This window comes from Pseudomonas putida (assembly GCF_028682635.1).
Classification (GTDB): Bacteria; Pseudomonadota; Gammaproteobacteria; order Pseudomonadales; family Pseudomonadaceae; genus Aquipseudomonas; species Aquipseudomonas putida_AE.
In genome coordinates, this window is sequence record NZ_JANHLK010000022.1 from 57,672 (window position 1) to 101,826 (window position 44,155).

Consider the following 44,155-nt stretch of genomic DNA (forward strand, 5'->3'; position numbering starts at 1 on the left):
CCACCAGCGTGCGCGCCGCCATCGAAGGGCTGGCCGATCTGCTGCAAGAAATCGCCGATGCCAGCGGGCAGGTTTCGGATCGCCTGGCCTTGCGTCACTTTGCCCACGTTGATGATGTCAGCCAGCGCACGGTGTCCGTCTGATGAGCGCTCGCTACCAGATTTTCCACGATACCCATTATCACTACGACAGCCCGGTGTCCCTGGCCCAGCAGCTGGCGCATCTGTGGCCCAGGCCTTGTGCGTGGCAGCATTGCTCCGATCAGCAACTGCAGATCAGCCCGGTCCCGACTTCGCGACGCGATGAGCTGGATGTGTTCGGCAACCCGCTGACCCGCCTGGCGTTCGAACGTCCCCATGATGAACTGCTGGTCAACGCCAGCCTGACGATCGAAGTGCTGCCCCGCCCCGTGGTCGACTTCAATCGGTCTCCAGCGTGGGAAGCCACCCGCAGCGCGCTGACCTACAGCAGCCAGCCGCTTGCGCCCGAAATGCTCGAAGCCTGCCGTTACCGGTTCGAATCCCCTTATGTGCATCTGAAGCGCAACTTCGTCGAGTTTTCCGAGAGCTGCTTTCCGGCAGGAAGGCCGCTGTTGCTCGGCGTCCAGGCCTTGATGGAGAAAATCTTCAGCGAGTTTACTTTCGATGCCGAAGCGACGCAGGTCGCGACACCTTTGGTGGAAGTGCTGGAACGCCGGCGTGGGGTTTGCCAGGACTTCGCGCACCTGATGCTCGCATGCGTGCGCTCCCGTGGATTGGCCGCGCGTTATATCAGCGGCTACCTGCTGACCCAGCCACCACCCGGCCAACCGCGATTGATCGGTGCCGATGCTTCCCATGCCTGGGTGTCGGTGTATTGCCCGGTGTCGGGATGGGTGGATTTCGATCCGACCAACAATGTACAACCGGCGCTGGAGCACATCACCCTGGCCTGGGGCCGGGATTTCTCCGATGTGTCGCCGTTGCGTGGGGTCATCCTGGGGGGCGGCAACCATGATCCGGAAGTCCGCGTCACAGTGATGCCATTGTAGGAGCGGGGGTCAGCAGCAAAGCTGCCAACCCCGGTCACAGATCCGTGGGCCTGATCAGATCATCCGGCCCGGAGGGACTCAGGCGTCAGGCGCCTGATCTTTCGGTGCATCAACATCGTCATCTGCCGCGACTTCACCGTCAGGGTTCAGTGCCGCTTCGTCAGCCATTGCTTTCTTGCGCTGAAGTTTTTCCTCTTTCTTCTGTTCCTTGGCCAGGTCTCTCTGACGTTTGGCGAAGGAGTAATTGGGTTTGGCCATGGGCGATCCTCTGGGGTCGAAGGTGAGGTTTGAGCGGCGCGTATTCTGCCCTGTATCGGTGCCAAGTCGTTAGTCGGGTTTTTGCTCGACCCACTTGGGCGGTACAGTCGGCTGCCAGCGATCGAGGGCGTCGAGCAGCGTCTGCGGCGATTCGCTCACCTGCAGCATGTCACGGTGTGCTGCGCGAACGAAGCCTTCGCCGACGATGTGATCGAGAAAACCGGTGAGTTTGCTGTAGAAACCATTCACTTCCAGCAAACCCAGCGGTTTGCCGTGGTAGCCCAATTGGCCCCAGGTCCAGACTTCGAACAATTCTTCCAGGGTGCCCAGGCCGCCGGGCAGAGCGATGAAGGCATCGCTGAGTTCGGCCATCCGCGCCTTGCGCGCATGCATGCCGTCGACCACTTCCAGGCGGGTCAGGCCGCTGTGGCCGATTTCCTTGTCCTTGAGGCTCTGCGGGATGATGCCGATCACTTCGCCGCCGGCCGCCAATGCCGCGTCGGCAACAATGCCCATCAGCCCCACGGCGCCACCGCCGTAGACCAGGGTCAGCTTGCGTTCGGCCAGTGCCTGGCCGAGGGCCACGGCTGCTTCACGATAAGCCGGGTTGGTGCCAGTGCTGGCGCCGCAGAAAACACAAACGGATGCTAGAGACATGCCTTACTCCAGGGTCGATCAGGGCCACAGAGTAAAGGCAGGCGCGCTGCGCTCCAAGGGCTAAACTTCGCGCCTGGGCGTTTCGCAGGTTCCGCTGGCACCGCAGGCATAGGCGGCGAGCAAGCTGCACAACAGGCTGTTGATGGACATAACAGACGCTCCGAAAAATGAGGACGGTCTGATGATAGGGCCGGGGCAGACGCCTGGCTGGTAGATTGTCTCGATCGGTCTCATAGCCCGAAAGTTGTATACAATTTTTGCTTCAGGTCATAGGAACTTGCGAAGTTTTCAGGCAGTCTTCTGTTCATTCGCATTTTTCATTCACCCTGCCTTGGAGATTCACCATGTTTGCCAAACTTGTTGCGGTATCCCTGCTGACACTGGCCAGCAGCCAATTGATGGCTGCCGAGTGCGAGACCACCATTGATTCCACCGATCAAATGTCCTTCAGCACCAAGGCCATGGAAATCGACAAGAGCTGCAAGACCTTTACCGTCAAGCTGACTCACTCCGGCAACCTGCCGAAGAACGTCATGGGCCATAACTGGGTGTTGAGCAAAGAAGCCGACATGCAGCCGATCGCCACCGACGGCCTGAGCGCGGGCATCGACAAGAACTACCTGAAGGAAGGTGACGCGCGCGTTATCGCCCACACCAAGGTCATCGGCGCCAAGGAAACCGATTCTGTGACCTTCGATGTGTCGAAGCTCGATGCCAATGAAAAATACGGTTTCTTCTGCTCGTTCCCAGGCCACATCTCGATGATGAAAGGTACGGTTACCCTGAAGTAATCGAAATGCGTACAAAAAAAGCGTCCACCTGGGACGCTTTTTTTGTACTTGTAGGAGCTGCCGAAGGCTGCGATCTTTTGATCTTGCTCTTGAACAAAGTCAAAAGATCGCAGCCTCGTTTCACTCGACAGCTCCTACAGGTGTCGGCAGCTTACGGCGCAAACGGCATCACCCGCTTGTGATGGGTCTTGTTGTACGTGTCGACGATGATCTTGAACGCTTCCTCACGCACTGGCTCTCCGTGCAGGAAGGCGTCAATCTCGGCATAAGTCACGCCATGGGAAGCTTCGTCCGGTTTGCCCGGTGACAGGTCTTCGAGGTCGGCCGTCGGGATTTTCTCCACCAGCGATTCCGGCGCACCGAAGCTGCGGGCGATGGCGCGGACCTGGTTTTTCACCAGGCCGCTCAAAGGTGCCAGGTCGCAGGCACCGTCACCAAACTTGGTGAAGAAACCCATCACCGCTTCCGCCGCGTGGTCGGTGCCGATCACCAGGCCATGAGCCGCACCCGCGATGGTGTACTGGGCGACCATGCGCATGCGCGCCTTGGTGTTGCCGAGCACGAAATCCACCGACACCGCGTGCTTGCCTTCGAACGCCGCGACTTCGTTGGCCAGGGATTTGACCGCCGGGCCGATGTTCACCGTGTGGCGCTCGTCCGGTTTGATGAAGTCCACCGAGGCCTGGGCGTCATGTTCATCGAACTGGGTTTCGTACGGCAGGCGCACGGCGATGAACTTGTAACTGTCGTCACCGCTACGCTCGCGCAATTCACGCATGGCGCGTTGGGCCAGCAGGCCGGCGGTCAGTGAGTCGACACCGCCACTGATGCCCAGCACCAGGGTCTTGAGCCCGGAATTGACCAGGCAATCCTGGATGAAGGTAATCCGCCTTGCGACTTCCGCTTCGAGGGCGGCTTCGTCGGCGAACGGCGGTTGTACCTTGAGCTGTTCAGCAATCTCACGCTGTACGGCTTGCATGAATTCACTCCTTGCTAGAGGGGGCAGGAACTTGGAAAACGTGTCGCAAATAGGCGACGAAATTCGGGTCTTTGCAGTGAGTCTTGCCGGGCTCGTCGGAGATTTTTGCCACCGGCGCGCCGTTGCAGGCGGTCATTTTAAGCACGATGCTCATGGGTTCGACACCTGGAATGTCACAGGTCAGGTTGGTGCCGATGCCGAAGCTGACATTGATACGACCCCGCAGCGCGCGGAATATTTCCAGTGCCCTGGGCAGCGTCAGGCTGTCGGAGAAGGTCAGGGTCTTGCTCATCGGGTCGATGCCGAGCTTGTGATAGTGGGCGATGGCCTTCTCTGCCCAGAGCACCGGATCACCGGAATCGTGGCGCAAACCGTCGAAGAGCTTGGCGAAAAACAGGTCGAAGTCGCCGAGGAAGGCATCGAGGGTAATGCAGTCGGTCAGGGCGATCCCCAGCAGGCCGCGGTATTCGCGGACCCAGCAATCGAGGGCGGCAATCTGGCTGTCGATCAGCCGCGGGCCGAGTTGCTGGTGGGCCATGATCCATTCGTGGGCCATTGTGCCCAGCGGCTTCATCTCCAGCTCCCGGGACAGGTGCACGTTGCTGGTGCCGACGAAACGCCCGGGGAAGTCGTGCTTGAGCACGTTCACAACCTCTTCCTGCACCCGGTACGAAAAGCGCCGGCGCGTGCCGAAGTCGGCTACCTGAAACTCGGACAATTCGTCGCCGCTGGCGTTGGCGGTCAGCCAGTCGAACTTGCGATAGAGCTGCTCGCGGGCCTGCTCCAGGACGATTTCCCGATAGCGATAGCGGTTACGCACTTCGCTGACGATCGCCAATATTGGCACTTCGAAGAGGATCACATGCAACCACGGGCCACGCAGGCGGATGAACAGTTCACCGTTTTCGATACCGGTGTGGAGGTAGCGCAGGTTGAAGCGAAACAGCCCGAGAAAACGCAGGAAGTCCGGCTTGAGGAAGCTGATGTGCTCCAGAAAACCCAATTGGTCGGCGCTCAGGCTCAGCTCGGCCAGCCGTTCGATCTGGAAACGGATCTCCGCCAGATAGGGGCGCAAATCCTCGCTGTTACGGCAACGAAACTCCCATTCGACTTCTACGTTCGGGTAGTTGTGCAGCACCGCCTGCATCATCGTCAGTTTGTAGAAGTCGGTGTCGAGCAGGTTCTGCACGATGCGATCGGCAAACACACTCTCGCTCATAACGGGGGTTCTCCACATGGAATAAGGCTAGTGGCGCATAACGGTGATAGGGATTGCCAGTAATTTTTTAGTCTGCATCGGATCCCGGTGGGAGCGAGCTTGCTCGCGATAGCGGACTGACAGTCAATTAAAGTGTTGAGTGTAAGTGACGTCATCGCGAGCAAGCTCGCTCCCACAGGGATGGCGTGCAACGCTAAATTTCCGGGCTATCAACCTGCTCCAGCATCCACTTCACGAAATCGCGCACCTTGGGCACTTCCGCCGAATGTTCGGGATACGCCAGGTAGTAGGCGTCGGTGCTGGGCATTGCATGCTGCCAGGGAATGACCAGTTTGCCGTCGGCCAGTTCCTCTTCCACCAGGAACCGTGGCAGCAGCGCTACCCCGCAGCCGACCTGCGCCGCGCGGATGCACATGTAGAAAGTTTCAAAACGCGGGCCGTGGTAGCTGTGTTCAGTGTGGTAGCCCTGGCTGTCGAACCAGTCGTGCCAGGCCTGGGGGCGGGAGGCGTTTTGCAGCAGGACCAGGTCGGTGAGTTGCGTCGGGTCGGTGAACGGCGTGTCGGGCAGGCTGCCTGGCGCACACACGGGCACCAGCTCTTCGCTGAACAGTTTCAGGCATTCGGTACCGGGGCGTGAACCCTGGCCGAAGTAGAACGCCAGGTCGCTGCGCCCTTGCAGCAGGTCGTCGGCTTCCTGTTCGTTGCACAGGTCCAGGTGGATCGACGGATGACGCAGGCGCCAACCCTTGAGGCGAGGCACCAGCCAGCGTGCGCCGAAGGTCGAGGGTGTGGAGACGCGCAGGACTTCGGTTTCACCGCCGTAGGAACGCAGGTAATGGGTCGACATCTCAACCTGGGTGAGGATTTTTCGTACCTCTACCAAGTACAAATCGCCCGCTGGCGTCATTTGCAGGCGTCGGCGAACCCGGCGAAACAGCAGGTGCTGCAACAGCTCTTCCAGTTGCGCCACCTGTTTACTGACGGCGCTCTGGGTCAGGTTCAGCTCTTCCGCGGCCCGGGTGAAGCTCAGGTGGCGGGTCACGGCCTCGAAACACTGCAGCGCAGCGATCGAGGGCAAATAGCGTTTGTTCAGCATGGGCGATCCTTTTTGCTTGTCTCTTTATTGCCAGCAATGCACAGCATGAATAAACGGAATGATATCTCTCTTAATGGTCGTTTGTTGAGTAACCTCGGGAGCGCTAAAACTACAGGTCTGATCAGTCGTGATTCGGCGGCTGCACACGTTCCGTTTTTTGCTTGAGGAGTGACCCATGGTTGCCGCATTGCTTGATCGTCTTGGTGTAAATCCGGCCCTGTACCAGAACGGCAAGGTGCCGGTGCATTCACCGATCGATGGCAGCACCCTTGCCACCGTCAACTGGGAAGGTGCCGCTGAAGTCGAGCAGCACATCAGTCGTGCAGATCATGCATTCGAACTGTGGCGCAAGGTGCCGGCACCGCGTCGCGGCGAGCTGGTGCGTCAACTGGGTGACATCCTGCGCGAGTACAAGGCCGATCTCGGCGAGCTGGTTTCCTGGGAGGCCGGCAAGATCACCCAGGAAGGCCTGGGTGAAGTTCAGGAAATGATCGACATCTGCGACTTCGCCGTCGGCCTGTCCCGTCAACTGTACGGCTTGACCATCGCCTCCGAGCGTCCTGGCCACCATATGCGTGAAACCTGGCACCCGCTGGGCGTCGTCGGCGTGATCAGCGCCTTCAACTTCCCGGTTGCGGTCTGGGCCTGGAACGCTGCCCTGGCGCTGGTTTGCGGCAACCCGGTGATCTGGAAACCGTCGGAAAAGACTCCGCTGACCGCACTGGCCTGTCAGGCGCTGTTCGACCGCGTGCTGAAGAACTTCAGCGATGCGCCGGCGGGTCTGAGCCAGGTCATCATTGGCGGCCGCGATGCCGGCGAAGCCCTGGTCGATGACCCGCGTGTCGCACTGGTCAGCGCCACCGGCAGCACCCGCATGGGCCGTGAAGTGGCGCCGAAAATCGCTGCGCGTTTCGCTCGCAGCATCCTCGAATTGGGCGGCAACAACGCGATGATCCTCGGCCCAAGCGCCGATCTGGACATGGCCGTTCGCGCGATTCTGTTCAGCGCCGTCGGCACTGCCGGCCAGCGCTGCACCACGCTGCGTCGCCTGATCGCCCACGAGTCGGTGAAAGAAGAAATCGTCACCCGCCTCAAGGCCGCCTACTCCAAGGTGCGCATCGGCCATCCGCTGGAAGGCAACCTGATCGGTCCGCTGATCGACAAGCAAAGCTTCGACAACATGCAGGACGCGCTGGAGCAGGCTCTGAGCGAAGGCGGCCGGGTGTTCGGTGGCAAGCGTCAGCTGGAAGACAAATTCCCCAATGCCTACTACGTTTCGCCGGCCATCGTCGAAATGCCGGAGCAGAGCGATGTGGTCTGCCATGAAACCTTCGCACCGATCCTGTATGTGGTCGGCTACAGCGATTTCAACGAAGCCCTTCGCTTGAACAACGCTGTGCCGCAAGGCCTGTCGTCGTGCATCTTCACCACCGACGTGCGTGAAGCCGAGCAGTTCATGTCGGCGGTGGGCAGCGATTGCGGCATCGCCAACGTCAATATCGGCCCGAGCGGGGCGGAAATCGGTGGTGCCTTTGGTGGCGAGAAAGAGACCGGTGGTGGTCGTGAGTCCGGTTCGGATGCATGGCGCGGGTACATGCGCCGTCAGACCAATACCGTGAACTATTCGCTGGAGTTGCCGTTGGCGCAGGGGATTACGTTTGACTAAATCTCGAGTCAAACAATGATCCCCTGTGGGAGCGGGCTTGCTCGCGAATGCAATCTGTCAGTCGACATTATTAGTGGCTGACATACCGCTTTCGCGAGCAAGCCCGCTCCCACACTGATTTGTGTGTTGGTTAGGTTTCTGTTGGAGTCTGGCAATGCCGTTACGCGAAGAGTGTCTGTGGGAAAAATTGACGCCACAAAGGCCCGACAATACGGCGCTCAAGGGTGAAGTGAAAGTCGATGTCTGCGTCATAGGCGCCGGTTTTACCGGGCTGTCGGCGGCGGTGCATCTGCTGGAACAGGGCAAGACAGTGTGTGTGCTCGAAGCCCATCGCGCCGGGCATGGCGGCTCGGGGCGCAACGTCGGGCTGGTCAATGCCGGCATGTGGATTCCCCCGGACGAGATCGAAGCCGGGTTTGGCGAGGCGGTGGGCAGCCAGCTCAACCGCATGCTGGGGGCGGCGCCATCCCTGGTGTTCAGCCTTGTGGACAAGTACAACATCGATTGCCAATTGCGCCGCGAAGGCACGCTGCACATGGCGCACAACGCCCGTGGCGAAGCGGATCTGCGCAGTCGTGAAGAACAATGGAAACGCCGTGGCGCGCCCGTCGAGCTGCTGACCGGGCAAGCTTGCGAGCAAGCGACGGGGACCAAAAAAATTGCCGCGGCATTGCTCGATCGCCGTGCCGGCACGCTTAACCCAATGGCCTACACAACGGGATTGGCCAAGGCGGCCATCGGCCTGGGCGGTCAGTTGTTCGATCATTCCCCGGTCACCCGCCTCGAACGCCAGGGACAGCGCTGGTCAGTGCAAACCGCGCAGGGTTCGGTCCTGGCCGAACAGGTGGTGATCGCTTCCAACGCCTACACCGAAGGCGACTGGACCGAGTTGCGGCGCAATTTCTTCCCCGGTTATTACTATCAGGTGGCCTCGGTGCCTCTGACCGAAGACGCCGCGCAGCAAATCCTGCCCGGCGGCCAGGGTTCCTGGGATACCCGCCAGGTGCTCAGCAGTATCCGCCGGGACAAAGACGGGCGCCTGCTGCTCGGCAGTCTCGGCAATGGCAACCAGAAGCCGGCCTGGTTTCTCAAGGCCTGGGCCGATCGGGTGCAGCAGCATTACTTCCCCTACCTCAAACCGGTGGAATGGGAGTGCACCTGGACCGGTTGCATCGCCTTCACCCCCGATCATCTGATGCGCCTGTTCGAACCGGCGCCCGGTTTAGTGGCAGTCACCGGTTACAACGGCAGGGGTGTGACCACGGGGACGGTGGTCGGCAAGGCCTTTGCTGATTACTTGTGTAACGGAAATCCTCAAGCGCTACCGATTCCCTTCGCGCCCATGCAGCCATTGGCCGGGGTGGGGTTGCGCAGCTGTCTGTACGAGGCGGGATTTTCGCTGTATCACGCGGGCCAGTGCTTGCGGATCGTGATCTGAATGTTGATTTTTGTAGTCGAAAGCGGCGCTTTTTCGATCAGCAGCTAGCCTGTAATGGTGCGGGTTGTAGCAGTCCCGCACCGGTAGTGTGCACTTCGGTGACGCACGTTGTTACAGGCTGGTTGCACGTCGTTTAGTGCCGCGGTTGCAATGATGGCGCAGGCGGGTTGCGCCTCAAAAAAATAATGGTTTTACCTTCCGCGGTTTAGACGGTTGCACGCCCAATGAAAATGGGCCCGAGACAGTCGAAATAATAATAAAGCAGCGACTTTTTTCAGAATAAAAAACCGATGGCACGGCCCTTGCTCTGAGCAGTCAGTGAAGTCGCAGTGCCAATTAAAAAAACCATGGAGCACCACCTCATGTCCCAGACGTTTTACAAGAAAGGTTTTCTGGCCCTCGCAGTGGCAGCTGCGTTGGGTGTTTCTGCGTTTGCTCAGGCCGACATCAAGATCGGCGTAGCGGGACCCATGACGGGCGCCAACGCCGCATTTGGCGAGCAGTACATGAAGGGTGCACAGGCAGCAGCCGATGCGGTGAACGCAGCGGGCGGCGTCAACGGGGAAAAAATCGTACTGGTCAAGGGCGATGACGCCTGCGAACCTAAACAGGCTGTGACGGTCGCCAAAGACCTGACCAACCAGAAAGTCGCCGGCGTGGTCGGTCACTTCTGCTCCTCCTCGACCATTCCGGCTTCCGAGATCTACGACGAAGCGGGCATCATCGCCATCACTCCAGGTTCCACCAACCCACAGGTTACCGAACGCGGCCTGAGCGCCATGTTCCGCATGTGCGGTCGTGACGACCAGCAAGGCATCGTGGCCGGCGACTACATCGTCGACGTGCTCAAGGGCAAGAAGGTTGTCGTGCTGCACGACAAGGACACCTACGGCCAAGGCCTGGCTGATGCCACCAAGGCCCAACTGGTCAAGCGCGGCGTAACGCCAGTGCTGTACGAAGGCCTGACCCGTGGCGAGAAAGACTTCAGCACCATCGTGACCAAGATCCGCGGTGCCGGCGCCGACGTCGTCTACTTCGGTGGCCTGCACCCGGAAGCCGGTCCTCTGGTTCGCCAACTGCGTGAACAAGGCCTGAAAGACGTCAAGTTCATGTCCGACGACGGCATCGTGACCGACGAGCTGGTGACCACCGCTGGCGGTCCGCAATTCGTCGACGGCGTGCTGATGACCTTCGGTGCCGACCCACGCCTGCTGCCAGACAGCAAGACCGTGGTAGACGCCTTCCGCAAGGCCGGTACCGAGCCTGAAGGCTACACCCTGTACGCCTACGCTTCGGTCCAGACCCTCGCGGCGGCCTTCAACGGCGCCAAGTCCAACAAGGGCGAAGAAGCGGCTGCGTGGCTGAAGAAGAACACGGTCAAGACCGTCATGGGCGATAAGACCTGGGACAGCAAGGGCGACCTGAAAGTCTCCGACTACGTGGTTTACCAGTGGGACAAGGATGGCAAATACCACCAGCTGGAAAAACAGAAGTAAGGGCTGACCCGATCAGCTGAACCCCACTGATCCTTTGTAGGAGCGGGCTTGCCCGCGAATGCGCCCGTTCAGTCGACATCAATGTTGGCTGGAACACCGCTTTCGCTGCGATGCGGCGACCCGACAAGCCAGCTCCTACAGGGGGACGTGGTGTCCAGCCTGATCGTGATTGACATTGCTCCGACGTAAATCTGTATTTTCCTTAGAAGAACCGCACAGCCACATGTGCAGGTTCTCATTGCGTGAGATTGCGTTATGGATGGTATTTTCCTGCAGCAACTGGTCAACGGCCTCACCCTCGGGTCGGTCTATGGCCTGATCGCCATCGGCTACACAATGGTCTATGGCATCATCGGCATGATCAACTTCGCCCACGGCGAGGTTTACATGATTTCCGCTTACCTCGCGGCAATCAGTCTGGCTCTGCTGGCATACTTCGGGATTGAATCCTTCCCTCTGCTGATGCTCGGCACACTGATCTTCACCATCGTCGTCACGGCGGTGTATGGCTGGGTCATCGAGCGCGTCGCCTACAAACCCCTGCGTAACTCCACCCGACTGGCACCGCTGATCAGCGCCATCGGTATCTCGCTGATCCTGCAAAACTATGCGCAGATCGCCCAGGGCGCCAAGCAACAGGGCGTTCCCACGTTGCTCACGGGGGCCTGGCGTGTCGAGGTCGGCACAGGTTTTGTGCAGTTGACCTACACCAAGGTGTTCATTCTGGTCGCCGCGTTTGTCGGGATGGCCGCGCTGACCTACATCATCAAGTACACCAAGCTCGGCCGCATGTGCCGTGCGACCCAGCAAGACCGCAAGATGGCTTCGATCCTGGGGATCAACACCGACCGGGTGATTTCCTATGTGTTCATCATCGGTGCAGCGATGGCGGCCCTGGCCGGCGTGCTGATCACCATGAACTACGGCACGTTCGACTTCTATGCCGGCTTCATCATCGGCATCAAGGCGTTCACCGCCGCGGTGCTCGGCGGCATCGGCTCACTGCCAGGCGCCATGTTGGGCGGGATCATCCTCGGGATTTCCGAGTCGCTGTTCTCGGGCCTGGTGAACTCGGACTACAAAGACGTTTTCAGTTTCTCGCTGCTGGTTCTCGTTCTGGTCTTTCGGCCCCAAGGCCTGCTCGGCCGTCCTCTTGTGTCGAAGGTGTAAGCGATGTCCTCAACCACTAAAAAAACCATTGATCTCAAGAAAAGTCTGGTTGACGCGATTCTTGCCGGCCTGATCGCCCTGATCGTGTTCGGGCCGATTGTCGGGGTTGTCCTCGATGGCTATGGCTTCAATCTGGAAACCAGCCGCGTGGCGTGGATTGTCGCCATCGTCATGGCCGGTCGTTTTGCCTTGAGCATGTTCCTGCAAACCCCCAAGGGCTTGAGCATCCTCGAAGGTTTTGAAAGCACCGGCTCTGGGGTGCATGTACTGGCACCCGACTACAAGTCGCGGTTGCGCTGGATCATCCCGCTGATGATCGTCCTCGCCGTGGTGTTCCCGTTTTTCTCCAACTCCTACCTGCTGGGCGTGGTCATCCTCGGGCTGATCTACGTGCTGCTGGGCCTGGGGCTGAACATCGTGGTCGGCCTGGCCGGCCTGCTCGACCTGGGTTACGTGGCGTTCTACGCCATCGGTGCCTACGGCCTGGCGCTCGGTTATCAGTACCTGGGGTTGGGCTTCTGGACGGTGCTGCCGCTGGCGGCGATCGCCGCCGGGCTGGCTGGTTGCATCCTCGGTTTCCCGGTACTGCGCCTGCACGGTGACTACCTGGCGATCGTGACCCTGGGTTTTGGTGAAATCATCCGGTTGATCCTCAACAACTGGCTGTCCCTGACCGGCGGCCCGAACGGCATGCCGGCACCCCTGCCGACCTTCTTCGGCCTGGAATTCGGCAAGCGCGCGAAGGATGGCGGCGTGCCGTTCCATGAGTTCTTCGGCATCGCCTACAACCCGGACGTGAAGTACTACTTCATCTACGCAGTGTTGTTCCTGGTGGTTCTGGCCGTGCTGTACATCAAGCATCGCCTGGTCAAGATGCCGGTTGGTCGCGCCTGGGAAGCCCTGCGTGAAGACGAAATCGCCTGCCGCTCCATGGGCCTGAACCACGTGCTGGTCAAGCTCTCGGCCTTCACCATCGGCGCATCGACGGCGGGCCTGGCCGGCGTGTTCTTCGCCACCTACCAGGGCTTCGTCAACCCGACCTCGTTCACCTTCTTCGAATCGGCCCTGATCCTCGCCATCGTGGTCCTCGGCGGCATGGGTTCGACCATAGGCGTGGTCATTGCGGCCTTCGTCCTGACCGTGGCTCCGGAACTGCTGCGTGGCTTCGCCGAATACCGCGTGCTGCTGTTCGGCATCCTGATGGTGTTGATGATGATCTGGAGACCGCGTGGCCTGATTCGGATCAGCCGTACCGGTGTGACCCCGCGTAAAGGAGTAGCGCCATGAGCGAAGTCGTACTCTCGGTAGAGAAGCTGATGATGCACTTCGGCGGCATCAAGGCGTTGAATGATGTGAGCCTGAAGGTCAAGCGCAACTCGATCTTCGCCCTGATCGGCCCCAACGGTGCCGGCAAGACCACGGTGTTCAACTGCCTGACCGGATTCTACAAGGCCTCGGGCGGCAAGATCGAACTCAACGTACGCGGGCAGCGGACCAACGTCATCCAGTTGCTGGGCGAATCGTTCAAGCCGACCGATTTCGTCTCGCCAAAAAACTTCATCACCCGGCTGCGCTACAAAATGTTCGGCGGCACCCACCTGGTGAACCGGGCGGGCCTGGCGCGGACGTTCCAGAACATTCGCCTGTTCAAGGAAATGTCGGTGCTGGAAAACCTGCTGGTGGCCCAGCACATGTGGGTCAACCGCAACATGCTGGCCGGCATCCTCAACACCAAGGGCTACCGCAAGGCCGAAAGCGATGCGCTGGACCACGCCTTCTACTGGCTGGAAGTGGTAGACCTGGTGGACTGCGCCAACCGCCTGGCGGGCGAACTGTCCTACGGCCAGCAACGCCGCCTGGAAATTGCCCGGGCCATGTGCACCCGTCCGCAGATCATATGCCTCGACGAACCGGCCGCCGGCCTCAACCCTCAGGAAACCGAAGCGCTGAGCGCGATGATCCGGCTGCTGCGCGACGAGCACGATCTGACCGTGGTGCTGATCGAACACGACATGGGCATGGTAATGAGTATTTCCGACCACATCGTGGTGCTGGACCACGGCGTCGTCATCGCCGAGGGCGGTCCCGACGACATCCGCAACGACCCGAAAGTGATTGCCGCCTACCTGGGCGCCGATGAAGAGGAAGTGGTATGAGCCAACCCATCCTCGAACTCAAGGACCTGGATGTGTTCTACGGGCCGATCCAGGCCCTGAAGAACGTTTCGCTGCACATCAACGAAGGGGAAACCGTCAGCCTGATCGGCTCCAACGGTGCCGGCAAGTCGACCCTGCTGATGTCGATCTTCGGTCAGCCGCGGGCGGCGGACGGGCAGATCCTCTACCAGGGCGTGGACATCACCCACAAATCATCGCACTACATCGCCTCCAACGGCATCGCACAGTCGCCGGAAGGGCGGCGGGTGTTCCCCGACATGACCGTCGAGGAAAACCTGCTGATGGGCACCATCCCTATCGGTGACAAGTACGCCAAGGAAGACATGCAGCGCATGTTCCAGCTGTTCCCGCGGCTCGAAGAGCGGCGCACCCAGCGTGCGATGACCATGTCCGGTGGCGAGCAGCAGATGCTGGCCATCGCCCGGGCCCTGATGAGCCGGCCGAAATTGCTCTTGCTCGATGAGCCGAGCCTCGGGCTGGCACCCATCGTGGTCAAGCAGATCTTCGCGACCCTGCGGGAACTGGCCAAGACCGGCATGACCATTTTCCTGGTCGAGCAGAACGCCAACCATGCGCTGCGGCTGTCGGACCGGGCCTATGTGATGGTCAATGGCGAGATTCGCATGACCGGCACGGGCAAGGAGTTGTTGGTCAACGAGGATGTGCGTAACGCGTATCTCGGCGGGCACTAGGCCTTAGCGTCCAATAAAAACGCCCTGACGAAACCAGGGCGTTTTTTTTCGCCCGCGCAAATCCTGGAGCTGTCTCGTGCAACGAGGCTGCGATCTTTTGATCTTGTTTTTAAAGATCAATATCAAAAGATCGCAGCCTTCGGCAGCTCCTACAAGAGCGGCGGTGTGAGGTAAAGGGAAATTGTGGAAAACAAAATTGAGGACCTCCGAAAGCGCGACATAAAGCCGCTGCAAATAGTTGTTTTGTCACGGTTTTGACTTGTCCCCGTTTGCTGTGGAACTGGCTGTGAATAACGTGGGAGTAGCTGGCTGAACACCTTTGTATACGTGGCCTGCAGCGCTATGGTTGTTTTTTGACCAGGCGTTTTTTCTGGCCTTCAAGGCGGCTTTGTCAACCTTTTTCTTGGTGAGGAAAGTGTGGCCCAATCCAGTGAACAAGCCTGTGGATAAGTCTGTGGTTAAACTCTGGAAAGACTCGGCTGAGGGCCGTGGTTACTGGCTTGGCGCCACCGTAGGCTTGACCGCCCGGTCGGGAAATTGACCCCTGGCTGCACAGCAGGCCAATGTGGGTCAAGCAAAAAAGTTTCAAATCAGCCCGCAAAGCCTTGTGGATAGCGGCTTTCAGCTTTTCCACTTGCCCCCAGAGACTGTGGACCGGCTTGTGGATAACGTGCGCGCACATGTCTGCAGGCCACGGCCGGCAAGGCGTTGCAAGCTTTGCTCGTTTTTTGTACAGATAGCACGCAGGTTGCCGCTGTGCGCAAGGCCGGGCATGCTGCCTGCTGATTTTCTATTCCAATGGCTGCCGATCAGCCGTAGCAAGGAGAACACCATGTCCAACACCCTGTTTATCACCGGCGCGACTTCCGGTTTTGGTGAAGCCTGTGCCCGACGTTTTGCCGAGGCCGGCTGGAAACTGGTGCTGACGGGGCGTCGTGAAGAGCGCCTCAACGCCCTGTGCGCCGAGTTGTCGAAGCAGACCGAGGTGCATGGCCTGGTGCTCGATGTGCGCGACCGCAAGGCCATGGAGGAAGCCATTGCCAACCTGCCGCCGTCCTTCGCCAAGCTGCGCGGACTTATCAACAACGCAGGCCTGGCACTGGGTGTCGACCCGGCGCCCAAGTGCGACCTGGACGATTGGGACACCATGGTCGATACCAACATCAAAGGCCTGATGTACAGCACGCGTCTGCTGCTGCCGCGCCTGATCGCCCATGGCCGTGGCGCCGGCATCGTCAACCTGGGATCCATCGCCGGCAACTACCCTTACCCGGGCAGCCATGTGTATGGCGCGAGCAAGGCGTTCGTCAAACAGTTCTCCCTGAACCTGCGCTGCGACCTTCAGGGAACCGGCGTGCGGGTCAGCAACATCGAACCGGGGCTGTGTGAGAGCGAGTTCTCCCTGGTGCGTTTCGCCGGTGACCAGGAGCGTTATAACGCCACCTACGCCGGTGCCGAGCCGATCCAGCCGCAAGACATTGCCGACACCATTTTCTGGGTCCTCAATGCGCCAGCGCATATCAACATCAACAGCCTGGAGCTGATGCCGGTGAGCCAGACCTGGGCCGGGTTTGCGATTGATCGCAGTGGTGGCAAGGCGTAAGACCGCGTTATGGCCAATCGCGAGCAAGCTCGCTCCCACAGGTATTGCGCCTAACCCTGTGGAGCGGGCTTGCTCGCGAAGGGGGCGGAACAGACAGCGCCGGACATCAGCTAGACTCCTCATCCAACACCCCGCCGCACCCTGCGGCTCAAAGGTTCGAGGAGACCATGTGAGCAACCGAGGCGAGCAGGCGCTGCTCAAGCAATCGACCTTCCTGATGCTGGCCGTGGCGATCGCCGGTATCGTCACCGGCGTTGTCTCAGGCGCCCAATCCATCCTGTTCGATGGCTTCTTCTCGCTGATCGCGACCTTTATCAAGGTGCTGATGCTGATCACCGCAAAATTGATCGCCAAGGAAAGCAACCAGCGTTTCCAGTTTGGTTTCTGGCATCTGGAACCCATGGTGCTGCTGATCGAAGGCAGCTTCCTGTTGCTGATCGCCATCTACGCGTTTCTCAACGGTGTGTTCGGCATCATCAATGGTGGCCGCGAGATTGAGCTTGGGCTGGTGATCGTCTACGCGGCGGTGTTTACCGTCGTTGAGTTCGCCTATTTCTTCTACGTGCGCCATCGCAACCGCAAGCTGAAATCCACGCTGCTGCAATTCGACAACATCAGCTGGCTGGTAGACGCGATGCTGTCGGCAGGCTTGCTGGTGAGCTTTCTCGCCGCGCTGTTGCTCAAAACCCAGGGTTACGCCGAGTGGGCGGTTTATGTCGATCCGCTGATCCTGATCCTGCTGGCCCTGAGCATGCTCGCGCCGGCTTTCAGGATTCTTGGCCCGGCATTGCGTGATGTGCTGGGAATCGCCCCGGATCAGCTGGACGACAAGGTGAATCAGGTGCTGGCGGAGGCGAAGATCGAGCATGGTTTCGACGACTACGTTTCCTACGTGCAGAAACACGGCCGGGCCTGTTTTATCGAGATTCACATCGTGTTGCCGACGGATTACCGGCTGCACAGCGTGGTGCAGCTGGATGCGCTACGAGAGGAAATTTCCGCGAAGCTCGGCAAGCCTGATGCGGCGAGGTGGCTGACCATCAGCTTTACCGGGGACAAGAAGTGGATCGCGTAAATCCTGTAGGAGCTGCCGCAGGCTGCGATCTTTTAGCTGTCAGTCGAGATACTCAGCCAAGCCACGGTAACAAGTCGCCAAGTGATAAGGCGTAGTCGACGGCATGTCCCGACGGCTCACTTCACCGTGCTCGTCCCGGCATTCATACCAGCCACCCGCGTGCAGCGAGCGCTGTTGCAACGCCTGTAACTGGCGAACTACCGCAGCCTCGCTGCCCGGCCGCAGGGTCAATGCACGCAGGTACTCGGCCTGGGCCCAGATTCGCTGCGTCGCGTCCCGAGAACCGCCGTCCGGCCCCAGGTCGAGCATGGCCCGCACGGCACCGGTCTGTGGATCGACGCCCAATTGCTCGGTGAAGGCAAAGGCGCGCTCCAGCGAAGCGTGCAAGGGTGAACCGCGCAGCAACTCGGACGACTCCAGCAGGAAATACCACTCGAACTGATGCCCCGGTTCGAACCAGTTATCCACAGCACCCAAGGGTTTTTCCATCAACACGCCGTGCTGCGGATCGATAAAACGCTGCTGCATCCCTGTGCATAAGTCGACAAGCGCCTGCTGCACGGCGAGGTCTTCACGCACTGCCAGCGTGGCGAGGAAGGCTTCAGCCAGGTGCATCAGCGGATTCTGCAGCGGTCCGCTGTCCAGCGATGACCAGTCACGATCCAGGCTCGCTTCGTAGAGGCCGTCGCCGCTGGCGAAACGTTGCGCGATCACTTCCAGTGCGGCGTTGAGCACCGATTCCACCAGCGGCTCGCGGACTTTGTCCCAGTAATGGGCGCAGGCGAACAGAATGAAGGCGTGGGTGTAGAGGTCTTTACGCTGATCCAGCGGCGCGCCCTGGGGGTCGATGCTGTAGAACCAGCCCCCGTGCTCGGCATCGTGGAAGTGCCGCTGCAAGGAACGGAACAGCGCCGCCGCGCGTTCCTGCGCGCCGGGCACCTGGTCGATCAGGCTGGCGAACAGGTACAACTGCCGCGCGCAGGCCATTGCCCGGTAGCGTTGCGGGGGCAGCGGCGTGTGCTCGGCGTCCAGCGCCTCATAGGGCAGCGCCATGTCGGCATTCCAGCCGGGGCCTTGCCAAAGCGGCACGATCACGTCCTGGAAGTGCTGTTGCACCGAGGCAAACAGGGCGGTCAGTTCAGGCTGGGAGGCGGAGCGGGAAACAGGCGGCATTGGCTGGCGTCGTCACGGCAGGGTTGATTGCGCGACATGTTAGCAGGCCTGAGGGATGTGGTGTCTGTCCGGCCGCCTTCGCGAGCAAGCCCGCTCCCACATTGGAACTGTGTGGGAGCGGGCTTGCTCGCGAAGAGGCCATCACAATCGATAGAGAGCTAGCCGGCCAACAACCAGACTCCGGTCGCCGCCGAAGCCGCACCCGCCAGTCGAACCAGCGGCGCCGCCACCTGAGGCAACACCCGCACCATCACATAACCGGCGGTATGCAGCGCTGCGGTCGCCGCCACAAACCCTGCCGCATATGCCCAAGGACTCGACATGTCCGGCAATTCCAGGCCATGGGCCACGCCATGGAACAATGCGAACAGTGCAGTGGCACCCATCGCCAGACTCAAAGGCGGACGCACCGCCAAGGCAACCGCCAGGCCCAACGCCAGCACAGACGCAGCAATCCCGCCTTCCATTACCGGCAGTTCCAACCCTTCAAACCCCAGCATCCCGCCAATCAGCATGGTGCCAACGAACGTGCACGGCAGTACCCAGCGCGCAGCACCTTGCTGCTGCGCCGCCCACAAGCCAACCGCGAGCATCGCCAACAGATGATCGAGGCCACCGATCGGGTGGCCAATGCCAGCGATCAAGCCATTGTCACCGTACCCCGGGTGGGCCAGCGCAATGGCCGGTGTCAACAGCAGGGCCATGGCGCCCAGAATGCGTTTGAGTGTCATGCAGAAGCTTCCTTGTTGATAAGTCATGGTCAGGCTGCCGTCAGCAGGCCCTGGCGTTCGATGAAGGCGATGATCTCTTCCAGGCCCTGGCCGGTCTTCTGGTTGCTGAACACGAACGGCTTGCCGTTGCGCATGCGCGTGGTGTCGCTGTCCATCAGGGTCAGCGACGCACCCACCAGCGGCGCCAGGTCGATTTTATTGATCACCAGCAGATCGGATTTGCAGATCCCCGGTCCGCCTTTGCGTGGCAGCTTGTCGCCCGCGGAAACGTCGATCACGTAGATGGTCAGGTCGGACAGCTCCGGGCTGAAGGTGGCCGAGAGATTGTCGCCACCGGATTCCACCAGGATCAGGTCGAGCCCCGGGAAGCGGCGGTTCAACTGATCCACGGCTTCGAGGTTGATCGAGGCGTCTTCGCGGATCGCCGTGTGTGGGCAGCCGCCGGTTTCCACGCCGATGATGCGTTCCGGCGCCAACGCTTCGTTGCGCACCAGGAAATCCGCGTCTTCGCGGGTGTAGATGTCGTTGGTCACCACGGCCAGGTTGTAGCGTTCGCGCAGGGCCAGGCACAGGGCCAGGGTCAGGGCGGTTTTGCCGGAACCGACCGGGCCGCCGATGCCGACGCGCAAAGGTTGGGTGTTCATGTGATTCTCCAAAATGAAAGGCCCTAGGAACGGAACAGGCGGCTGTACTGGCGCTCGTGGGCCATACACGCCAGGGACAGGCCAAACGCGGCGCTGCCATAGTGTTCGGGGTTGATTCGGGTAGCGTCCTGCTGGGCTTGTTGCAGCAGCGGCAGCAGTTCACTGGTCAGGCGCTGCGCGGCCTGCTGGCCCAATGGCAGGGTTTTCATCAGTACCGCCAGTTGGTTTTCCAGCCAGCTCCAAAGCCACGCGGCCAGCGCATCCTGCGGGCTGATCTGCCAGGCGCGAGCGGCCAGCGCCCAGCCCAGGGCCAGGTGGGGTTCGGGTCGTTGCTGGAGAAAGGCGCGCGCTGCTGAATCAAGCTCAGGCAGGCCGTTGAGCAACTGCTGCAAGGAGTAGCCCATTTGCCGGCTTTCCTGATGCAGCTCGCGGGTTTCCCGGCTGGCGCGGTGTTCTTCGCAGCGCTGCAGCAGTTCGCTCCAGTTTTCCTCGGCCGCCGCCACGCAATGGGCGAGTAGCAGCGGCGCCTCGAAACGGGCGAGATTGAGCAGCAGCTGATCGCTGATCCAGCGGCGCGCGCTGTCGGGATCGTGCACACGGCCGTTGTCCACGGCCATTTCCAGGCCCTGGGAATAGCTGTAGCCGCCAATCGGCAACTGCGGACTGGCCAGGCGCAGCAATGCCCATGCAGGGTTCATGGGCGCACGCCGAACTGGTGCAGTTTTGGCGGGTAGTTGAAGTCTTCATCACCGTGACGCGAATGATGATGGCCGCCGCCGTAGGCGCCGTGTTCAGGTTGAAACGCAGCTTCGATGGGCTCGGCCTCGGCGCCGAGTTGTTCGAGCATGGCCTTGAGCACGTAGTCGTCGAGCAGGCGCAACCAGCCGTCGCCCACTTGCAAGGCCACATGGCGATTGCCCAGGTGATAGGCGGCACGGGTCAGTTCGAAGGCATTGGCGCAGGTGACGTGCAGCAATTGCTCGGGACGGGCACAGACACGGACAACGCGGCCATCCTCGGCTTGCAGACATTCGCCGTCATACAAGGGTGATTGACCCCGCTCCAAAAACAACCCGACGTCTTCGCCCTCGGCACTGAAACAGCGCAAACGGCTTTTGCTCCGGGCTTCGAAGGTCAAGTGAAGCTCGGCGGCCCAGTCGGGTTGAGGGTCGATTCTGCGATGAATCACCAGCATCGGAAAGCTTCCAGCAATGGACAATGCTCAGGCTAGAGCAAGGGGCTTGCCAATCCGGGGATGCGTAGGAAATACCTGTAGGAGGCGTAGGAAAAGTTTCTGGGTGTCGAGGGTTTTGGCTGAAATTGGTGCACGGTTTTTTCCATGTGCACCAGGTTGAAGCCAGTCAGGTGTTCTTTCGCGGTGCTTACTCGGTACTGCCGAGCCCCTGCCAATGCTTGAGGCCGATAAAGATGAACCGCAGCTGTTGGGTAATCTTTGCCTGGGGCGTCAAGTGCTCGGGCAGCGCCTCGACCGGCGGATCGATAATGTCCGGCAAGGTGGCGAACACGCTTTTGACGATCAGGTCGGCCATGACGCTCAGGCCGGCCATGTCCAGGTGTTGCAGTTTCGGCATCAGGGACAGGTCGGCGGCCAGGTCCGAACTGATGTTTTCGCGCAGTCGACCGATGGCCAGGCGTACCGGTAACGAGCCACCATACTGTTCCCTGGCCAGGAACAGGAATTGCGAACGGTTGGCCGACACTACATCCAGAAAAATCCGCACGGACGCGTCGATGATGCCGCCCATGACGAACTCGTTGTGGCGCACCAGGCGAATGGTTTCACGGAAGGTCTGGCCGACCTCGCTCACCAGCACCAGGCCGAGTTCATCCATATCGGTAAAATGCCGGTAGAAACCGGTGGGGACGATTCCGGCGGTTTTCGCGACTTCGCGCAGGCTCAGGCTGCCGAATCCTCGGCCACCCTCCATCAAATGGCGGGCCGCGTCCATCAAGGCGTTACGGGTTTGTTGTTTCTGTTCGGCGCGGGGCAGCATCGCAAGGGCGTTTTCTGAAAAGGACTGCGGCGCACTCTAGCAAATCGGCTTTGCCGGCGTCGAATGACAGAGGGAATCAGGCGGGGAGGTACGGCTTCGATAAACGGAACAGCCAGAAAGTCAAAAGCCCAATCCGGTGATTGGGCTTTTTTTCGGGGCCGCCATGGGCTCAGCTCATAGCGCTGTTGCGTTCGATGACACGGTCACCACCGCCTTCGGCAACGGTTTGACCTGGGGTACGGTCGGAACCATCAGCGGCAACGGTTTGACCTTGTGGAGTCTGGTCGTAGCCGTCCTCTGCAACAGTTTGACCTTGTGGGGTTTGATCGTAGCCGTCTTCAGTGATCAGGCCTTTTTCTTTCAGGCGATCGTTACCACCTTCGGCAATGGTTTGACCTGGAGTGCGGTCGGAGCCATCAGCGGCGACGGTTTGGCTGAACACCGAGTGGGTGTCTTTGACTTGCGGGGTAGCCTGGTCAGCGGCTGGCAGTGCAAAAGCGGTGCTGGCCAGCATTGAAAGTGTAAGGCTAAGCAGAAGTTGGCGTTTCATGATGGGTGCTCCGTAGGAGTGCGATAAATTGGGTACGAGGGCAATGCTACTCTCGATAAGTCGATATAAAAGTTCATAAACGCAATGTTAATAATCAACGGAATTGATTGTTCTCTGCAGCCCTTGTAAACCGGGCCTTTGCGAAGCACTGCGGTGGGTATTTTCGACTCACCCACGCCACGCAAAAGTGCGTCGCCGGTAACGCCGGACGGGAGGAGGGGGCCGCGTTGAACACGTCAATTGCGGCAAAATCGGCTTTTCGATTAAACCTGCGGGCCATTTTCCAGTCGTAGACTGCATGACGGGCCGGTTCTGGCCCTGCGTTTCTCCTGAGCATCGCGATCGTGGCGCTCAGCCGTATCAGGAGCTCTGTGCAATGACGCGCACCCGTAAGATTCTCGCCTGGACCCTGGCCAGCTTCGTTGTGTTGTTGGCCGTGCTGGTGCTGATCATCGTGTTCTTCGACTGGAACCGGATCAAACCGCCCCTCAATGCCAAGGTGTCCGAAGAACTGCACCGCCCCTTCGCCATCAACGGCAATCTGGCGGTGGTCTGGCAGCGCGAGCCCGACGAGGGTGGCTGGCGGGCCTGGGTGCCCTGGCCGCACGTGGTGGCGGAAGACCTGAGCCTGGGCAACCCGGACTGGTCGAAGGCACCGCAGATGGCCAGCCTCAAGCGCGTCGAGCTGCGCATATCGCCCCTGGCCTTGTTGGCGCAGCGCGTGGTGATCCCCCGCATCGACCTCACCGAACCCAATGCCGAGTTGCAACGCCTGGCCGACGGTCGTGCCAACTGGACCTTCAAGTTCGACCCGAAAGACCCGAACGCCGAGCCCTCACCCTGGGTGTTGGATATCGGCGCGATCGGCTTCGACAAGGGACATGTCACCCTCGACGACCAGAGCCTGAAAACCCAACTGGACCTGCTGATCGACCCCCTGGGCAAGCCGATTCCCTTCAGCGAAATCGTCGGCGACAAAGCGGCGAAAACCGTGTCCGAGCAAGGCGCTGCGCCCCAGGATTACGCGTTTGCCCTGAAGGTCAAAGGCCAGTATCACGGCCAGAAACTCACGGGTCAGGGCAAGATCGGCGGCTTGCTGGCGCTGCAGGACGCGGCCCGGCCGTTTCCGCTGCAGGCGCAAGCGAAGATTGCCGATACCAGCGTCGAGCTGGCCGGCACGCTGACCGATCCACTGAATCTGGGCGCCCTGGATCTGCGCCTGAAACTGGCCGGCGCCAGCCTGGGCAACCTCTATCCCCTGACCGGCGTGACCCTGCCGGATACGCCGCCCTATGCCACCGACGGCCATCTGATCGCCAAGCTGCATGAGCCGGGCGGGGCGGTTTTCCGTTATGAAGCGTTCAACGGCACGATCGGTGCGAGCGACATCCATGGCAGCCTGACCTACGTCGCTGGCCAGCCGCGCCCAAAACTCAGCGGTTCGCTGCTCTCCAATCAATTGTTGTTTGCCGACCTGGCCCCGTTGATCGGCGCCGACTCCAATGCCAAGCAGAAAGCCCGCGGCGGCGAGAGCAAACAGCCGGCGGACAAGGTACTGCCGGTCGAGGAGTTCAAGACGGATCGCTGGCGCGACATGGACGCGGATGTCGAATTTACCGGCAAGCGCATCGTCCACAGCGAAAAGTTGCCATTCAACGACCTCTACACGCACCTGGTGCTCACCGATGGCGTGCTCAGTCTCGAGCCGCTGCGATTCGGCGTGGCCGGTGGCAAACTGGATGCGCAGATTCGCTTGAACGGGCACACCGAACCGCTGGAAGGCCAGGCAAAACTGACCGCCCGGGGTTTCAAGCTCAAGCAGTTGTTCCCGACCTTCGAGCCAATGAAAACCAGCTTCGGCGAACTCAATGGCGATGCCGACATTACCGGGCGCGGCAACTCGGTGGCCAAGTTGCTGGGCAGTGCCAATGGCAAGCTGAAAATGCTGATCAATGACGGCGCCATCAGTCGTGAGTTGATGGAGTTGGCCGGGTTGAACGTAGGCAACTATGTGGTTGGCAAGATCTTTGGCGACAAAGAAGTGAAGATCAACTGCGCCGCTGCCGATTTCGATATCAAGAGTGGTCTGGCCACTACGCGGTTGTTCGTCTTCGATACCGAGAACGCGATCATTTACATCGATGGCACGGCGAACATGGCCACCGAGCAGCTGGACTTGACCATCACGCCGGAATCCAAGGGCTGGCGGCTGATCTCACTGCGTTCGCCGCTGTATGTGCGAGGCAAGTTCATCAAGCCCGACGCTGGCGTGAAAGCCGTACCCTTGATGTTGCGTGGGGCCGGGATGGTTGCACTGGGTGTGATTGCCGCGCCGGCGGCGGGGTTGTTGGCGTTGGTTGCACCAAGTGGCGGAGAACCGAATCAGTGCGCGCCGTTGCTGGAGCAGATGAAGGCGGGTAAAGCACCGAAGTCCGTCGAAAGATAGAAGCCTGTTTAGGAGCGCACGCTAATGGTGTCGAGTTTGCCAATAGCGTGCGGGTCGTATGGCACATAAGTGCTAGTTTGACGAGGAGGCAGCATCAAGGTGAAATAGTCTTGTTTTAATTTTGCTGCCGAGCTTTTCAATTACGGTATTTCGAATGTTGGCATAGTTTTCTTCGCCCAGAAAAGTAATCCACTGGTTGATTTTCGGTGTGCCATTTATTTTACTCGATGGCAGTTCTTCGTCGAAAATGGAAACGTCAATGCGGCCACTAGTCTCGAAGCGAATCAGCGATGATATGACCATTCCGCCATCGCAAACAATGGTCAGAAGAGGGCAGATTGTCGTGGTTGTCTGTTTGACGCTGTTATCTGTTGTTTGGAGTCTTTTTTGTATTGCAGACAGGATTTCGGAATCATTTGGTAAGTGTTTTATTTCAGAGAGACATTCAGTCATCTTATCCAGCTGAGTGGCTGATAGATAACGGGATAAAGCAAGTTTTGCAAGGCTTGAGATGCTCGCTGATTGCACTTTGGGGTTTTGAGTGCCGTCGCTTTTAAGTAGCCATGATAGTGATCCCAAGAGTTTTTTGTACGAGTGGAACCAGTCATCTGTAGCAATGCCCTTCGGATTTGAAACCAGATGCGCTAGCAAGCTGGAATTCAAAATGTCACTTTTGAAAGAGTTTGAATGCTCTCCAAAAAACAAAGTGACGTTTCCATCGACAATATAGATGTCCAATGTAGTGTCGGTCATAGAGTTTTTCGCTTTCATTATAATTGAAATAGCTCGTGAGGACTCGCGAGCTACTATTCGAGAATATTTATCAGTCCATGTTCGGAATGTCGGCAAGTGCGTTTTTGGCGGTAGCGCCGATTTTATCAAGAACAGCTTGACGTATCCCCGCATAAACGTCCACGTTGAGGTATACGGCCTGTGCGGCTGTTTTTATTCTTGTTTCCTGGGTTGTTGACTTCCACCAAAGAATACCTCGACTGCTTTCACGTACGTTCAGGGTATTGCAGTTAAGAATCATCATTGGGTAGCCTTCCTTGGTCTCCCATATCGGTGACATGTCAAATTTTGCGTCAGATCCGACATTGGCTGTACCGTTATAAATATCAACCAGGCCGTCACTTTGTTTGATTTTTGCCAAGCCTTTACCAGCCAGTTCCGCTAGTTTTGAAATGTTAGCGCCTACAAAGCCTTGCATCACATACAGAGCCACGGTGTCCATTGTCAAACCGCTACGTTTAATTGTCTGCTCTTTTAATTGTGAGGCTTGGGTAATCCAGCCGAGCTTTTGCAAAGTGTCGACGTAATACTTGTACCACTGGTATAGCTCTTTTTGCGGGTCGTAAAGTTTAGTGGCTGCATGTTGTACTAATTGCTTGCAGCTATTGACGTCTCTACGATTTTGTTCGCCAGTGCCCGCCATGAATAGGTTGACCATTTCATTTCCAACGGTTCCGCTTGGCTTGTTTGGATCAATCGGAACGTCAGGTGCGAAAGCTCGAATGGTTGGCATGCTGGCTGCGGGCAGAGGAGGCAGAGAGTCCAGAAGTTCAAGTCTTTGTTCGATGTGCATGTCTATAGTCCTTTATAGTTTTTGAACAGAGTGTTTGTCTGTTGGTTCAATATAAAGAACTACGTGTTGATGTCTAGCGAGTCTTTGTAACTCTATGCTGTTAGTTTTTTATGCGGGTGCAGCAGGTGGTGAAGTAAACTTTGTGGAGGGTTTGAGCAAGGCTGTCTAGTTGTTGAAGGTTTTTTAATTTTCGTTGTATTCGGTCTGCAGGTTGCACTACGAGTGTGATATTTTATGTCCAGGGGACTCAATGTCCAAGTTGCCGCCAGGCAATAGTCCGGACATTCGAGCTTCCTCCCGCAACCACGCAAAAAAATCACGCACCGGTGGATGTCGCTCACGTCCCGGTACACACAGTGCGCTGTAACCGGCACCATCAACCTGGATTTCCCCCCGATAAGCCATCAGCAATCCACTGGCCACGCTTTCTGAAATCAGGATATTACTCGCCAGCACCAGGCCCTGACCGGCAATCGCCGCTTGCAAGGCGTAATGTTCTTCATCGTATTCGCGCACGGTGGGCTGACCCGCCAACCAATCCTCGCCGGACTGTGCGCACCAGGCTTCCCAGCCATGGGCGTAGAGCTTGGAATTGTGCCAGCGCACGCTGATCAGCGTAGGCGTGTGATGGGCAGCCAAGGCCACTTGTTCCGGCGAGCCGTAAACGCCGAAAGACTCATCGAACAGGCAAAGGCCATACAGGTTCGGATAGTCATCGAGGCTGTAGCGCACCACCAGGTCGACACTGGCGTCCTGATGCAGATCGATCACTTCGCAATGGGTGTCCAGGCGCAGGCTGATGTTGGGGTGTCGAGCATAGAATCGGCCCAGGCGCGGCACCAGCCACAGGGCGGCGAAGGCGGCGGTGGTGGAGATCGTCAGGTTCGTGCCGCTGCGGTGCGGACGCAGGGTGTCGACGCTTTGCGCCACTTCCAGCAAGGCGCCGTGCAGGCTGTGGAACAGCCGTTCGCCACCTTCGGTCAGGCGCACCTGGCGTGGCAAGCGTTCGAATAGCGCCACACCCAGCCAACTCTCGAGCGAGCGGATCTGGTGAGACACTGCCGTTGGAGTCACTGAAAGCTCCTCGGCGGCGGCCTTGAAACTCAGCAGGCGCGAGGCGGATTCGAAAGCGCGCAGGGCGGTCAATGGCAATGAGGCAAACATGATATCTCCATGGATGAAATAGATTCATCCGGACTGACTTTTGTTCAGTTGTAGTGGGCAGCAGTGAGTTACAAGCTGCAAGCCACCCGCAATTTGAGTTTAGTCCCAAGGAGAGTCAGATGAGCACAGTTCTTGCGATTCATGCCAGTCCACGAGGGGATCGTTCGCACTCCCGGCGTTTGGCGGAAGTGTTTCTGTCGGCCTGGCAGGCCCGTCACCCGCAATCGAAGCTGACCCGCCGCGAAGTCGGCCGAGCGTTGATCCCACCGGTCAACGAAGCGTTCGTGGCCGCCGCGTTCTATCCCGAACCCGACGCGCGGCCCCTGTCGATGCAAGCGGATCTGGCATTCAGCGACACGCTGGTCGGCGAGTTGCTCGGACATGACGTGCTGGTGATTTCCACGCCGATGCACAATTTCAGCGTGCCCAGCGGCTTGAAAGCCTGGATCGACCAGATCGTGCGGCTCGGGCTGACCTTCAATCACACCCTGGATAACGGCATCGCGCAGTACGAGCCACTGGTGCAGGGTAAAAAGGCCTTGATCGTGACCAGTCGCGGCGGTTTCGGCTTCGGTCCGGGCGGCGAGCTGGAGGCAATGAACCATGCCGATACGCTGCTGCGCACGGCGCTGGGATTCATCGGCATCACCGATGTCACGGTGGTCGCCGCCGAAGGCGAAGAGTCCGAGACGCGCACGTTCCAGGTCTCTGCCGCCGAAGCAGAGCAGCGCTTGCTGGCGCTGGCCAGGGAGTTCTAGATGGCCTGGCTGTTTTTGCTGATCGCCGCCGGGTTCGAAGTCACCTTCGCCATGGGCATGAAGTACGCCGAGGGCTTTACCCGGCTCTGGCCCTCGCTGATGACCATCGTGGCCGCGGTGGGCGGGATTTATTTTTTGACCCTGGCCATGCGCGAGTTGCCGGTGAGCATCGCCTACCCGATCTGGACCGCCATCGGTTCCCTGGGCACGGTGTTTCTCGGCTTTGCGTTGCTCGGCGAGAGCCTGACCGCGGTCAAGCTGCTGTCGGTCGGGCTGATCGTGGCGGGTGTGGTGGGACTGAAGTAGGGCGGATGTCCTAGACTGGTCGTCGGTTTGTCATGTTCGCTGGCGAAGCTTGGCGGATGTCTTGCATCCGCCATGCATCACCTCACCGATCACAAGGATGTTTCGCCCATGTCGCAAGGTTCGGCCACGCGTTACCCATTGGTGCTGGTCCCGGGAATGCTCGGGTTCATCCGTTTGGTGCTTTATCCGTACTGGTACGGGATCGCCGAGGCATTGCGCCGTGGTGGTGCGGTGGTGTTTGCGGTGCAGGTTTCGCCGCTCAACTCCGATGATGTGCGCGGTGAGCAACTGCTGGCGCGGATCGAGGAGATTCTGCGCGAGACCGGTGCCGGGAAGGTCAACCTGATTGGCCACAGCCAGGGCTCGCTGACCGCCCGCTACGCAGCAGCCAAACGCCCGGATCTGATCGCCTCGGTGACCTCGGTGGCGGGGCCCAATCATGGTTCGGAACTGGCGGACTATCTGCACAAGCACTATCCGCATGACAGTGCCATGGGGCGGCTGGTGAGCTTTTTCATACGGTGCGTCGCGGCGCTGATGTGCCTGCTGGAAACCGGCTATCGCGGACCGAAGTTGCCTGTGGATATCCACGCTTCCCATCATTCGCTCACCACTGAGGGCGTGGCGCTGTTCAATCAACGTTATCCACAGGGGCTGCCTGAAACCTGGGGCGGGCAGGGGCCGGAACAGGTGAACGGCGTGCGTTACTATTCCTGGTCCGGGACCTTGCAGCCGGGCAAGACCGATCGCGGGCGCAACCTGTTGGACGGTACCAACCGCAGTTGTCGTTTGTTTGCCAGAACCTTCGTTCGCGAGGCCGGGCATTGCGACGGGATGGTCGGGCGGTATTCCTCGCACCTGGGGACGGTGATTGGCGACGAGTATCCGTTGGACCATTTCGACATCGTCAATCAGTCGTTGGGGCTGGTGGGGAAGGGGGCGGAGCCGATCCGATTGTTTGTCGAGCATGCGGCTCGGTTAAAGGCTGCCGGTTTATAAGATCAAAATCAAAAGATCGCAGCCTGCGGCAGCTCCTACAGGGGGAATGCGTTCCCGCAGGCTGCGACCTTTTTGGCTCAGGCAACGCTGACCTTGCGGCCCAATACGGTGGTCCAGCGCTCGGAAAGAATCACCCCGCCCAACGTCAACATCCCGCCCACCAGGTGATAAAGCGTCAACTGCTCATGCAGCACCACCGCCGCAATCAGCGCGGTAATCAACGGCAGTAAATTGAAGAACAGCGTGGTCCGGCTCGGCCCCAAACGTACCACGGCCTGCATCCACGCCAGCGGTGCGACCATCGAGGCCAGCAGGCAGGCGTAAAGCACCAAGGGGATGTTCTGCAAGGTCAGGCCGGTTTTCGGTGAGGCGAGAAACAGCGGAAACAACACCACCACCGCGACCAGCACCTGCAAGTACAGCAGCACCAATGGCGGCAAGCGCAGCTGCCATTTTTTCAGCAAGGTGCTGTAGATCGCGTAGGCCAGGGTGGCGATCAGCATCATCGCGTCGCCCAGGTTCACCCCGTGTTCCAGCAGCACGCCCAGGCTACCGGACGAGACCACCACCAATACCCCGGCAAACGACAGCACCGCACCGGCCAATGCGCCGATAGTCAGGCGTTGGCCGAGGCTGATGATCGCCATGGCCAGCGACATCAAAGGCATCAACGACAGGATGATGCCCATGTTGGTGGCGGAGGTCAGGCTCGCGGCGAAATACGCCAGGCTTTGATAAACCGCCATGCCGAGCACGCCGAGGACAAAGATCTTGCCCAGGTTCGGGCGAATGGACGGCCAGTGGGCAATCACCGGTTTGAGCATGAAGGGCGTGAACAACAAGCCGGCCAGGAGCCAGCGGTAGAATCCGATCTCGGCGGGGAATATCGCCCCGGCCGACATTTTGGTGATGACGGTGTTGCCGGCCCAGATGAAAATGGCCAGCAGGGGATAAGCGTATTGCATGGGGAAAACCAGAACGTTGATAAGGGGTAATTATCCCTTGTCTGGTTACAGGCCTATACTTCAATACAGACAACCGACCGCCAATTCCGGACAGCATGACCAGTAAACACATCGACCTGCTGGATTTCAGCGAGTTACCCGCCCCGGTGTACTTCCGCTACGCCGATTTCGATGCCCATCGCTTTGCCTCGGCGCATCGGCACCCGTGGGGCACGCTGGAGTATTCGGCCCATGGCGTACTGCACATGGAAATCGGCGGCAGTCGCTTCATGTCACCACCGCAATACGCCGTGTGGGTGCCCCCCGAGACCGAGCACAGCTTCTACAGCAACCAGCCGATCAATTATCGCGCAGTCTGCCTGGCGCCCACCCTTTGCGCTGATCTGCCACAAGAGGCTTGCACCCTGGCCATCAGCGACATCCTCAAGGCAATTCTCAAGGACTTTGCCGCCCGGGACGTGAAGATCCCCAAGCAGGCCGCGGACCAGCGCCTGGCCCAGGTGTTGGTGGATCAACTGCAGCAAGCACCGGTGCATGAGTGTTATCTGCCCTATGCCAGCAGTAGCCGATTGCTTGGAGTCCTTGAGGCACTGCAAGCCGAGCCTGGGGATAACCGGCCACTGGCGGACTGGGCCGCGCAGATTCATGTCAGCGAACGCACGCTGGCGCGGCAGTTTGTCCGCGAGTTGGGCATGAGTTTCGGTGAGTGGCGCCAACGCCTGCGCTTTCTGACGGCGATCGAGGCGCTGGACAGTCACCGCAGCATTCAGGACGTCGCCTTCGACCTGGGCTACAGCACCGGCTCGGCGTTCATCGCCATGTTCCAGCGCCAGGCCGGGTGTACGCCGGAGCAGTATCGACGCAGCCACCTGGAGACAGGATGAAGGTGTTACAGGTGTTGTCTACACTCCAGTGCAAGACCGTTCCCCCTCGGTGCGGTGACAAGGAGAACACTCCATGACGATGTTGCGCGCCCCTTTGCTGCTGATCGGTTTGCTCCTGTGTTCCCAAGGTTTTGCCGCCACTGACCAACAGAACAAGATGACCACCTGCAACGCCGACGCCACGGCCAAAAGCCTCAAGGGCGATGAGCGCAAACTCTTCATGAGCAATTGCCTCAAGGCGACACCGGCGGCCACTGAAACCGTCCCTGCCTTGACGCCACAGCAGGAGAAAATGAAAACCTGCAATGCCGATGCCACGACCAAGGCCCTCAAGGGCGATGAGCGCAAGGCGTTCATGAGTGATTGCCTGAAGAAAAAATAAACACTGGGCCGGGAATGCGAGCAGCGCAAATAACCGATCACTCTCCGACAAAGGTCGACCCACACATTCCCTAGTGCTGCCATCGGATCGCTGGCAGACTGCCAATCCTTTTACGCCGTTCGTTTTGAGGCTGTATGCCAACGTTTTCTCAACGTCATGTGTTGCTGGTCATTAGCTGGGTCATCATCTTTGGCGGACTGCTGCTGGTGATCCCGCTGCGGTTGTTGCCCAGCCTGCTGGCCGGGTTGCTGGTGTTCGAGCTGGTCAACATGCTCACCCCGCAATTGCAGCGGCTGATCGAAGGCCGGCGTGCGCGGTGGCTGGCGGTGGCGTTGCTGGGCACATTGGTGGTCAGCGCGTTGACACTGATTTTCGCCGGTGCCATCAGCTTTCTGTTGCACGAAGCGGAAAACCCCGGGGCTTCCCTCGACAAGTTCATGGGCGTGGTCGATCGCGCGCGCGGGCAATTGCCGCCGTTCATCGATGCCTATCTGCCCGCCAGTGCAGCGGAGTTTCGCGTGGCGATCGGCGAGTGGGTGAGCAAGCACCTCAGTGACTTGCAGTTGGTGGGCAAGGATGCGGCGCACATGTTCGTGACGTTGCTGATCGGCATGGTGCTCGGGGCGATCATTGCCCTGCAACGCATCCCGGACCTGACCAAACGCAAACCGCTGGCCGCGGCCCTGTTCGACCGCCTGCACCTGCTGGTGCAGGCGTTTCGCAACATCGTGTTCGCGCAGATCAAGATTTCCCTGCTCAACACCTTCTTTACCGGGATTTTCCTCGCGGTGGTGCTGCCGATGTTCGGCATCAAGCTGCCCCTGACCAAGACCCTGATCGTGCTGACCTTCCTGCTCGGCCTGTTGCCGGTGATCGGCAACCTGATGTCCAACACGCTGATCACGATCGTCGGCCTGTCGCTGTCGATCTGGGTGGCGCTGGCCGCGCTGGGCTACCTGATTGTCATCCACAAGCTCGAGTATTTTCTCAACGCGCGGATCGTCGGTGGGCAGATCAGTGCCAAGTCCTGGGAGTTGCTCCTGGCAATGCTGGTGTTCGAAGCCGCGTTCGGCCTGCCGGGGGTGGTGGCAGGGCCGATTTATTATGCGTACCTGAAGAGCGAGTTGAAGCAGGTGGGGATGGTTTGATCCGAGAGATGTAGCGCCTGATCTGACGCCATCGCCAGCAGGCTAGCTCCCACATTGGAATGCATTTCACTGTGGGAGCTAGCCTGCTGGCGATGGGGGCGACTCGGTTTCGGATCAGCCCATCGAACCGTAACGCTTGGCCGCCTCAATCGCCAGGCCACTGCCGATGCTGCCAAAGATATTCCCTTCCACATGCCGTGCATTCGGCAACATCGCCGAGACGCTGTTGCGCAGCGCCGGAATACCACTCGAACCCCCAGTGAAGAACACCGTGTCCACCTGATCGACCCGCACATCGGCGTCGGTCAGCAGTTGGGTGACGCTATTGCGCACGCGTTCGAGCAGGTTATCGATGGCCGATTCGAAAAGGGCACGGCTGAGCTCCACACTCAAGCCGGCTTCGATACGATCCAGCGGTACGTGGCGGTGGTCTGCATGGGTCAGCTGGATCTTGGTCTCTTCGACTTCCATGGCCAGCCAGTGCCCGGCGCGCTGTTCGATCAGCTTGAACAGGCGGTCGATGCCACCGGTGTCTTCGATGTCGTAGCGCATGCTGCCCAGGGCCAGCTGGGACTTCTGCGAATACACCGAGTTGATGGTGTGCCAGGTCGCCAGGTTCATGTGGTGGCTGGTGGGCATGTAGGCGCCGCTCTTCATCCGGCTGCCGTAGCCGAACAGCGGCATCAGGCCCTGCAGGCTCAATTGCTTGTCGAAATCGGTCCCGCCGATGTGCACGCCGCCGGTGGCGAGGATGTCATCCTGGCGGTTATCCATGCCCCGACGCTGCGGCGACAGACGCACCAGCGAGAAGTCGGAAGTACCACCGCCGATGTCGACGATCAGTACCAGCTCTTCCTTCTCGATGGTCGACTCATAGTCGAAAGCGGCGGCAATCGGTTCGTACTGGAAGGAGACTTCCTTGAAGCCGATCTTGCGCGCGACGTCCACCAGGGTGTCTTCGGCCTCTTTGTCGGCCATCGGGTCATCGTCGACAAAAAACACCGGACGGCCCAGCACCACTTCTTCGAATTCCCGACCAGCGGCGGTTTCGGCACGGCTCTTGAGCTGGCCGATGAACAGGCCGAGCAGGTCCTTGAACGGCATCGCCGTGCCCAGGACGCTGGTGTCGTGCTTGATCAGCTTGGAGCCCAGCAGGCTCTTGAGCGAGCGCATCAACCGCCCTTCATAACCTTCGAGGTACTCGTGCAGCGCCAGCCGGCCGTACACCGGGCGGCGTTCTTCGATGTTGAAGAAGACCACCGAAGGCAGGGTGATCTTGTCGTCCTCCAGCGCGATCAGCGTTTCCATGCCGGGGCGCAGCCAGCCGACGGTGGAGTTTGACGTGCCAAAGTCGATGCCCACGGCACGGGCTGGAGATGCGTTGTTCATGTCTTTGCGGTTCCGGTTAAAAAACGGCCGCGCAGTGTATGTCAGTGCGCGACAGATTCGAAGGCCGACTATCTGCTAATTCCGGGAAACAATGTCTTGAAAGATGGCTCAACACCCCCAAACTACCCTGCATCAAGCTGGTAGCCGCGGAGCACCCGTAAGTCGCACCGCCCGCTGCCGATAAACTTCTTACGCGCCGCCCGGTCACAACCTTGAGATCGGTCTAACCTTGTGCTGCAAACACGTGCATGCTGGGGCAGGTGGCGCGATTTCGATAACGGATGGTGATTCCCGCGATGGACTTCAAAGACTATTACAAGATTCTCGGCGTGGAGCCGACAGCAGACGACAAGGCGATCAAGGCGGCCTATCGCAAGCTGGCGCGTAAATACCACCCCGATGTCAGCAAGGAAAAGGACGCCGAAGCCAAGTTCAAGGACGCCTCTGAAGCCTATGAGGCGTTGAAAAGCGCTGACAAACGCGCCGAATACGATGAATTGCGCCGCTATGGTCAGCATGGTCAACCGTTCCAGGGACCACCGGGCTGGCAGAGCCGTGGCGGTTTTGGCGGCGGTGGCCAGGACACCGGTGACTTCTCGGATTTCTTCAGCTCGATCTTTGGTAATCGTGGCCCTGGCTTCGGCGGGGCGGAATCACGTCGCAGCACCGGACGCCGAGGGCAAGACGTGGAGATGGAACTGGGCGTTTTTCTCGAAGAAACCCTGTCGACCGAGTCGAAGAAGGTCACCTTCCAGGTGCCGCAGTACAACCCGGCCGGCCAGCATGTGAGCAACACCAGCAAAAGCCTGAACGTGAAGATCCCGGCGGGTGTGACCGATGGTGAACGCATTCGCCTCAAGGGCCAGGGCGCTCCGGGAGTCGGCGGTGGTGCCAATGGCGACCTGTACCTGACCATTCGCTTTGCGCCACACCCGAAATTCGACGTCGAAGGCGAGAACCTGATCATCACCTTGCCCTTGGCACCGTGGGAACTGGCGCTGGGCACCGAAGTCGCCGTGCCCACCCTGACCGGCAAGATCAACCTCAAGGTCCCGGCGGGCAGCCAGAACGGCCAACGCATGCGCGCCAAGGGCCACGGTCTGATGAACAAGGCCGGCGAACGCGGTTACCTGTTCATCCAGTTCAAGGCCGTGATGCCCAAGGCCGCAGACGATGACGTCAAGGCGTTGTGGCAGGAACTGGCCAAGAAAGCCGCTTTCAACCCGCGAGAAAACTTCTGAACCCAGCGACGGAGTAGCCCATCATGAGCAGCCCCCTGATCGTTCAACTGGACCTGGCAGAATTCTGTGAGGCGACCGACCTGTCGGACGTCTACGTGATCGAAATCGTCGAACACGGCATCCTCGAACCTCAGGGCGGTCAGCCCAAGGATTGGCGCTTCACCGATTACGAACTGACCCTGGCCAGACGCGCCGCCAAACTGCGGCGCGATCTGGAACTGGAATGGGAAGGGGTTGCGCTGGCGCTGGATTTGCTCGAGGAGGTCCAGCAATTGCGGGCGGAGAACCGGATGTTGAGGCAGCGGTTGGGGCGGTTGGTGGTGGAGTAGTTTGCCTTCGGGGTCTTCGTTGTTTGCTCCTAATTCTGGCTTCTAAAATATTTGCTGAGTTTTTGCAGGCTCACTGGTTGCTGCCGGCGTTTCAAATGCTTACTAAGGTCCGCTAGCTCCACTAGCTCCACACCATCACGACCTATATCAACTCCTTTTTCAATTTGATCTGGAGGAGTAGGAAGAGGGCGGGTGACAGGGTTAAAATACGTGTTTAGTGGTCCTTGATGATCAATTGGAACATTCCGTGTTGCAGGGTTCGTCGGCTTAAGAGATCTATTTAAGGGGGGACCAGGCAAGGCGGGAGGGACTGAGGGCAGCGGCAAGCTAAATTCAGTGAGGACTTGAGGCGATTTACCTATAGGAATCAGCTCGACCGTAGAAGACGTACGTCTTGGAGGTGTTAAAACCAGTCGGTTGGTTGATCCCGCGAAAAAGTTTGTTATATTTCCCCACCACTTCGAGGGGTTAAAATGCCCCGTCGGATCCGACCCCATCACCGGTTCCCCTTCACAATACGTATACGCATTCAACCCACCCGCCCCAAACGGGCTCCAACTGTCCGGGCTATGAAAGCGCATCAACCGAGGGTTATAGACCCGATAACCATTGCCCAGAAAGTACCAACGGGATGCCTCGCGCAATTCACCATTAAACCCCAGGCCCGATACAACCTCATGTTCGGCTGACTGATGCCCATAAGCGGAATACGCCATGGGATTGTTTCTGCCACTGATAATTTCGCTGAGCACCGAGTTTTGCTGATCGGTGGCTAACAGGACGGTACGTTGCTGTTTGGGGGTATCGAGATTTGAGCGGCTCATGAAGAAACCTTCCCTGGTTGCGCTTGAGGGATATTCGTCTTCTTTCTACTCGCTATGACCGGGATGGGGAACTGGCAGATCTGATAGTGCACCGCTCCCGTAGGAGCTGCCGCAGGCTGCGATCTTTTGATTTTGCCGCTGCATTTTGGCGGCTGATAGAACGTTGAAGATCAAAAGATCGCAGCCTGCGGCAGCTCCTACAGGGGATTGCGTGGCAGCACTACAGTGAATAACGTGCCATCGGCCTCGTTGGAACTGACTTCTATCGTTCCGTGATGCGCATCCACCACTTCCTTGACGATAAATAACCCCAGGCCCAGGCTGGTCGACGGCTGCCCAAGCTCTTCGTCGGCGCTGCGCACCAGTGGATCGAAGATCGTGCCGATGGCGTTCGCGGGAATCGGCGCTCCGTAGTTATGGACCGTTATGCGAACCGCGGCGGGCTCGCCGTTGAGCGTGACCGTCACATCACGTTTGTTCGCACCGTGCTGCAACGCATTGCCAATCAGGTTTTGCAGCAACTGACCCAGCCTCCCGGCATCCCAGACCCCTCGAGTATCTCCCTCTACCCTGACCGTTGGATCGCACTCCGGGTTACCGGCGCAGGCTTCGGCAATCGCCGCGTGTGCGGCATCGGCAAGGTCCATGGGCTTGGGATCGATTGGCAGGCTCTTGCCCAGTCGACTGCGTACCAGCTCCAGTAGATCGCTGACCATCACCGCCATGTGCCGGGCACTGCGCGTAATGTTGTTCGCGCAGGCCAGCGCATCGCCTTCCAGCGATGTTTTACGCATCAGCAATTCAGTGGACATGCTCAGCGCCTGCAACGGCGCGCGCAGGTCGTGGCCGAGTATCGCCAGGAAGATATCCCGCGAGCGGTTCACCTGTTCGGCATAGGCGGCCGTGGATTCGGCGAGTGCTTCATCGATGGCTTCGTTGAAGCGGATCATGTCCTGGAAATAGGTCAGGTCCGGTGATTCCAGGCTGTCGACCCACAGGCGAATCACACAGGCCCGCAGGTGGCGGAATTCGCTGGTCATCTGCACCAGGTCGAAACCCACGGTATGCCGCAGCTCGCCATGGCTGGCACCGGCTTCGTCCAGGCTCGGGGTTTTCTCGGGGCCTTCACCCTTGGCCTTGGCCAGCTGTTCGCTGGCGGTTTGCGCGGTGGTCATGTCACGCGCGGCGGCCAACAGAATCGCCTTGGCATGGTCGCGCAAGGCTGCACTGTCCATGTTTTCGGCCGCCGGCGTGATGGTACTGGCGAACTGTTCCCATTCATCAACGATACGGTCCACGTGTTGCCTGATGAAGTCGGGGAGGCGCATGACCGGTTTCCTGCTGGGAATGTAGGGGGGATCTTAGCCTCTTTACCGCCGGGCAAAAACTACCGCTGAGGGATGGATCAGGTCCGGGGGCGATAGGGTGGTATCTATTTATTTTTCCGGTTCTCGAATTCGATCTTGTCCTGGGTCTTTTCTGGGTTGTTCCAGCAGGATTTTAATCTTTTGTTTTAGAGGCGGTTGAATAAGCTGGGGCACTACTCATCGCATAAGGATTTGCGAAAATGACTGTACTTCATTCGGATTATTTCGCTGAGAAAGTGCCAGCCCTGATAAAAAATGCTTCGGCTTCAAGGTTGGCATCGGTTACGCAACTGACGCCCGGTTTTCCGGACTGGTACATCAAGGCATCGGCGATTGATCGTCGATACTTGCAACAACTCATACAGGAGCGCTGGCGTTTACAGGATGTTGTTTCTGATGCGGTCGGTAATCTGCAAACCGACATCAATGAGTTTGCCAAGCCCTTACTGACCCAAGCCCTCAGCGACGAGCTGAACGTCGAACTGGATGTCAGCACGACTTCATTGCGCCTCTATGTTCCCGCCCCGCTCGGCATTGGCATCGACACCCAGGCCAGCCGGCTCAGGCAATCGTCGTTGCTGGAAGCCGCCCTGCATAACTTTGAGTTGTCTGAAACCCTCGAAGGCGCCTTTCGCGACGGCTCGGGCATCTTCATCAAAGACACTGAAGGGGAACTTCAGCGTCATGAATGCAGCGTCGAAAAGTTCACCACGTTGTGTCGCAAACTCGATATCGGCGCGCAGTATCAGCAACACATCAAGTCTCTGCTCAAGCCAGCTGTCACTGCTGATCGACAACTACTTGAACAACGGTTCATGGCCCATGAAAGGGCTGCTTTCAGTGAGTCCATGCTCATTGCGCTATTAAAAAACGATATCGACTCCTATACCTTCGGAAAACTGATCGAGCTGCGGGATGACCAGGACAGCATCCTGTACCAAGGCCGTCCATTGCACTGTCACCGGCTCTCATTGATGGGCACGCGGCTGACGGGCATTGTGCTGTTCAGTGCGCTGGCCGATCCCACGCTAATAAAACAGGCTCTCGAGGAGCTGGTTCCGGAGCAGCTGCAACACCTGATCGACTGGTCTCGTCGCCTGAAAATTTTGCCGGGGTATGAATATGACCAGTTCAAGACACTCCAGGCCTTTTTTGCCAATGGCCCGACCGGGGTGGTCGAGGAAATGGTTCGCCGTAACGATATCCATGAACAAAGTCGGCTGGACGGGACATTGATCGCCTACATCCCCGGCGACCCGGATCATCCGCTCAGGCAATACGACTCTTTCACCGACTTCATGAAGGAACTGACGAGCCAGTTGCGCTCGGCTCAGTACCAGGAGTTCTTCAGCCGGTTCGTGCCGCACAAGGATAAAGGACGCTTCTTCGCACGGGTCAACGAGCGCTTCAGCACCTTTACCTGGACACAGCGCGAGCCGCTGGACATGGGCCCGTGGTGGCGCGAGACCGCCGTCGAGAACCCGGATGCCGAACCCATCACCAACCTGATCGAAGGCGATTTCTGGGTGCATTTCTGTGCCTGGCGCAGAGACAAGGCGATTGCCGATGCGCGACAGATCGCCGTGCCCACGGGCGATGAAGACGCCACCGCGCGCTGGAAACGCCTGACCAGTTACCTGGACATTGGCTGGAACCTGTTCAACTTCGGCGCCATGTTGGTGCCGGGATTAGGCGAAGCCGTGCTGGCGGTGATGGTCGGCCAGATGATGCTTGAGACCCTGGAGGGTATCGAAGACTGGAGCAAAGGCGACAAGGAAGAGGCCGCGTCTCATCTCACCGCGGTTCTGATCAATTTCGCCCAACTGGCACTCATGGGCGCCGGGCATGTGCTACCGGGCGGCACGCCGGTGGCGGTCAAAGTGTCGCCTTTTATCGACCAACTGAAAAAGGTCGAGCTGCCTGATGGCAAAACCCGTCTGTGGAACCCTGATCTGAGTCCCTACGATCACAAAGTGTCGTTGCCCAACGACTCCAAACCCAACGAACGAGGACTGCATCGACACAACGGCCAGGACATCCTGGCACTGGGTGGCAGGCATCTTGAGGTCAAGGAAGATCCGCAGACCGGTCAACCGCGACTCAGGCACCCGAACCGGCCGACAGCCTATCAGCCAAGAGTGGAACATAACGGTGCCGGTGCCTGGCACACCGAGCTCGATCGCCCGGTCGAGTGGGACAAGACCGAACTGATGCGGCGTCTGGGCCCTTCTGTCGATGCATTTTCCGATCAGACGCTGGAACAGATCCGTATCGCCAGCGGTGTCCAGGAAGATGTGCTGCGCAAGCTGCAAGTAGAGACACAGCCGCCACCGGCGGTGTTGGCCGACACCCTCAAGCGCTTCAAGGCGTATGCCGATGTGCGCACGCTGGTGGATCAAATACGGCTCAATCAGGTCGCGCCGCAATGGGCGGATCACCTGCCACCCTTGATGACAGAATTGCCGCGATGGCCCGAGTACAAAGCCATCGAGCTGTTCCGCGGGCCGGAGTTGTGGGGCGATTCCATCGTGCACGGCAACCAGGAAACTGTGCCTGCACACCGCGTGAAGCTGACCTTTGCGCAATTGAAGGCCGGCGAATTATCTGATCGCGTGCTGGACGCTTTCAGCGAAGAGGAGATCCAGCAGGTACTCGGTCGGGATATCGGCGAAGACCGGCAGGTGCAAATCGATGCCTTGCAGGAACGTCTGGCCATGTACTCAGAGGAGCAGAAAAAGCGACTCTTCGAGTCATTCTACAAGCACGCAGCGGTCGAGACCGACGCTAACGTGGCCTGGCTTCAGGACGCATTCCCGCAACTGCCGACCAGTGTCGCCAGGGAGCTGTTGGCGCAAGCCTCGCCAGAGGAACTGGCGGTGATGGCCGAGCGCAAGCGCGTACCGTTGCATCTCAAACATCAGGCTCGGGCGGCGTTGCTGGAGGTGCGGCTGAACCGCGCTTATGAGGGGCTTTTCCACGATGAACTGCAAAACCCGGACACTGAGCGCCTGGTTCTGCGAACGCTTGAGTCGCTGCCGGGCTGGTCTGCAGACGTGCGTATCGAGGTGCGCAACGGTACCGCGACAGGCGCGCTGGATGACAGTATCGGCGCGGCTGACGCCCCCATCCGCAAGGTGCTGGTCAAGAACGAAGAGGGTCTGTATGAGGCGCGCAATGCAGACGATCATGAGCTTCACGGCCCGGATAACTTCTTTGCCGCTGCCCTGCATGCCTTGCCCGATGCCGAACGCGAAGCGCTGGGCTATCAGATCAATCAATGGGAAACCCTCAAGCAATCCGTTCTGCGTTCTCCACTGAGCCACGACAGGTTCAGGTCGATCCTGGTGGACAATCCTTTGCGAAAACCGAAGTACGATCCCGATACCATGAAGTTGCGGGGGGGTATGCAAGGCTTCTCCCAACAACTTCGTCGAGTCGGCGGCCACCTGACTGCGCAAGAACGGCTCCAGTCGCTTCGCCCCGGCTGGAGCGAAACCGACATTCAAACCTTTCTGGAGCACAGCGACAGCGGGAGCACACCCGAGGAGCGAGTGGGGGCTCTTGAAGCCGAGTTCAATCAACTCAACAGCAGCTTTCGACGCTGGCTGGATTCACCCCTCGACTCGTTCAGCCTGAGCGCGGATGGCGTTTCACAATGGCAGTCGCGCAATAGTGTCTACAGGGCGATCAGAAGCTGCTGGCAACGCAACTGCCCCGTGGAGCTCGACGCCATGGGAAACCCGCGTGGATGGATCCTTGATCTAAGCAACATGCCCATGGGGCGGCATCTGGAAACGATGCCCAGGCTAGAGGCCAATTTTGAGCATGTCACCCAGCTGAATCTGGCTGACACCGGATTGACCGATGCCCATGCCGGGTTTATCGAGCATTTCCCAAGACTGCGTTCCCTGAACATGAACAACAATGGCCTGACCCGCCTGCCAACTGCAGTAGGTCGCATGCAATCGCTGATCGCGCTGTACCTGGGCCACAACCGGATCGAATTGACGGTAGAGGCCGCGAACGCGCTGCGCGACCTCATCCGGCTCGAATCCATCGACCTGCGAGGCAATCCTCTGGGCCGGGTGCCGGACATCGGTCGTATGCCTTTGCTGCACACGTTAATCCTGGCGGACACCGGGATCAATACCTGGCCCGCGGGCCTGTTTTCCTTGCCGCGTTTGCGGCATTTGTTCGTGAACCTGCAGCGCAATGTCATCAGCGTTGTGCCTGAGGTGGTACCCGGTTCCGGGGAGGCGGAGTTGCTGGCCAGGACGTTGTTGAACCGAGAGCCGGAGTGGCTATCGCCAGAAAACCTGAATCAGCTCAGGGATTACACCCACTCCGTGGGCCTGGACCCTGATCGGCCTTATCCGTCGCGTGGCGTGCGCGACAGTCTCGACTGGGAGGCAGGCATGACGCGAGCGCAATGGGTTGACCGTCAGCCAATATGGAATGAGGTGGAAGATGAGATCGGTTCAGTGCCGTTTTTCGATCACATCAGACTGCTCACCCAATCCAGCCACTTTCAAAATGACCGCGCCTTCAGAGTGGATTTGACGGCCAAGCTCTGGCGAATGCTGGAGGCCATGGAAAAGAACAGCGAACTGCGCAAGCAGATTTTCACCATGGCGCGAGAGCCGATCAACTGTGTCGACGCCGGGGCGGCGCTGTTCAATGCCATGGGCCTTGAAGTGCTGATTCACGAAGCCTACGAGCTGGCCAATCCGAGCCTGGTCGAAGCCGAACTGGTGTCGCTGGCCAGGGGCAAATCCCGTCTGGATGAGCTGAGCCGCATCGCCCATAAGGAAATTGCCCGGCGACTGGAGAGCGGTGACAGCTTCATGCGGCTCGATGCGCAAGGAGTGGTCACCGGGTCCATCGATGAAGTCGAGACTCACCTGGCGTACATGACGGACCTCGCCAGCCGGCTGGATCTTCCATGGCAATCGCGGGACTTGCAATTCAGAGCCCTGTCGGGTGTCACCCAGGCGATGATCGATGACGCCTGCGCCCGTGTGCTGGCGCTGGAGGAGGGTGATTTGCTACGCGATTCGATTGTCGAACAGCCCTTCTGGGCCTCTTACATCCAGGGTTCCAATCGCGCTGCATTCAAGGCCATCCGGCGTCGACTCGATGCGACAACCGAGTTTTACATGGCGCTGGAGAGACGGGCGACCGAGTCTCTTTCCGTGCAGGAAAAAGCCCGGTTGAAAGAGGAAATCAGGGTGCTTGCGGCGGAACTCGGCAAACCGGAAAGCGCGATCGTCCCCGGATGCGTCATGACCACCGAGGAGTATGAAACGGAAATGAACCTGCTCAATGCGCAGAGGCTGACGTTGCTCAAGACCCTGACCCAACAGGCGATGGACCGGGCAAAACTGCAACGGGTCGAAATCCCTTTCACCGTGAAACCCTGATGGTTGTTCCGGCATGAAGACTGACGACCTTCGTGCCGGCCCACCAAGTCGTACATAAGGATATGTACCATGCGAAGCAACCACCAAAGCACCCCGGAAACGAGGGCAACGTCACAGCCAGGATGCTGGATGAGGCATACGCCAAGGTCGTGGCGCTGGACGGTTCTGCTGAAGAGTTTCAGTCGCTGGTGGCAAGAGACTTCTGGAAGGACTTCGTGACGAACAAATACCGGCCGCCATTCGAAGCTCAGCGCGAACCCTATCAGGATCGCTTGGCCAATTTGCGAGAAAGCCAGCAGGCTGGGGAATTGTCAGAGGCGCAGTACGAGGCGCAATCCGACGAACTGGACGCTCAGCTCCAGATCGAAGAGGCGTCGCTGATCGAGAAGCTCACTCGCGAGGAGTTGACGAGGCACCCGCTCTGATGTTGCAGCCGTAGCCAACCGACGAACAAAGGCCTGGATCTGCGCAAGCATCCAGGCCTTTTC

Annotated in this window: 42 protein-coding genes (1 of these 42 running past the window's edge); 23 read left to right on the top strand and 19 right to left on the bottom strand. The window is 59.2% G+C overall.

The features are described from left to right. Window positions 1-143, top strand: partial view of a circularly permuted type 2 ATP-grasp protein gene (locus NPS56_RS23350; RefSeq protein WP_274076809.1) — the final stretch only. The gene continues 2,344 nt to the left of window position 1, outside the view; the window shows 143 of its 2,487 coding nt (coding positions 2,345-2,487); the start codon falls outside the window, past its left edge; it ends in the stop codon at window positions 141-143. Further along, complete coding sequence (locus NPS56_RS23355) at window positions 143-1,030, top strand: transglutaminase family protein (protein ID WP_274076810.1); 888 nt, start codon at window positions 143-145, stop codon at window positions 1,028-1,030. The genes NPS56_RS23350 and NPS56_RS23355 overlap by 1 nt, the downstream gene beginning before the upstream one ends. A gap of 78 nt (window positions 1,031-1,108) precedes the next feature. On the opposite strand, the gene NPS56_RS23360 is transcribed toward NPS56_RS23355, so the two are convergent. Together NPS56_RS23360 and NPS56_RS23365 are read right to left on the bottom strand one after the other, a co-directional pair. Next, the gene (locus NPS56_RS23360) at window positions 1,109-1,288 is read right to left on the bottom strand and encodes a hypothetical protein (RefSeq protein WP_046819824.1); all 180 of its coding nucleotides are present in this window, start codon (window positions 1,286-1,288) and stop codon (window positions 1,109-1,111) included. Window positions 1,289-1,357: 69 nt separating this feature from the next. Beyond that, window positions 1,358-1,945, bottom strand: a complete 588-nt coding sequence (locus tag NPS56_RS23365; protein ID WP_274076811.1) for a TIGR00730 family Rossman fold protein — start codon at window positions 1,943-1,945, stop codon at window positions 1,358-1,360. Between the two features lie 344 nt (window positions 1,946-2,289). Here NPS56_RS23365 and azu point away from each other — a divergent pair, with 344 nt between their 5' ends. Next, window positions 2,290-2,736 (top strand): azurin, encoded by a 447-nt coding sequence (azu, locus tag NPS56_RS23370; RefSeq protein WP_274076812.1) that lies wholly within the window; start codon window positions 2,290-2,292, stop codon window positions 2,734-2,736. A 151-nt stretch (window positions 2,737-2,887) separates the two neighbouring features. Here the strand turns inward: azu and nadE are convergent, their stop codons facing one another. The 3 genes from nadE to NPS56_RS23385 form a co-directional block, all read right to left on the bottom strand. Next, the gene (nadE, locus tag NPS56_RS23375) at window positions 2,888-3,715 is read right to left on the bottom strand and encodes an ammonia-dependent NAD(+) synthetase (RefSeq protein ID WP_274076813.1); all 828 of its coding nucleotides are present in this window, start codon (window positions 3,713-3,715) and stop codon (window positions 2,888-2,890) included. Window positions 3,716-3,719: 4 nt separating this feature from the next. Then, window positions 3,720-4,934 carry a nicotinate phosphoribosyltransferase gene (pncB, locus tag NPS56_RS23380; RefSeq protein ID WP_274076814.1) on the bottom strand — a complete coding sequence of 405 codons (1,215 nt, stop codon included), beginning with the start codon at window positions 4,932-4,934 and terminating at the stop codon, window positions 3,720-3,722. A gap of 193 nt (window positions 4,935-5,127) precedes the next feature. Further along, window positions 5,128-6,030, bottom strand: a complete 903-nt coding sequence (locus NPS56_RS23385; protein ID WP_274076815.1) for a LysR family transcriptional regulator — start codon at window positions 6,028-6,030, stop codon at window positions 5,128-5,130. Window positions 6,031-6,205: 175 nt separating this feature from the next. Between NPS56_RS23385 and NPS56_RS23390 the strand changes: the two genes are divergently transcribed. The 9 genes from NPS56_RS23390 to NPS56_RS23430 all read left to right on the top strand — a co-directional run bounded on the left by NPS56_RS23390 (window position 6,206) and on the right by NPS56_RS23430 (window position 17,347). After that, window positions 6,206-7,696 (top strand): L-piperidine-6-carboxylate dehydrogenase, encoded by a 1,491-nt coding sequence (locus NPS56_RS23390; RefSeq protein ID WP_274076816.1) that lies wholly within the window; start codon window positions 6,206-6,208, stop codon window positions 7,694-7,696. A 154-nt stretch (window positions 7,697-7,850) separates the two neighbouring features. Beyond that, complete coding sequence (locus tag NPS56_RS23395; RefSeq protein WP_274076817.1) at window positions 7,851-9,134, top strand: L-pipecolate oxidase; 1,284 nt, start codon at window positions 7,851-7,853, stop codon at window positions 9,132-9,134. Window positions 9,135-9,496: 362 nt separating this feature from the next. After that, the gene (locus NPS56_RS23400; protein WP_274076818.1) at window positions 9,497-10,630 is read left to right on the top strand and encodes a branched-chain amino acid ABC transporter substrate-binding protein; all 1,134 of its coding nucleotides are present in this window, start codon (window positions 9,497-9,499) and stop codon (window positions 10,628-10,630) included. Between the two features lie 255 nt (window positions 10,631-10,885). Continuing rightward, window positions 10,886-11,800, top strand: coding sequence for an ABC transporter permease subunit (locus tag NPS56_RS23405; RefSeq protein WP_046819754.1), 915 nt, complete (start codon window positions 10,886-10,888; stop codon window positions 11,798-11,800). Window positions 11,801-11,803: 3 nt separating this feature from the next. Then, window positions 11,804-13,087, top strand: coding sequence for a high-affinity branched-chain amino acid ABC transporter permease LivM (gene livM / locus NPS56_RS23410; protein ID WP_274076819.1), 1,284 nt, complete (start codon window positions 11,804-11,806; stop codon window positions 13,085-13,087). Then, on the top strand, window positions 13,084-13,956 hold the full coding sequence (locus tag NPS56_RS23415) for an ABC transporter ATP-binding protein (RefSeq protein ID WP_274076820.1): 873 nt from the start codon (window positions 13,084-13,086) through the stop codon (window positions 13,954-13,956). The genes livM and NPS56_RS23415 overlap by 4 nt, the downstream gene beginning before the upstream one ends. Next, window positions 13,953-14,669 (top strand): ABC transporter ATP-binding protein, encoded by a 717-nt coding sequence (locus NPS56_RS23420; protein ID WP_274076821.1) that lies wholly within the window; start codon window positions 13,953-13,955, stop codon window positions 14,667-14,669. Before NPS56_RS23415 ends, NPS56_RS23420 begins: the two co-directional genes overlap by 4 nt. A gap of 832 nt (window positions 14,670-15,501) precedes the next feature. Next, window positions 15,502-16,272, top strand: coding sequence for an SDR family oxidoreductase (locus NPS56_RS23425; RefSeq protein ID WP_274076822.1), 771 nt, complete (start codon window positions 15,502-15,504; stop codon window positions 16,270-16,272). 169 nt (window positions 16,273-16,441) lie between these two features. Continuing rightward, window positions 16,442-17,347, top strand: a complete 906-nt coding sequence (locus tag NPS56_RS23430; protein WP_274076823.1) for a cation diffusion facilitator family transporter — start codon at window positions 16,442-16,444, stop codon at window positions 17,345-17,347. Between the two features lie 39 nt (window positions 17,348-17,386). Here NPS56_RS23430 and NPS56_RS23435 read toward each other — a convergent pair whose 3' ends face one another. From NPS56_RS23435 to NPS56_RS23465, 7 genes are all read right to left on the bottom strand, one after another. After that, window positions 17,387-18,520, bottom strand: coding sequence for an AGE family epimerase/isomerase (locus NPS56_RS23435; RefSeq protein ID WP_274076824.1), 1,134 nt, complete (start codon window positions 18,518-18,520; stop codon window positions 17,387-17,389). Between the two features lie 158 nt (window positions 18,521-18,678). Beyond that, window positions 18,679-19,251 carry a HupE/UreJ family protein gene (locus tag NPS56_RS23440; protein WP_274076825.1) on the bottom strand — a complete coding sequence of 191 codons (573 nt, stop codon included), beginning with the start codon at window positions 19,249-19,251 and terminating at the stop codon, window positions 18,679-18,681. 29 nt (window positions 19,252-19,280) lie between these two features. Next, window positions 19,281-19,895, bottom strand: coding sequence for an urease accessory protein UreG (ureG, locus tag NPS56_RS23445; RefSeq protein ID WP_274076826.1), 615 nt, complete (start codon window positions 19,893-19,895; stop codon window positions 19,281-19,283). A 23-nt stretch (window positions 19,896-19,918) separates the two neighbouring features. After that, window positions 19,919-20,593: an urease accessory protein UreF gene (locus NPS56_RS23450; protein ID WP_274076827.1), complete on the bottom strand. Its 675-nt coding sequence runs from the start codon at window positions 20,591-20,593 to the stop codon at window positions 19,919-19,921. Next, on the bottom strand, window positions 20,590-21,090 hold the full coding sequence (gene ureE, locus NPS56_RS23455; RefSeq protein WP_274076828.1) for an urease accessory protein UreE: 501 nt from the start codon (window positions 21,088-21,090) through the stop codon (window positions 20,590-20,592). Before ureE ends, NPS56_RS23450 begins: the two co-directional genes overlap by 4 nt. Window positions 21,091-21,277: 187 nt before the next feature. Next, entirely contained in the window at window positions 21,278-21,910 is a 633-nt protein-coding gene (locus NPS56_RS23460) for a TetR family transcriptional regulator (RefSeq protein WP_274076829.1), read from the bottom strand. Window positions 21,911-22,079: 169 nt separating this feature from the next. Then, entirely contained in the window at window positions 22,080-22,460 is a 381-nt protein-coding gene (locus NPS56_RS23465; protein ID WP_274076830.1) for a hypothetical protein, read from the bottom strand. A 376-nt stretch (window positions 22,461-22,836) separates the two neighbouring features. Between NPS56_RS23465 and NPS56_RS23470 the strand changes: the two genes are divergently transcribed. After that, a complete protein-coding gene (locus NPS56_RS23470; RefSeq protein ID WP_274076831.1) occupies window positions 22,837-24,906 on the top strand; it encodes an AsmA family protein in 2,070 nt (689 codons plus the stop codon). 72 nt (window positions 24,907-24,978) lie between these two features. Here NPS56_RS23470 and NPS56_RS23475 read toward each other — a convergent pair whose 3' ends face one another. The 3 genes from NPS56_RS23475 to NPS56_RS23485 all read right to left on the bottom strand — a co-directional run bounded on the left by NPS56_RS23475 (window position 24,979) and on the right by NPS56_RS23485 (window position 27,655). Then, the gene (locus NPS56_RS23475) at window positions 24,979-25,659 is read right to left on the bottom strand and encodes a hypothetical protein (RefSeq protein ID WP_274076832.1); all 681 of its coding nucleotides are present in this window, start codon (window positions 25,657-25,659) and stop codon (window positions 24,979-24,981) included. Window positions 25,660-25,729: 70 nt separating this feature from the next. After that, window positions 25,730-26,491 carry a hypothetical protein gene (locus NPS56_RS23480; RefSeq protein ID WP_274076833.1) on the bottom strand — a complete coding sequence of 254 codons (762 nt, stop codon included), beginning with the start codon at window positions 26,489-26,491 and terminating at the stop codon, window positions 25,730-25,732. A gap of 216 nt (window positions 26,492-26,707) precedes the next feature. Further along, window positions 26,708-27,655, bottom strand: a complete 948-nt coding sequence (locus NPS56_RS23485; RefSeq protein WP_274076834.1) for a LysR substrate-binding domain-containing protein — start codon at window positions 27,653-27,655, stop codon at window positions 26,708-26,710. Between the two features lie 119 nt (window positions 27,656-27,774). Here NPS56_RS23485 and NPS56_RS23490 point away from each other — a divergent pair, with 119 nt between their 5' ends. The 3 genes from NPS56_RS23490 to NPS56_RS23500 all read left to right on the top strand — a co-directional run bounded on the left by NPS56_RS23490 (window position 27,775) and on the right by NPS56_RS23500 (window position 29,718). Continuing rightward, window positions 27,775-28,413 carry an FMN-dependent NADH-azoreductase gene (locus NPS56_RS23490; protein WP_274076835.1) on the top strand — a complete coding sequence of 213 codons (639 nt, stop codon included), beginning with the start codon at window positions 27,775-27,777 and terminating at the stop codon, window positions 28,411-28,413. Next, a complete protein-coding gene (locus tag NPS56_RS23495) occupies window positions 28,414-28,719 on the top strand; it encodes a DMT family transporter (protein WP_046819737.1) in 306 nt (101 codons plus the stop codon). A 108-nt stretch (window positions 28,720-28,827) separates the two neighbouring features. Then, entirely contained in the window at window positions 28,828-29,718 is an 891-nt protein-coding gene (locus NPS56_RS23500) for an esterase/lipase family protein (RefSeq protein WP_274076836.1), read from the top strand. 77 nt (window positions 29,719-29,795) lie between these two features. Here NPS56_RS23500 and NPS56_RS23505 read toward each other — a convergent pair whose 3' ends face one another. Beyond that, window positions 29,796-30,683, bottom strand: a complete 888-nt coding sequence (locus NPS56_RS23505; protein ID WP_274076837.1) for a DMT family transporter — start codon at window positions 30,681-30,683, stop codon at window positions 29,796-29,798. A 95-nt stretch (window positions 30,684-30,778) separates the two neighbouring features. On the opposite strand from NPS56_RS23505, the gene NPS56_RS23510 reads away from it, so the two are divergent. From NPS56_RS23510 to NPS56_RS23520, 3 genes are all read left to right on the top strand, one after another. Continuing rightward, complete coding sequence (locus tag NPS56_RS23510; RefSeq protein ID WP_274076838.1) at window positions 30,779-31,567, top strand: AraC family transcriptional regulator; 789 nt, start codon at window positions 30,779-30,781, stop codon at window positions 31,565-31,567. Window positions 31,568-31,640: 73 nt separating this feature from the next. Continuing rightward, window positions 31,641-31,949 carry a PsiF family protein gene (locus NPS56_RS23515; RefSeq protein WP_274076839.1) on the top strand — a complete coding sequence of 103 codons (309 nt, stop codon included), beginning with the start codon at window positions 31,641-31,643 and terminating at the stop codon, window positions 31,947-31,949. Between the two features lie 134 nt (window positions 31,950-32,083). Then, window positions 32,084-33,097 (top strand): AI-2E family transporter, encoded by a 1,014-nt coding sequence (locus NPS56_RS23520; protein WP_274076840.1) that lies wholly within the window; start codon window positions 32,084-32,086, stop codon window positions 33,095-33,097. 114 nt (window positions 33,098-33,211) lie between these two features. On the opposite strand, the gene NPS56_RS23525 is transcribed toward NPS56_RS23520, so the two are convergent. Next, window positions 33,212-34,486 (bottom strand): Hsp70 family protein, encoded by a 1,275-nt coding sequence (locus tag NPS56_RS23525; RefSeq protein WP_274076841.1) that lies wholly within the window; start codon window positions 34,484-34,486, stop codon window positions 33,212-33,214. A gap of 296 nt (window positions 34,487-34,782) precedes the next feature. Between NPS56_RS23525 and NPS56_RS23530 the strand changes: the two genes are divergently transcribed. Both NPS56_RS23530 and NPS56_RS23535 read left to right on the top strand, forming a co-directional pair. Continuing rightward, entirely contained in the window at window positions 34,783-35,727 is a 945-nt protein-coding gene (locus NPS56_RS23530) for a DnaJ C-terminal domain-containing protein (protein WP_274076842.1), read from the top strand. 23 nt (window positions 35,728-35,750) lie between these two features. Then, window positions 35,751-36,056, top strand: a complete 306-nt coding sequence (locus NPS56_RS23535; protein ID WP_274076843.1) for a chaperone modulator CbpM — start codon at window positions 35,751-35,753, stop codon at window positions 36,054-36,056. A 29-nt stretch (window positions 36,057-36,085) separates the two neighbouring features. Here NPS56_RS23535 and NPS56_RS23540 read toward each other — a convergent pair whose 3' ends face one another. Both NPS56_RS23540 and NPS56_RS23545 read right to left on the bottom strand, forming a co-directional pair. Continuing rightward, window positions 36,086-36,880 (bottom strand): RHS repeat-associated core domain-containing protein, encoded by a 795-nt coding sequence (locus tag NPS56_RS23540; RefSeq protein WP_274076844.1) that lies wholly within the window; start codon window positions 36,878-36,880, stop codon window positions 36,086-36,088. 197 nt (window positions 36,881-37,077) lie between these two features. After that, window positions 37,078-38,208, bottom strand: a complete 1,131-nt coding sequence (locus NPS56_RS23545) for a sensor histidine kinase (RefSeq protein ID WP_274076845.1) — start codon at window positions 38,206-38,208, stop codon at window positions 37,078-37,080. A gap of 239 nt (window positions 38,209-38,447) precedes the next feature. On the opposite strand from NPS56_RS23545, the gene NPS56_RS23550 reads away from it, so the two are divergent. Then, window positions 38,448-43,667: an NEL-type E3 ubiquitin ligase domain-containing protein gene (locus NPS56_RS23550; protein WP_274076846.1), complete on the top strand. Its 5,220-nt coding sequence runs from the start codon at window positions 38,448-38,450 to the stop codon at window positions 43,665-43,667. Between the two features lie 62 nt (window positions 43,668-43,729). Beyond that, the gene (locus NPS56_RS23555; RefSeq protein WP_274076847.1) at window positions 43,730-44,092 is read left to right on the top strand and encodes a hypothetical protein; all 363 of its coding nucleotides are present in this window, start codon (window positions 43,730-43,732) and stop codon (window positions 44,090-44,092) included. Window positions 44,093-44,155 lie beyond the last annotated feature (63 nt).

What these genes read in the sequence shown, in the direction of transcription:
- NPS56_RS23355 (WP_274076810.1), top strand. Translation starts at nt 143, where the DNA reads ATGAGCGCTCGCTACCAGATTTTCCACGATACCCATTATCACTACGAC.
- NPS56_RS23360 (WP_046819824.1), bottom strand. Translation starts at nt 1,288, where the DNA reads ATGGCCAAACCCAATTACTCCTTCGCCAAACGTCAGAGAGACCTGGCC.
- NPS56_RS23365 (WP_274076811.1), bottom strand. Translation starts at nt 1,945, where the DNA reads ATGTCTCTAGCATCCGTTTGTGTTTTCTGCGGCGCCAGCACTGGCACC.
- azu (WP_274076812.1), top strand. Translation starts at nt 2,290, where the DNA reads ATGTTTGCCAAACTTGTTGCGGTATCCCTGCTGACACTGGCCAGCAGC.
- nadE (WP_274076813.1), bottom strand. Translation starts at nt 3,715, where the DNA reads ATGCAAGCCGTACAGCGTGAGATTGCTGAACAGCTCAAGGTACAACCG.
- pncB (WP_274076814.1), bottom strand. Translation starts at nt 4,934, where the DNA reads ATGAGCGAGAGTGTGTTTGCCGATCGCATCGTGCAGAACCTGCTCGAC.
- NPS56_RS23385 (WP_274076815.1), bottom strand. Translation starts at nt 6,030, where the DNA reads ATGCTGAACAAACGCTATTTGCCCTCGATCGCTGCGCTGCAGTGTTTC.
- NPS56_RS23390 (WP_274076816.1), top strand. Translation starts at nt 6,206, where the DNA reads ATGGTTGCCGCATTGCTTGATCGTCTTGGTGTAAATCCGGCCCTGTAC.
- NPS56_RS23395 (WP_274076817.1), top strand. Translation starts at nt 7,851, where the DNA reads ATGCCGTTACGCGAAGAGTGTCTGTGGGAAAAATTGACGCCACAAAGG.
- NPS56_RS23400 (WP_274076818.1), top strand. Translation starts at nt 9,497, where the DNA reads ATGTCCCAGACGTTTTACAAGAAAGGTTTTCTGGCCCTCGCAGTGGCA.
- NPS56_RS23405 (WP_046819754.1), top strand. Translation starts at nt 10,886, where the DNA reads ATGGATGGTATTTTCCTGCAGCAACTGGTCAACGGCCTCACCCTCGGG.
- livM (WP_274076819.1), top strand. Translation starts at nt 11,804, where the DNA reads ATGTCCTCAACCACTAAAAAAACCATTGATCTCAAGAAAAGTCTGGTT.
- NPS56_RS23415 (WP_274076820.1), top strand. Translation starts at nt 13,084, where the DNA reads ATGAGCGAAGTCGTACTCTCGGTAGAGAAGCTGATGATGCACTTCGGC.
- NPS56_RS23420 (WP_274076821.1), top strand. Translation starts at nt 13,953, where the DNA reads ATGAGCCAACCCATCCTCGAACTCAAGGACCTGGATGTGTTCTACGGG.
- NPS56_RS23425 (WP_274076822.1), top strand. Translation starts at nt 15,502, where the DNA reads ATGTCCAACACCCTGTTTATCACCGGCGCGACTTCCGGTTTTGGTGAA.
- NPS56_RS23435 (WP_274076824.1), bottom strand. Translation starts at nt 18,520, where the DNA reads ATGCCGCCTGTTTCCCGCTCCGCCTCCCAGCCTGAACTGACCGCCCTG.
- NPS56_RS23440 (WP_274076825.1), bottom strand. Translation starts at nt 19,251, where the DNA reads ATGACACTCAAACGCATTCTGGGCGCCATGGCCCTGCTGTTGACACCG.
- ureG (WP_274076826.1), bottom strand. Translation starts at nt 19,895, where the DNA reads ATGAACACCCAACCTTTGCGCGTCGGCATCGGCGGCCCGGTCGGTTCC.
- NPS56_RS23450 (WP_274076827.1), bottom strand. Translation starts at nt 20,593, where the DNA reads ATGAACCCTGCATGGGCATTGCTGCGCCTGGCCAGTCCGCAGTTGCCG.
- ureE (WP_274076828.1), bottom strand. Translation starts at nt 21,090, where the DNA reads ATGCTGGTGATTCATCGCAGAATCGACCCTCAACCCGACTGGGCCGCC.
- NPS56_RS23460 (WP_274076829.1), bottom strand. Translation starts at nt 21,910, where the DNA reads ATGCTGCCCCGCGCCGAACAGAAACAACAAACCCGTAACGCCTTGATG.
- NPS56_RS23465 (WP_274076830.1), bottom strand. Translation starts at nt 22,460, where the DNA reads ATGAAACGCCAACTTCTGCTTAGCCTTACACTTTCAATGCTGGCCAGC.
- NPS56_RS23470 (WP_274076831.1), top strand. Translation starts at nt 22,837, where the DNA reads ATGACGCGCACCCGTAAGATTCTCGCCTGGACCCTGGCCAGCTTCGTT.
- NPS56_RS23475 (WP_274076832.1), bottom strand. Translation starts at nt 25,659, where the DNA reads ATGACCGACACTACATTGGACATCTATATTGTCGATGGAAACGTCACT.
- NPS56_RS23480 (WP_274076833.1), bottom strand. Translation starts at nt 26,491, where the DNA reads ATGCACATCGAACAAAGACTTGAACTTCTGGACTCTCTGCCTCCTCTG.
- NPS56_RS23485 (WP_274076834.1), bottom strand. Translation starts at nt 27,655, where the DNA reads ATGTTTGCCTCATTGCCATTGACCGCCCTGCGCGCTTTCGAATCCGCC.
- NPS56_RS23490 (WP_274076835.1), top strand. Translation starts at nt 27,775, where the DNA reads ATGAGCACAGTTCTTGCGATTCATGCCAGTCCACGAGGGGATCGTTCG.
- NPS56_RS23495 (WP_046819737.1), top strand. Translation starts at nt 28,414, where the DNA reads ATGGCCTGGCTGTTTTTGCTGATCGCCGCCGGGTTCGAAGTCACCTTC.
- NPS56_RS23500 (WP_274076836.1), top strand. Translation starts at nt 28,828, where the DNA reads ATGTCGCAAGGTTCGGCCACGCGTTACCCATTGGTGCTGGTCCCGGGA.
- NPS56_RS23505 (WP_274076837.1), bottom strand. Translation starts at nt 30,683, where the DNA reads ATGCAATACGCTTATCCCCTGCTGGCCATTTTCATCTGGGCCGGCAAC.
- NPS56_RS23510 (WP_274076838.1), top strand. Translation starts at nt 30,779, where the DNA reads ATGACCAGTAAACACATCGACCTGCTGGATTTCAGCGAGTTACCCGCC.
- NPS56_RS23515 (WP_274076839.1), top strand. Translation starts at nt 31,641, where the DNA reads ATGACGATGTTGCGCGCCCCTTTGCTGCTGATCGGTTTGCTCCTGTGT.
- NPS56_RS23520 (WP_274076840.1), top strand. Translation starts at nt 32,084, where the DNA reads ATGCCAACGTTTTCTCAACGTCATGTGTTGCTGGTCATTAGCTGGGTC.
- NPS56_RS23525 (WP_274076841.1), bottom strand. Translation starts at nt 34,486, where the DNA reads ATGAACAACGCATCTCCAGCCCGTGCCGTGGGCATCGACTTTGGCACG.
- NPS56_RS23530 (WP_274076842.1), top strand. Translation starts at nt 34,783, where the DNA reads ATGGACTTCAAAGACTATTACAAGATTCTCGGCGTGGAGCCGACAGCA.
- NPS56_RS23535 (WP_274076843.1), top strand. Translation starts at nt 35,751, where the DNA reads ATGAGCAGCCCCCTGATCGTTCAACTGGACCTGGCAGAATTCTGTGAG.
- NPS56_RS23540 (WP_274076844.1), bottom strand. Translation starts at nt 36,880, where the DNA reads ATGAGCCGCTCAAATCTCGATACCCCCAAACAGCAACGTACCGTCCTG.
- NPS56_RS23545 (WP_274076845.1), bottom strand. Translation starts at nt 38,208, where the DNA reads ATGCGCCTCCCCGACTTCATCAGGCAACACGTGGACCGTATCGTTGAT.
- NPS56_RS23550 (WP_274076846.1), top strand. Translation starts at nt 38,448, where the DNA reads ATGACTGTACTTCATTCGGATTATTTCGCTGAGAAAGTGCCAGCCCTG.
- NPS56_RS23555 (WP_274076847.1), top strand. Translation starts at nt 43,730, where the DNA reads ATGTACCATGCGAAGCAACCACCAAAGCACCCCGGAAACGAGGGCAAC.